The 57,671-nt window shown below is 59.2% G+C and carries 45 protein-coding genes, 2 tRNA genes, 1 other RNA gene and 1 pseudogene; 31 read left to right on the top strand and 18 right to left on the bottom strand.

What is annotated here, in order from left to right; translation table 11 throughout:
- Positions 1-114 precede the first annotated feature (114 nt).
- Positions 115-552 carry a hypothetical protein gene (locus CRD18_RS06125; protein ID WP_049192879.1) on the top strand — a complete coding sequence of 146 codons (438 nt, stop codon included), beginning with the start codon at positions 115-117 and terminating at the stop codon, positions 550-552.
- A gap of 181 nt (positions 553-733) precedes the next feature.
- On the opposite strand, the gene CRD18_RS06120 is transcribed toward CRD18_RS06125, so the two are convergent.
- From CRD18_RS06120 to CRD18_RS06110, 3 genes are all read right to left on the bottom strand, one after another.
- Positions 734-2,254 (bottom strand): aldehyde dehydrogenase family protein, encoded by a 1,521-nt coding sequence (locus CRD18_RS06120; protein WP_070827287.1) that lies wholly within the window; start codon positions 2,252-2,254, stop codon positions 734-736.
- Between the two features lie 121 nt (positions 2,255-2,375).
- The gene (locus CRD18_RS06115; RefSeq protein ID WP_070438677.1) at positions 2,376-3,089 is read right to left on the bottom strand and encodes a response regulator transcription factor; all 714 of its coding nucleotides are present in this window, start codon (positions 3,087-3,089) and stop codon (positions 2,376-2,378) included.
- Positions 3,089-3,880 (bottom strand): sensor histidine kinase, encoded by a 792-nt coding sequence (locus tag CRD18_RS06110; RefSeq protein ID WP_083301589.1) that lies wholly within the window; start codon positions 3,878-3,880, stop codon positions 3,089-3,091. Before CRD18_RS06110 ends, CRD18_RS06115 begins: the two co-directional genes overlap by 1 nt.
- Before the next feature lie 117 nt (positions 3,881-3,997).
- Here CRD18_RS06110 and CRD18_RS06105 point away from each other — a divergent pair, with 117 nt between their 5' ends.
- The 9 genes from CRD18_RS06105 to CRD18_RS06065 all read left to right on the top strand — a co-directional run bounded on the left by CRD18_RS06105 (position 3,998) and on the right by CRD18_RS06065 (position 14,613).
- The gene (locus CRD18_RS06105; protein ID WP_070546206.1) at positions 3,998-4,723 is read left to right on the top strand and encodes an ABC transporter ATP-binding protein; all 726 of its coding nucleotides are present in this window, start codon (positions 3,998-4,000) and stop codon (positions 4,721-4,723) included.
- On the top strand, positions 4,720-6,156 hold the full coding sequence (locus tag CRD18_RS06100; RefSeq protein WP_070546208.1) for an FtsX-like permease family protein: 1,437 nt from the start codon (positions 4,720-4,722) through the stop codon (positions 6,154-6,156). The genes CRD18_RS06105 and CRD18_RS06100 overlap by 4 nt, the downstream gene beginning before the upstream one ends.
- Before the next feature lie 169 nt (positions 6,157-6,325).
- Positions 6,326-7,600, top strand: a complete 1,275-nt coding sequence (locus CRD18_RS06095) for a PhoH family protein (protein WP_070827285.1) — start codon at positions 6,326-6,328, stop codon at positions 7,598-7,600.
- A 97-nt stretch (positions 7,601-7,697) separates the two neighbouring features.
- Positions 7,698-8,834, top strand: coding sequence for an ABC transporter ATP-binding protein (locus tag CRD18_RS06090; protein ID WP_069359226.1), 1,137 nt, complete (start codon positions 7,698-7,700; stop codon positions 8,832-8,834).
- Positions 8,835-8,915: 81 nt separating this feature from the next.
- Positions 8,916-10,127 (top strand): DUF4032 domain-containing protein, encoded by a 1,212-nt coding sequence (locus CRD18_RS06085; protein WP_172620277.1) that lies wholly within the window; start codon positions 8,916-8,918, stop codon positions 10,125-10,127.
- A 514-nt stretch (positions 10,128-10,641) separates the two neighbouring features.
- Positions 10,642-11,925: an ABC transporter substrate-binding protein gene (locus CRD18_RS06080; RefSeq protein WP_088611979.1), complete on the top strand. Its 1,284-nt coding sequence runs from the start codon at positions 10,642-10,644 to the stop codon at positions 11,923-11,925.
- 179 nt (positions 11,926-12,104) lie between these two features.
- Positions 12,105-12,950, top strand: a complete 846-nt coding sequence (locus CRD18_RS06075) for a carbohydrate ABC transporter permease (RefSeq protein WP_016423090.1) — start codon at positions 12,105-12,107, stop codon at positions 12,948-12,950.
- Between the two features lie 18 nt (positions 12,951-12,968).
- Complete coding sequence (locus tag CRD18_RS06070; protein WP_042389412.1) at positions 12,969-13,865, top strand: carbohydrate ABC transporter permease; 897 nt, start codon at positions 12,969-12,971, stop codon at positions 13,863-13,865.
- 115 nt (positions 13,866-13,980) lie between these two features.
- Positions 13,981-14,613, top strand: a complete 633-nt coding sequence (locus tag CRD18_RS06065; RefSeq protein WP_069359225.1) for a DUF624 domain-containing protein — start codon at positions 13,981-13,983, stop codon at positions 14,611-14,613.
- A gap of 78 nt (positions 14,614-14,691) precedes the next feature.
- On the opposite strand, the gene CRD18_RS06060 is transcribed toward CRD18_RS06065, so the two are convergent.
- On the bottom strand, positions 14,692-15,696 hold the full coding sequence (locus CRD18_RS06060) for a PfkB family carbohydrate kinase (RefSeq protein WP_070827481.1): 1,005 nt from the start codon (positions 15,694-15,696) through the stop codon (positions 14,692-14,694).
- Between the two features lie 94 nt (positions 15,697-15,790).
- Here CRD18_RS06060 and CRD18_RS06055 point away from each other — a divergent pair, with 94 nt between their 5' ends.
- The 3 genes from CRD18_RS06055 to CRD18_RS06045 all read left to right on the top strand — a co-directional run bounded on the left by CRD18_RS06055 (position 15,791) and on the right by CRD18_RS06045 (position 20,234).
- The gene (locus CRD18_RS06055; RefSeq protein WP_048732776.1) at positions 15,791-16,357 is read left to right on the top strand and encodes a thymidine kinase; all 567 of its coding nucleotides are present in this window, start codon (positions 15,791-15,793) and stop codon (positions 16,355-16,357) included.
- A 389-nt stretch (positions 16,358-16,746) separates the two neighbouring features.
- Entirely contained in the window at positions 16,747-18,543 is a 1,797-nt protein-coding gene (locus tag CRD18_RS06050; protein WP_070827479.1) for an ABC transporter ATP-binding protein, read from the top strand.
- Entirely contained in the window at positions 18,540-20,234 is a 1,695-nt protein-coding gene (locus CRD18_RS06045) for an ABC transporter ATP-binding protein (RefSeq protein WP_049189604.1), read from the top strand. Before CRD18_RS06050 ends, CRD18_RS06045 begins: the two co-directional genes overlap by 4 nt.
- A 304-nt stretch (positions 20,235-20,538) precedes the next feature.
- Here the strand turns inward: CRD18_RS06045 and CRD18_RS06040 are convergent.
- A tRNA-Ile gene (locus tag CRD18_RS06040) sits at positions 20,539-20,612 on the bottom strand.
- 281 nt (positions 20,613-20,893) lie between these two features.
- Between CRD18_RS06040 and CRD18_RS06035 the strand changes: the two genes are divergently transcribed.
- From CRD18_RS06035 to CRD18_RS06020, 4 genes are all read left to right on the top strand, one after another.
- Positions 20,894-22,537: a DHA2 family efflux MFS transporter permease subunit gene (locus CRD18_RS06035; protein ID WP_083324593.1), complete on the top strand. Its 1,644-nt coding sequence runs from the start codon at positions 20,894-20,896 to the stop codon at positions 22,535-22,537.
- A 317-nt stretch (positions 22,538-22,854) separates the two neighbouring features.
- The gene (locus CRD18_RS06030; protein ID WP_070827476.1) at positions 22,855-24,225 is read left to right on the top strand and encodes a dicarboxylate/amino acid:cation symporter; all 1,371 of its coding nucleotides are present in this window, start codon (positions 22,855-22,857) and stop codon (positions 24,223-24,225) included.
- Between the two features lie 10 nt (positions 24,226-24,235).
- On the top strand, positions 24,236-25,090 hold the full coding sequence (locus CRD18_RS06025) for a serine hydrolase (protein ID WP_049189602.1): 855 nt from the start codon (positions 24,236-24,238) through the stop codon (positions 25,088-25,090).
- A gap of 268 nt (positions 25,091-25,358) precedes the next feature.
- Positions 25,359-25,982, top strand: coding sequence for a DUF3145 family protein (locus CRD18_RS06020; protein WP_070603002.1), 624 nt, complete (start codon positions 25,359-25,361; stop codon positions 25,980-25,982).
- Here CRD18_RS06020 and CRD18_RS06015 read toward each other — a convergent pair.
- Together CRD18_RS06015 and aceE are read right to left on the bottom strand one after the other, a co-directional pair.
- Complete coding sequence (locus tag CRD18_RS06015) at positions 25,958-26,323, bottom strand: acyl carrier protein (protein WP_083308422.1); 366 nt, start codon at positions 26,321-26,323, stop codon at positions 25,958-25,960. The two genes, CRD18_RS06020 and CRD18_RS06015, sit on opposite strands and share 25 nt — an antisense overlap.
- Entirely contained in the window at positions 26,323-29,079 is a 2,757-nt protein-coding gene (gene aceE / locus CRD18_RS06010; RefSeq protein ID WP_016423080.1) for a pyruvate dehydrogenase (acetyl-transferring), homodimeric type, read from the bottom strand. Before aceE ends, CRD18_RS06015 begins: the two co-directional genes overlap by 1 nt.
- A gap of 264 nt (positions 29,080-29,343) precedes the next feature.
- Here aceE and CRD18_RS06005 point away from each other — a divergent pair, with 264 nt between their 5' ends.
- The 4 genes from CRD18_RS06005 (at position 29,344) to CRD18_RS05990 (ending at position 31,171) form a co-directional block, all read left to right on the top strand.
- Positions 29,344-29,754, top strand: a complete 411-nt coding sequence (locus CRD18_RS06005) for a DUF3052 domain-containing protein (RefSeq protein ID WP_005511050.1) — start codon at positions 29,344-29,346, stop codon at positions 29,752-29,754.
- A gap of 123 nt (positions 29,755-29,877) precedes the next feature.
- Positions 29,878-29,949: transfer RNA gene (locus tag CRD18_RS06000), tRNA-Val, on the top strand.
- A gap of 72 nt (positions 29,950-30,021) precedes the next feature.
- The gene (locus CRD18_RS05995; RefSeq protein WP_150961035.1) at positions 30,022-30,210 is read left to right on the top strand and encodes a hypothetical protein; all 189 of its coding nucleotides are present in this window, start codon (positions 30,022-30,024) and stop codon (positions 30,208-30,210) included.
- A 1-nt stretch (position 30,211) separates the two neighbouring features.
- Complete coding sequence (locus CRD18_RS05990) at positions 30,212-31,171, top strand: cobalamin biosynthesis protein (protein WP_255498627.1); 960 nt, start codon at positions 30,212-30,214, stop codon at positions 31,169-31,171.
- On the opposite strand, the gene CRD18_RS05985 is transcribed toward CRD18_RS05990, so the two are convergent.
- Positions 31,168-32,154 (bottom strand): SURF1 family protein, encoded by a 987-nt coding sequence (locus CRD18_RS05985; protein ID WP_187406593.1) that lies wholly within the window; start codon positions 32,152-32,154, stop codon positions 31,168-31,170. The two genes, CRD18_RS05990 and CRD18_RS05985, sit on opposite strands and share 4 nt — an antisense overlap.
- Before the next feature lie 135 nt (positions 32,155-32,289).
- Between CRD18_RS05985 and CRD18_RS05980 the strand changes: the two genes are divergently transcribed.
- Positions 32,290-32,871 carry a GtrA family protein gene (locus tag CRD18_RS05980; protein WP_042388795.1) on the top strand — a complete coding sequence of 194 codons (582 nt, stop codon included), beginning with the start codon at positions 32,290-32,292 and terminating at the stop codon, positions 32,869-32,871.
- Here CRD18_RS05980 and CRD18_RS05975 read toward each other — a convergent pair.
- Together CRD18_RS05975 and CRD18_RS05970 are read right to left on the bottom strand one after the other, a co-directional pair.
- Positions 32,868-33,371, bottom strand: a complete 504-nt coding sequence (locus tag CRD18_RS05975) for a low molecular weight protein-tyrosine-phosphatase (RefSeq protein WP_369707166.1) — start codon at positions 33,369-33,371, stop codon at positions 32,868-32,870. The genes CRD18_RS05980 and CRD18_RS05975 overlap by 4 nt on opposite strands.
- 68 nt (positions 33,372-33,439) lie before the next feature.
- Complete coding sequence (locus CRD18_RS05970) at positions 33,440-34,120, bottom strand: HAD hydrolase-like protein (RefSeq protein ID WP_049170165.1); 681 nt, start codon at positions 34,118-34,120, stop codon at positions 33,440-33,442.
- 35 nt (positions 34,121-34,155) lie between these two features.
- On the opposite strand from CRD18_RS05970, the gene cobC reads away from it, so the two are divergent.
- The 5 genes and pseudogenes from cobC to rnpB all read left to right on the top strand — a co-directional run bounded on the left by cobC (position 34,156) and on the right by rnpB (position 38,509).
- Positions 34,156-35,289, top strand: coding sequence for an Rv2231c family pyridoxal phosphate-dependent protein CobC (cobC, locus tag CRD18_RS05965; protein ID WP_049170167.1), 1,134 nt, complete (start codon positions 34,156-34,158; stop codon positions 35,287-35,289).
- Between the two features lie 69 nt (positions 35,290-35,358).
- The gene (locus CRD18_RS05960; RefSeq protein WP_187406592.1) at positions 35,359-36,546 is read left to right on the top strand and encodes a Nif3-like dinuclear metal center hexameric protein; all 1,188 of its coding nucleotides are present in this window, start codon (positions 35,359-35,361) and stop codon (positions 36,544-36,546) included.
- 5 nt (positions 36,547-36,551) lie between these two features.
- On the top strand, positions 36,552-37,295 hold the full coding sequence (locus CRD18_RS05955; RefSeq protein WP_049189597.1) for a zinc ribbon domain-containing protein: 744 nt from the start codon (positions 36,552-36,554) through the stop codon (positions 37,293-37,295).
- A 24-nt stretch (positions 37,296-37,319) separates the two neighbouring features.
- Positions 37,320-37,985: pseudogene (locus CRD18_RS05950) on the top strand (histidine phosphatase family protein); the annotation flags it as partial.
- Positions 37,986-38,044: 59 nt separating this feature from the next.
- An RNA gene (rnpB, locus tag CRD18_RS05945) (RNase P RNA component class A) lies at positions 38,045-38,509 on the top strand.
- 11 nt (positions 38,510-38,520) lie between these two features.
- Here rnpB and CRD18_RS05940 read toward each other — a convergent pair.
- The gene (locus CRD18_RS05940) at positions 38,521-39,684 is read right to left on the bottom strand and encodes a galactokinase family protein (protein WP_049170173.1); all 1,164 of its coding nucleotides are present in this window, start codon (positions 39,682-39,684) and stop codon (positions 38,521-38,523) included.
- 263 nt (positions 39,685-39,947) lie between these two features.
- On the opposite strand from CRD18_RS05940, the gene CRD18_RS05935 reads away from it, so the two are divergent.
- Positions 39,948-40,151, top strand: coding sequence for an SPOR domain-containing protein (locus CRD18_RS05935; RefSeq protein ID WP_016423068.1), 204 nt, complete (start codon positions 39,948-39,950; stop codon positions 40,149-40,151).
- Positions 40,152-40,163: 12 nt separating this feature from the next.
- On the opposite strand, the gene CRD18_RS05930 is transcribed toward CRD18_RS05935, so the two are convergent.
- Positions 40,164-41,984 carry a CYTH and CHAD domain-containing protein gene (locus CRD18_RS05930; protein ID WP_049189595.1) on the bottom strand — a complete coding sequence of 607 codons (1,821 nt, stop codon included), beginning with the start codon at positions 41,982-41,984 and terminating at the stop codon, positions 40,164-40,166.
- A 30-nt stretch (positions 41,985-42,014) separates the two neighbouring features.
- Positions 42,015-42,824, bottom strand: a complete 810-nt coding sequence (gene panB, locus CRD18_RS05925) for a 3-methyl-2-oxobutanoate hydroxymethyltransferase (protein ID WP_224783789.1) — start codon at positions 42,822-42,824, stop codon at positions 42,015-42,017.
- A gap of 140 nt (positions 42,825-42,964) precedes the next feature.
- On the opposite strand from panB, the gene CRD18_RS05920 reads away from it, so the two are divergent.
- The 3 genes from CRD18_RS05920 (at position 42,965) to CRD18_RS05910 (ending at position 49,860) form a co-directional block, all read left to right on the top strand.
- Positions 42,965-44,305: a glutamine synthetase family protein gene (locus CRD18_RS05920; RefSeq protein ID WP_005511085.1), complete on the top strand. Its 1,341-nt coding sequence runs from the start codon at positions 42,965-42,967 to the stop codon at positions 44,303-44,305.
- 60 nt (positions 44,306-44,365) lie between these two features.
- Entirely contained in the window at positions 44,366-47,548 is a 3,183-nt protein-coding gene (locus CRD18_RS05915; RefSeq protein ID WP_049189593.1) for a bifunctional [glutamine synthetase] adenylyltransferase/[glutamine synthetase]-adenylyl-L-tyrosine phosphorylase, read from the top strand.
- Between the two features lie 98 nt (positions 47,549-47,646).
- Positions 47,647-49,860, top strand: a complete 2,214-nt coding sequence (locus CRD18_RS05910) for a hypothetical protein (protein WP_049189592.1) — start codon at positions 47,647-47,649, stop codon at positions 49,858-49,860.
- 29 nt (positions 49,861-49,889) lie between these two features.
- Here the strand turns inward: CRD18_RS05910 and CRD18_RS05905 are convergent, their stop codons facing one another.
- The 5 genes from CRD18_RS05905 to brnQ form a co-directional block, all read right to left on the bottom strand.
- Complete coding sequence (locus CRD18_RS05905) at positions 49,890-51,317, bottom strand: nitrate/nitrite transporter (protein ID WP_049189591.1); 1,428 nt, start codon at positions 51,315-51,317, stop codon at positions 49,890-49,892.
- 77 nt (positions 51,318-51,394) lie between these two features.
- Positions 51,395-53,131 carry a thiamine pyrophosphate-binding protein gene (locus CRD18_RS05900; RefSeq protein WP_224784053.1) on the bottom strand — a complete coding sequence of 579 codons (1,737 nt, stop codon included), beginning with the start codon at positions 53,129-53,131 and terminating at the stop codon, positions 51,395-51,397.
- A gap of 136 nt (positions 53,132-53,267) precedes the next feature.
- Positions 53,268-54,716 (bottom strand): threonine synthase, encoded by a 1,449-nt coding sequence (gene thrC / locus CRD18_RS05895; protein ID WP_049189589.1) that lies wholly within the window; start codon positions 54,714-54,716, stop codon positions 53,268-53,270.
- Positions 54,717-54,839: 123 nt separating this feature from the next.
- Positions 54,840-56,084, bottom strand: coding sequence for a dicarboxylate/amino acid:cation symporter (locus CRD18_RS05890; protein ID WP_187269940.1), 1,245 nt, complete (start codon positions 56,082-56,084; stop codon positions 54,840-54,842).
- Between the two features lie 80 nt (positions 56,085-56,164).
- A complete protein-coding gene (gene brnQ / locus CRD18_RS05885; RefSeq protein ID WP_187406591.1) occupies positions 56,165-57,568 on the bottom strand; it encodes a branched-chain amino acid transport system II carrier protein in 1,404 nt (467 codons plus the stop codon).
- Between the last annotated feature and the right edge of the window lie 103 nt (positions 57,569-57,671).

Raw genomic sequence — 57,671 nt, 5'->3', positions numbered from 1 at the left:
CTACTTAACCCACTCTATGGTCGGGGGATTTTTGCTCTTGCGGGCGTGACTCGATTCTCCACTGGGGAGGGGGATTTGGTCTTTCTGGAGGTCATCTCACGTAACCTGGGACGCATGAGGCTCGACAATATAACCTGCCCCTTGCTGGCGTCCTTTTTCGCCGCGGTCGCGTGGAGCGTTTTAGGTGGGCTCATCTTGCCGGAGCCCAACCTCGCCTACGACGAAGGAATTGCGTCGTGGATTGTGTCCATGCTGGTCTCAGTAATGCTGGTCGGAGCAATAGCCGTTTTCGCCGGTGATGGGTCGTTGGCTCGGGGGATGGCCAGCGCGCGGAGCATTGTCGCAGCAGCTACCGGCGCAGGAATTGCCGCGCTTGGCGATCTGGCATTCCTATTTCTCACCACGCCGCCCGATGGCCAGGACGGCCTAGCCGTCGCCTATGTCGTGTTCTTCTACATCCCGCTACTATTTCTTGGCGGATGGGCCGCCAGTGCCGCGATTAATCGGATGCGTAGGTGGCGCCGGAAAGCGAAGAAAGAAAGAGAGACCTAGCTGGCGGCCGTGAGTTAGGCCTCTAACTTTGGAGCCGCCAGCGCCTGGTGCGTCAGGTTAAGGCCGACCATCGTAATCTGCCAGGCGCGGAGGGCGTTTTTTGGGGCAGAGGCGATTGTCGACACCTTCATCGGACGTGAATCGGAATCGACAAATCGCCTAGCCCCAAGGGGTCGGATTCTTAGAACAGGCCAGTCGGGTTCTCGTCGTAAGAGACGAGCATGCACTTGGTCTCCTGGTAGTGCTCGAGCATCATCAAGTGATTCTCGCGGCCGATACCGGACTGCTTGTAACCGCCGAAGGCTGCGTGAGCAGGGTAGCTGTGGTAGTTATTCACCCACACGCGGCCGGCCTGGATACCGCGGGCAGCGCGGTAGGCGTTGTTCTGGTTGCGGCTCCACACGCCGGCGCCAAGACCGTAGATAGTGTCGTTGGCAATCTCGAGAGCCTCGTCCAGGGTCTTGAAGGTTGTCACGGCCAGGACCGGGCCGAAGATTTCCTCGCGGAAGAAACGCATCGAGTTGTTGCCCTTAAAGATTGTCGGCTCGACGTAGTAGCCTCCCTCCAGCCCTTCGAGCTTGGCGACGTTGCCACCGGTGAGAACCTGTGCGCCCTCCTTCGGTCCGGACTCCAAGTAGCCGGAGATCTTGTCCAGCTGCTCCTGGGATGCCTGGGCACCCATCTGTACCGACGTATCCAGCGGGTTGCCGGTCTTGATTTGCTTAACGCGCTCGACCGCGAGCTTCAGGAACTCATCAGCGATGTCCTCGTGGACTAGAGCTCGCGACGGGCAGGTGCAGACCTCGCCCTGGTTCAGCGCGAACATGGCCAGGCCCTCGATGCACTTCTCGCGGAACGCGTCGTCGGCGTCCATGATGTCGGGGAAGAAGATGGATGGGGACTTGCCGCCGAGCTCCAGCGTGATCGGAATAATCTTGTCGGACACTGCCTTGTTGATTAGCTGGCCCACGGCAGTCGATCCGGTGAACGCAATTTTGGAGATCCGGTCGCTTGCGGTCAGCGCAGCACCGGCCTCGGTGCCGAGGCCATTGACGATGTTGAGAACGCCGTCCGGAAGCAAATCGGCGATAATCTCGGTGAGCATGAGAATCGACGCGGGGGTCTGCTCTGCTGGCTTGAGCACGATGCAGTTGCCGGCGGCGAGGGCCGGGGCGATCTTCCATGCGGCCATCAGGAGGGGGAAGTTCCACGGGATAATCTGGCCGACGACGCCGAGTGGCTCGTGGAAGTGGTAGGCGACCGTGTTGTCGTCAATCTGCGAGATGCGCCCCTCCTGCGTGCGGGTGGCCCCGGCGAAGTAGCGGAAGTGGTCGATTGCGAGCGGGATGTCAGCGGCGAGGGTCTCGCGAATGGCCTTGCCGTTCTCCCAGGTCTCGGCGACGGCAATCTTCTCAAGGTTTTCCTCCAGACGGTCCGCGATGCGGTGGAGGATCAGCGCCCGCTCGGCCGCAGGAACCGAGGCCCAGGAGTCCTTCGCCTTGTGCGCGGCGTCGAGAGCGAGCTCAATGTCTTTCTCGTTAGACCGCGGAACCCGGCAGAAAACCTCGCCCGTAACCGGGGTGGAGTTGTCCATGTATTGCCCGTTTACTGGAGGTGTCCACTTACCATCGATGAAATTTTCGTACTGCTCCTTGTACGTGAAGATTGCATCGGGGGTGCCGGGGTTGGCGTAAACAGTCATGTAGACACGTCCTTTCTATAGGGAAACAACAAACGTATGAGCCAACTTTAAATTGTGACTCGTGTCATAATCAACACTTATTTTTTCATCGCTTTTGCGAGAGATGCGATTGCTGCCGACCCTAAATCTGCCCCGACGTCGCCGTGAGAAATTCCAAAATTGCCCGCACACGGCGGTTTTCCTCGCCGGGCTCCAGATGCAGCTTCATAAAGATGTTGGACACGTGTTTCGCCACCGCCGCCCCGGAAAGCACGAGGTCATCGGCAATCTGCTTATTGGACTTGCCGCGTGCCATCAGCTCGAGCACTTCGCGTTCGCGCGCCGTTAAACTGGCTAGCCCCGATTTGCCGGACTGCATCAATGCCGTCGCCACATCAGGGTCAATCACCACGCCACCACCTGCGACGACCTCGAGCAAACCCAAGAAGTCCAGCACCTGGCCAACGCGGTCTTTGAGCAGATACCCGGTCCCGCCACTCGAGCTGCTGCCACTTGAGCCGGCCCCAGTACCAACCCCAGCACCTCCCGGCGAGAACAACTCACGCGCATACGCCGGCGCCACATACTGCGACAGCACCATGACATTCAGCTGCGGATAACGCTCGCGCAGTTCCACTGCGGCCCGCAGGCCGTCGTCACTCATCTTCGGAGGCATGCGCACATCGGTAATCACCAGGTCTGGCAGCTCGCCCGAGTCGTCAAACCGGTCATCGATGTCCGCCACCAGACCGTGCGCAGTGTCGACCATCGCAATCACTTCATGTCCGCGCTTTTCGACGAGCCCCGCGACTCCTTCCCGCAGGAGTGCCGAGTCATCCGCAATGACAATTTTCATTATTTCGCCGCACCTTTCTTCTCCACGCTTTCCATATCCATGCCTTCTATTTCTCCAATGCCCGATTCCCAGCGATTTAGCATCAAGGGAATTCTGGCTATTACCTGCGTTGGCCCGCCTTCGGGAGAGTGCATGGTCATCGCACCGTCAAAAGTGGCCAGGCGCTCTTTCATGCCCCGCAATCCGCGCCCCAATTTTGCCCCACCTGGGCCTTGGTCCGTAATTGAAATATTCAGTGTTTGATCTGAGGTGAGCAGCACAGAAACAGGAGCATTCGGCGCATATTTTGCTGCATTTGTCAGCACTTCTGCACAGAAAAAATATGCCGCGGCGAGCACGCTTTCCTCCAATTCCGGCAGCGGATAGGGAGTGTGTACAACAACGTGAGGGCCATATCCTTCAGCAATTTCCTCAACAGCCGCTTGCAGTCCGCGATCGCGCAACACCTGCGGATGGATGCCATGGACTGTTCGCCGCAAGGCCCGCAGGCCATCCTCCAAATGGCCGCGCGTTTCCGACAGGAGCTGCATTAGTTCCTCATTGCCAGTATTGGAGGCCTCTAATTCCGCAAGTCCTAATTTCATTGAAGCCGCAACAATGTATTGCTGAGCTCCGTCGTGGAGGTCATTTTCAATGCGGCGACGTTCAATCTCAAAGGCTTCGGCAATTGTTCGTCGTGAAGCGGTAAGTTCGGCGATGCGGGCGGCGGCGGATTCCTCGTAGCTGCGTTTATGCGCTTTTTCGCGACGGTTCGCGCCGATATATTTGCGGAAATAATCCTTCAGCTCCATAGTTTCCCATGGTACGAAAGCTCTGTGTGCGGAGGAATTAATTTCCGGCATGGTAGACCTAGCACTACCGCAAAAGGAAAGTGGGCACGGTGTTGAAATCGCCTCCGTGCGAGTGAAATGAGTGCCATGACAGAGAACAACAGCCCCAGAAACGCACGACTTTGTATCCGCGACATCACCAAGTCCTACAATTCCGCTCCCGTTCTCACCGGCATTTCGCTGACCATTGAGCCCGGCGAAACGGTTGCAGTCATGGGACCGTCAGGTTCTGGTAAGTCCACGCTGCTGCACTGCATGTCCGGCGTTTTGCTACCGGACGACGGCGACGTCATCTTCGGTGACACAAAGATCAGTTCGCTTTCCGACGCCGACCGCTCCGCCCTCCGCCTGCACGACTTCGGCTTCGTTTTCCAAGATGGCCAGCTCCTTCCCGAGCTGACTGCCAGGGAAAACGTTGCTCTGCCAATGATTCTGCAGGGCAAGAAGCGCTCGAAGTCACTCGCGCTTGCCGACGATGTCCTCAACCGCCTGGGGCTCAAGGACCTCACGCGCCGTCGCCCAGGACAGATGTCCGGCGGTCAAGCACAACGTGTGGCAATTGCCCGCGCGATGGCCGGCGAGCCAGGTGTCATCTTCGCCGATGAGCCGACTGGCGCGCTGGACCAGTCCACAGGCCATGAGGTCATGCAGCAGCTCACCGCGTTGGTGGAGCAGACTGGCACGACATTGGTGATGGTCACGCACGATGTGAAGGTGGCCGACTGGTGTCGTCGACGTGTGGAGATCCGCGATGGCCTGATTCACGACGACCGCATGCTGGCAGGAGCGGAGGTTACAAAGTGAGCACCGTAACTGAAGCAACAAAACCCCAGAGAATTCCTACCGGCGCACTAGCGGACTTGAGCACGCGGCTGCAGCGCGCCGGGCGTGAATCCCATTCGGGAAACGGCTGGCTGTCCGCATTGTCCGTGGTGGCCATGACCGTGAGTACCTGGTTGGCGTTGGTCGTCGTCGGTGGCACGGCGATGTTTTACCGCCGTTGGCAGGCTGAGCCAAAGCTGCCGCCGAACCCAACACCCGAGGATTACATGAATCAAGGTCAGGGCGAGATGTACCTGCAGCTGGCACTCGTGGCCTGTGTTTTTGTGATTCCGGCAATGGTTTCGCTCGTGGCACAGTCGGCGGTGCTTGGCGCTGCAGGACGTGAGCAGCGATTGGCAACTCTGCGCTTGATTGGTCTGTCTAACGGGGCAGTTACGCGCATGGTGATTATCGAAACCCTCGTATTGGCAGCTGTAGGGCTTGTCGTGGGCACGTTGTTGTCGGTGGCCACTGCGCCATTCTGGGCGATAATCAAGTTCGACAATGACTACCTGGATACCTGGGACATGTTGCTGCCCTGGTGGGGCTACCCGCTGGTCTGGGTTGCCGTGGTGCTCCTCGCGCTCTATGCGGCTGTGGTTGGTTTGCGAAGGGTGATGATTTCACCACTCGGCGTTAGCCGCAAGGAAGTGCCCAAGTCGATGAAGGCTTGGCGCATGATTGTGGCCGTTGTTATCGGTGCGATCGTCCTATACGTGATTGCCAACTCCAATATCGCGGGTGGAACCGTCACTGCCACGCTTGGTGTCGCAGCGATGATGTACCTGATGGTCTGGGCAATTGGCCTGGTGGCGCCTTTCTTTATCCAGCTTGTTGCCCGCATCTCCAGCTTCTTCGGTACTTCAAGTGATTTTGTGGCGACGCGACGAGTCGCGACTAACGCTAAGGAATCGTGGCGTCGAGTAAGTTCCATGGCCTTCCTGTCTCTGCTGCTTGGCTACACAATGATGGTGCCTGGCGAAGACAAGATTGAAGAGGTTGCAGATGTCACATTCGCGCACGATATTGCAACCGGTGTGACTATCACTTTCGTAATCGGTTTCATTCTGTTGCTGGTGTCAACGCTTTTGACTCAGGCCTCAGCCGTCTATGAAGAGGCATCGCTGACAAAGGCGCTGGACTTCATCGGGACGCCAATCAGCTTCCACCGCACGGTCACTTTCAAGCAGACATTCTTTCCCATGCTTGCGACCAGCATCTTCGGCTTTGTTATGGGTGCGCTGTTGGGAGCCACCATGTTCGGCCCGATTGCGAACGAAATCACGTTTGGTCAACGCTCACTTGTTGTTGCGCTGGCGTACCTCGTGGGAGTTGTATCAGTTGGCGCTGTGACCTTGGCGGTTGATCCGCTTCGCCACAAGTTGCTGGGTCGACAGATTCGCCATAACGACTAGTCGCCATTAAAAGGGCAGTGGAGTGGCCGGGCAGTGGTGCTCGGTGCTCGGCCAGTTCCTTAGGGTTCAACTTGAGGATTAGAGCCTGTAACCAACTGTGGTTCATCTGATAACCAAGCATTCATCTCACAACCACGTAATTTCTACCTCTGACTTTTAGCCTGAGGGCATGCGTACCTACGTGCTTGATACCTCGGTCCTGCTGTCCGATCCCCACGCCACCAAGAAGTTCGATGAGCACCAAGTTGTGCTTCCGCTGGTCGTGGTGAGTGAGTTGGAGGCCAAGCGCCACCACCCAGAGCTGGGGTGGTTCGCCCGAGAAGCGCTCCGTTTCCTCGAAGAGCTGCGTTACCGCTACGGCCACCTGGACCGGCCTGTGCCCGCCAATGATCTTGGCGGGTTTATGCATATTGAGCTCAACCACTCCGATCCCTCCATCCTTCCCGCAGGCTTCCGCACCGCCGAAAACGATCACCGCATTCTCGCTTGCGCCCTTAATCTTCAGCACGATGGACATGATGTCGTGCTGGTCACCAAGGACATTCCGCTTCGCGTCAAGGCTGGTGCGGTCGGCTTGCCTGCCGACGATTACCGCGCCCAGGACGTCGTTCTGACTGGGTACTCGGGAATGGTGGAAGTAGACGTCGACCCGGAGGAAATTGATCGTCTCTTCGCCAATGGGTTCCTTGAGCTCGAGCAGATCCAGGATCAGCCGCTGCACTGCGGCGTGCAGCTCAGCGCTGGTAGCCAGTCTGCGCTGGCACGGGTGAGCGCCCCGGGCGTCGTCAAGCTTGTGCGGGGCGATACGGAGGCGTTTGGCCTGAAGGGGCGGTCGGCGGAGCAGCGTGTGGCGCTTGACCTGCTGTTGGATGACTCGGTGGGGATTGTGTCCCTCGGCGGCCGAGCCGGTACGGGTAAGTCGGCGCTTGCGCTGTGCGCGGGACTGGAGTCGGTGCTGGAGCGCGGACTGCATCGCCGGATTGTGGTGTTCCGTCCGCTCTACGCGGTAGGTGGTCAGAACCTTGGCTACCTGCCAGGTAGTGAGGACGAAAAGATGAACCCGTGGGCGCAGGCTGTCTACGACACGCTGGAGGGGCTGGTCTCGGAGAACGTCATGGATGAGATTGCCTCGCGCGACATGCTAGAGGTACTGCCGTTGACTCACATTCGCGGTCGTAGCCTGCATGACAGCTTCGTGATTGTCGATGAGGCACAGTCGCTGGAGCGCAACGTACTGCTGACGGTGCTGTCGCGTCTTGGTAGCAATTCCCGAGTCATCCTTACGCACGATGTGGCGCAGCGTGACAACCTGCGCGTCGGCCGCCATGACGGCGTGCAGGCGGTGATTGAAAAACTCAAGGGCAACGAGCTTTTTGCACACATCACGCTGAAGCGCTCGGAGCGCTCGAAGATTGCGGAGCTCGTTACGGGACTACTCGATTAAGAGTAAGCTTGTGAGGCAGATACGTAGGAGCTGTTCCTGCGGTTACTTTCACTCGGATCGTTCGGCACGTACCTGCCGATGAAAGGTTTGTATTCACATGGCTACTGTGACTTTTGCTGATGCCACTCGCATTTACCCTGGTGCGACGAAGCCTTCTGTGGACAAGTTCAACTTGGAAATTGCCGATGGCGAGTTCCTGGTTCTGGTGGGCCCCTCCGGTTGTGGTAAGTCCACAACACTGCGCATGCTTGCCGGTCTGGAAGAGGTCAATGAGGGCAAGATTTTCATTGGAGATCGTGATGTGACCAATGTCTCGCCCAAGGATCGCGATATTGCGATGGTCTTCCAGAACTACGCCCTGTACCCGCATATGACGGTGCGCGAGAACATGGGCTTCGCGCTCAAGATTGCTGGTGTGGACAAGGACGAGATTGACCGTCGTGTCGAAGAAGCTGCGAAGACCCTGGATCTAACTCAGTTCCTGGATCGTAAGCCTAAGGCTCTATCCGGTGGTCAGCGTCAGCGTGTGGCAATGGGGCGTGCGATTGTGCGCAAGCCGCAGGTGTTCCTGATGGACGAGCCGTTGTCGAACCTGGACGCGAAGCTGCGTGTTCAAACCCGTACTCAGATTGCGGCCATGCAGCGTCGGATGGGTGTGACCACCATGTATGTCACCCACGACCAGACTGAGGCGCTGACCATGGGCGACCGCATCGCGGTCATTAACTTCGGTGTTCTGCAGCAGGTCGGTACCCCGCGGGAACTCTACGAAACCCCGGCAAACGAATTCGTCGCGGGCTTCATTGGCTCGCCTGCGATGAACCTGGGCACGTTCAACGTCTCTAATGGTTACGCCACGTTGGGTGAGGCCAAGATTAAGCTGCCGGAAGCCACACTTGCTGCAATCGTGCCGGAGGATCAGAACCAGATTATCGTGGGCTTCCGTCCGGAGGCATTCGACCTGGTCGAGGGACCGGGCGATGACGTCATTCCGGTGCAGGTTAACTTGGTCGAGGAATTGGGCTCCGATGCATTCATGTATGGCGATCTCGTCGGTGGCGGAGCATTGAGCTCCGGATCTTCCTCTAACCCGGACGAAGAGGAACACGGTCAGGTGGTTATTCGTACCGCCCCGCGCACCGCGCCGCAGTTGGGCTCGGTAGTTTACGGCAAGATTCGTCCGGGCATGCTGCACCTGTTCTCGAAGTCGACTGGTATGCGCCTTCCGGCCTAAACTCTTTCGTTTAGATGAAATGAGTAGCTGGTAGGGCAGTGGGACAGTAAGACAGTTTTAGGAGCCACCGTGTCGGAAACTATGAAAATAGCCGCGACAACGGTGGCTTCAAAGCTTTTGCGCCTTCCTTGGCATATACCTCTGGAACAGTGGCCAGACGATTTGTTGGCCGCCCTACCTCAGGGAATTTCGCGGCACATTGTTCGATTCGTCAACTTGGATGACCGCGTCATTGCAGTGAAAGAAATTGGTGAGTTCACTGCTCATCATGAGTATCGAATGCTGCGTGACCTGGTCAGGCTCGGTGCTCCATCGGTTCGCCCGCTCGCGGTCATTACTGGCCGCAAGGATCCAGATGGCGAACCGTTAACTGCGGCACTCGTCACAGAACATCTCGAGTATTCGCTGCCGTATCGTGCAGTTTTTTCTCAACAGGTCACCCGCGAAACTGTGGTCCGCCTGATTGACTCGCTGGTAGTCCTGCTAGTTCGGTTACATCTCCTTGGTTTTTACTGGGGCGACGTGTCGCTGTCGAACACGTTGTTTCGTCGTGACGCAGACGCTTTCTCCGCCTACCTTGTCGACGCGGAAACGGGAGATTTGCAAGGCACACTCTCAGATTCCCGCAGGCTTTACGACGTTGACGTTGCCCATACCAACATCATCGGAGAGCTCATGGATCTGCAGGCCGGCGGATTCCTCGATCCTGAGTTGGACGTAATTGCGGTGGGTAGGCGCATTATTGAGCGTTATGAGGACCTGTGGCAAGAGCTGACGGGGGAAGAATCTATTGGTGTTGAGGAGCCTTGGCTTGTCGATGAGCGGATTCGCAGGCTCAACGACCTCGGTTTCGATGTTGGCGAGCTGAAAGTCACCAGTGATGGTGGCCGCGTTGTGTTCCGACCACGAGTGGTTGACGCAGGGCATCACCATAGGCAGTTAATGCGACTGACGGGGTTGGATGTTCAAGAACGGCAAGCGAGGCGGATGCTCAATAGTATGCAGACCTTTCGGTTGGCGGAAGGTCTTGAAGGGGTTCCGCTAGAGCAGGTTGCGCACCGATGGCTGCGTGAAGTTTTCGAGGCCACAATCCTGGCTGTGCCCGAGGGGCTGCGTGGAAGGCTGCAGGATGCGCAGGTTTTCCACGAGGTCTTGGAGCATCGCTGGTACATGGCAGAAAAACGCCGTGCGGATGTGCCGCTTCAAGAAGCGGTGCAGAGCTACGTAGACCGAGTGTTGCCCGGGCATCGCGACGAGTCCGTATATCTTCCGGCGAGCGATGAGGTCGAGTAGCTCTCTAGAAGCAGACTGTCGAGCGTACGATTATTTCAAAAGTGACAAGTAAACGACTCGCCAGGATATTATAAAAATATACATTCACGCCAAACAGGGGTGCTTTTGGTGGTCGGGTGGTTGTCGGGTCTGCGTGTGATTGTCGCGGCCAGGTGCTTACTTTGGTGCCGGTAGGCGGCTCTGTTCAGCGAAAACAGCTCGAATTCTAGGTGTGCTTTCGAGAGCTTTTGCTATTTTTCTCCTTTGCATTTGTTCACAGCTGGCTGAAGGTCAACCTAAATTGGTTTTGGTCAAGTAAGATTTTGGTGAGACCGAATACCCGCGTGGGTGGCGTCGAAGTTCGCATGAAAGGCTACTTCTAGCCGCAGGGCGGGATAATCCAATTAGGCCACGGCTGCTGGCAAATATTCGTCCGAATTTCTCGGAGGATGCCATTGAAGTGGCCTTTCTTCTCAAGGGAGAAAATATAGTGAAGAACTTCAAGCGCCTTTCAGCTCTGTGTGCAGCAGGCCTGATGGCAACCGCTGGTTTGGTTGCGTGCTCGAGTGATGATGCGGTTGCAGATGGTGGTGTCTACTTCCTTAACTTCAAGCCGGAGCAGGATGCCGCATATCAGAAGATTGCGAAGGCATACACTGACAAGACTGGTGTCCAGGTCAAGGTCGTTACCGCTGCTTCGAATTCCTATGAGCAAACTCTGAAGGCCGAGATTGGTAAAAAGGACGCGCCAACACTGTTCCAGGTCAATGGTCCGGCGGGCCTGCGTACTTGGCAGGAATACATGGCTGACATGTCTGACACTGAGATCGCACAAAACCTCAACGAGGGCATCGAGCCGCTGAAGGGCGAGGACGGCAAGGTATACGGCGTCCCGTTTGCAGTCGAGGGGTTTGGCTTGATCTATAACGAAGAGATCATGGACAAGTACTTCGCGCTGCCCGATGCCAAGGCCAAGAGCATCGACGAGATTAAGGCCTTCGGAAAGCTGAAGGAAGTCGCTGAGGACATGCAGGCCAAGAAGGACAAGCTGGGGATTTCCGGCACCTTCGCTTCCACCTCGCTCGCATCCGGTGAGGATTGGCGCTGGCAGACACACTTGGCCAACGGACCGGTTCATTATGAATTCGAGGACCTCGGCACCAAGGAAACCGCTGATGTGAAGTTCAAGTACAACAAGGAGTTCAAGAACCTCTTTGATCTGTACCTGAATAACTCCACTGTCGAAAAGACTCTGGCCCCGTCGAAGGCTGTGTCCGACTCGATGGCTGAATTCGCTCAGGGCAAGGCCGCTATGGTTCAGAATGGCAACTGGGCATGGTCCCAGATCAACGATGTCTCCGGCAACGTGGTCAAGCAGGACAAGATTAAGTTCATGCCTATGTACATGGGCCTGAAGGACGAGGATAAGACCGGCATCTCGGTTGGTACTGAGAACTACCTGACGGTCAACTCTAAGGCTTCGGAGGCTTCCCAAAAGGCAACGAAGGACTTCGTCAATTGGCTGTTCAACACCGATGAGGGCAAGAAGTACGTCGTCGAGGATCTTGGATTCATCGCTCCGTTCCAGAACTTCACTGAAGCCGACACTCCGAATGACCCGCTGGCCAAGGAAGTGGCCGCAGCAATTGAGAACGAGGACCTGACCACCATCCCGTGGGACTTCCAGTACTTCCCGTCTCAGCAGTTCAAGGATGATTTTGGCGCAGCGCTGGCGCAGTACGCTTCCGGAAAGATGCCGTGGGACAAGGTTGTCGAGACTTTCGCCGACAGCTGGAATGCGGAATCTCCGAACAATTAAATACCAGCAAATCAATGGTGATCCATTCCATCGGTGAGTGTGAAGCGAAAGCTTCTCGCGCATGAACAACCGACGGAATGAGTTCATCCAATGGCAAGGCGGAGCTCGGGGCTCGGTGACCTGTTAAACCGGTCTCGAGGCACCGGGCTCCGCCTTTAGCTTTAGGAGCGGTGTTGTAGATGCAAGCAACATTGAAAAAGTATTTCCCAATTTTCGTGCTACCCACGCTGATTGCCTTCGCAATCGCGTTCCTGGTGCCGTTCGTTATCGGTTTCTTCCTATCATTTACTGACTTCACAACCATCACTAATGCGCAGTGGGTTGGTATCGAGAACTACCAGAAGGCATTTAGTGAGCGCGAGGGCTTCGTCGCTTCCTTCGGATTCACTCTCATGGTGGTTGTTGTTTCCATCATTACTGTGAACTTGTTCGCGTTCTGGATCGCATGGATTCTGACGCGCAAGCTGAAGGGCACGAACTTCTTCCGCACAGTCTTCTTCATGCCGAACCTTATCGGTGGCATCGTGCTCGGTTACACCTGGCAGTCGATGATTAACGCCGTGCTGGCATCGTACGGTACGACGATTGTGTCCGACTGGAAGTTCGGTTACGCCGGTCTGATCATCCTCATCAACTGGCAGCTGGTCGGTTACATGATGATTATCTATATTGCCGGTCTGCAGAATGTCCCACCGGAGCTCATCGAAGCTGCGGAGATTGATGGCGCCGGACGCTGGGAGATTCTGCGGCACGTTACTATCCCGATGGTCATGCCATCGATTACCATTTGCCTCTTCTTGACCCTGTCGAACACTTTCAAACTCTTCGACCAAAACTTGGCCCTGACCAATGGTGCGCCGGGTTCAGAGACAGAAATGGTTGCTCTGAACATCGTCAACACCATGTTCAACCGAATTGGTGTGGAGGGCGTTGGTCAAGCCAAGGCAGTAATTTTCGTCGTCGTGGTCGTAGCGATCGCGATGCTGCAGCTGCGTGCTACTCGCAGCAAGGAAGTGGAGGCATAAATGTCTGTCGACGCTGCAATGACCACTGAAACGGCCACCAAGCTCCCCAAGGCCAAGCCCGCTAAGCAGGACGAGGCCAAGGTGGGAGGCGTATCTAAGGTCATCATCTACGCGATTCTGGTGTTTTTGACCGTCGTGTTCTTGGGGCCAATCGCGTTCATTATCTTCAACTCGTTCAAGTCCAAGTTCGCAATTTCAGATAATCCCTTCCAGCTGCCACTAGGTGACATGTGGGTCGGGTTCGAAAACTACGCCGTCGGCCTGATGAAGGAGGGCTTCGGCTGGGCGATCGTGTGGTCCTTTGTCATCACGATCCTCTCGGTTATTGCGATTGTGTTCTTCTCTGCGATGACGGCTTACTACATCACGCGAGTGAAGACGTGGTGGACCTCGCTGCTGTATTACCTGTTTGTGTTCTCGATGGTCATCCCGTTCCAGATGGTGATGTTCCCGACCGTCAAGATCGCCGACATGCTGCATTTGAACAACCCAATCGGCATTGTGGTTCTCTACTTGGGCTTTGGCTCCGGCCTGTCGGTATTCATGTTTGCCGGCTTCATCAAGTCCATCCCGATTGACATCGAGGAAGCCGCGATGATTGATGGCGCATCTCCGATGCAGAACTACTTCCGCATCGTTTTGCCCATGCTCAAGCCGACTGCAGTGACAGTCGCCATTCTGAACGCAATGTGGGTTTGGAACGACTACCTGCTGCCGTACCTGGTCATCGGCCTGTCCACTAAGTACAAGACCATCCCGGTTGTCGTGCAGAGCTTCGTTGGCTCCAACGGTAACCGTGACCTTGGCGCGATGATGGCAATGCTGGTGCTCGCAATCATTCCGATTGTGATCTTCTACGTCGCCACCCAGAAGCACATTATCGAGGGTGTTGCTGCGGGTGCCGTTAAGGGATAGTCGCCTAAGCGTTAGCGCATAGGGCACCAAGCACCGTGTTTTACGAAAGCGAAAGCCTCAACCGCGTAGGTTGAGGCTTTCGTCTGTTAATCAGCCTTTATTAGGATATGAACCCGTGGATAGATTTTTCAGCACCGATACAAAGTTCTACGCAGCCTGGTCGCTGTTAGCAGACCTTGTAATCATCAACCTGCTGATGATCGTCGCATCCATCCCGATAGTCACTGCAGGCGCCGCAACTCGCGCTGGAGTAGTAGTCGCTCGCGATATGGTCCGGGACGAAGGCTCGAGGCCCGTCCGGCGCTTCTTGCGCGCACTGTTGGACAATTGGCGCACACCAACCGTGTGGTGGCTATTCACCGTGGTTCTCGCCGGTGCCATTGGCTATGAGTTTTACGTTATTTCCCGCGCGGACCTCGGCACTGTCGGCCTAGTCTTCGCCGCAGGAGTTACCTCCGGGGCGCTAATACTGCTGGGAATTACCGCGTGGGTCTACTCGCTGTGCTCGCTTTCCGACGGTCACTCGTCGCTCCGCCGAACCCTGGCAACGGCCACCAGCATGACCGTCAAAAACCTGCCGCGGACTGCGCTCGCAGTTTTGGCGCTTCTCATCGTGCCCGCGGCCATATTCTTTTTCCCGGCGAAGATCTACGCGATTGCTACCTATGTCTTCCTTATCGGGTACGCGTTGAGTTGGTACTTGGTGATGCTGGCGCTTGAGCCCGTTCTGCCAGACAATGCTGGGTAGGTTCTCCCACTGGCCCCACTGGCTGCACTGGCACTGACTTAATCGGCGCCAGCTCGAACACCAGGCTGTTGACAATTCTTAGCCCGCGTACTCTTTCACAGGGGGAAAATCCTCCGCCTCGACCATCTCCAGCAGTTTTTCGCGACGGACAAAAGCGGAGCATGCGCCGACCGCCTGTACAGCTGCTGCGCCTGCTGCGGTGGCCAGGGGGACGGCGTCGTAAAGCGAGGTGCCCTTAGCCAGTTCCGCGGTGAGCGTGCCGACGAACGCATCACCGGAGCCAGTGCCGTCGACAATCTTCTCCTCTGGCAGCTTGAGCGCGGGGTGCTCGTAGATTGTCGGCTCGTCATCGAGACCGTCGGAGTGCTGTGCGAAGAGACAGCCGTGGTCGCCGCGGAGCATGACGACGCTGGGGCAGTACTGCAGAAGCGCCTCGAGCTGTGCGCGGTAGTCGGTAGCGCGGATGCCCTCGGCGATGTCCAGGCGACGGATTGTTTCCCAGGCGCCCTTCATGTTGACGATCAGCGGATCTGCATGGTCAATCAGGGCAGGTGTAACGGTTACGACCGGATTGAGGTTCAGCACCAGTCGCGCGCTGTACATGGATGCGACGGACGCGATGGCCTCAGTTGCTTCCGGGAGGAGCTCGCCCTGTGCGAGCACGACATCCGCTGATGCGAACTCGTCGACGAAATCGGTGGGGTCGGTTAGCGCATCGGCACCGCGCTGGACAAAAATCACCGGGCGACCCTTGCGGTTCGTTGCGACGAAAGCGCTGCCGGTCGGCAAATCCCAGGAAGTCTGAATGGAGTGGACATCTACGCCGTGTGCGTTGAGTTCCTCGACCACGAAATCCGCGGCACGATCCTCACCAACCGTACCGGCCATAATCGCACGGACACCGTCATAAGCGATAGCAACGGCCTGGTTGGCGCCCTTGCCGCCCAGCATATTCGTGCCGTCATCAACGATGAGCGTGCCACCTTCTGCGGGTACGCTATCGACCTGTACCAGGGTATCTAGGTGGATAGATCCACATACAACAACTGTTGGATTCTCATTCAGGTCAGGAATCGGCTGCATAAAAATATAGGATAGTCGGGAATTCAAATCCGTGTTGGCGGCCCGAGTTTACAGCCGTCAGAGCCCGCGAATCGATGCCCTACAATCGATGGCTATGGCAAAACTGTACTTCCGCTACGGAACCATGAACAGCGGAAAATCCATCGAGGTCCTCCGCGTCGCCCACAACTACCGCGAGCGCGATATGCGACCGTTGATCGCCAAGCCGGCCGTGGATACTTTGGCTGACGGCGACGTGCACTCCCGCATCGGCATCGCGGAACGCGCACACCTCATCCACGATGGCGATGACCTCTCCTCGCTTGCCGACGGCTACGATTGTCTAATCATCGATGAGGCACAGTTTCTTACCCCTGACCAGGTCGATCAGTTGCTGGGAATTACCCTTCGCGGTACTCCGGTGCTCTGCTACGGTCTGCGTACCGACTTTCGCACGCATGCCTTCCCAGGCTCCCAGCGCTTGCTCGAAGTTGCCCACACCATTGAGGAAATTAAGACAATTTGCACCTGTGGGCAGAAGGCCATCTTTACTGCACGGTTGAATCCGGACGGCAGCATTATCCTCGACGGCGAAACCGTGGAAATTGAGGCACTCGAAGCGCCGAAGTACATCTCCCTGTGCGCCAGCTGTTACAACCGGATGTCGGGGAAGTGGGCGTGAGCTGCCTAGGGTAGTCCCGGGAGCTAGGAGTGGGACAAGAAAACGGGCGAAGAGGAAAAGGGACAAAAAGGGAATAGCCCCGGCAGTCGATGAACTAGCCCCCTTGACCTCCAACCCTGCCCAAAGACCGAACGCTTCGGGTGTTACTCGAAACTCACCATGGTGTCGTCAAATACGTGCTCTAAACACAAAGCGCCTACACGGGGCTTGACCTCTACGGACACCTGATCTTCTTCAGTCACACCGCGATGTCCTCGGCGGTACCGGCTGTCCACCGCTCATGGCTGTGGGTGCCTCGGAATCACCGACGTACTTACAGACGCGTTACTAGTTAGGTTAGGATAGCCTTATATAAAACAAGAGTGGTTGTCTACTGAGGAGGTAACGCAGTGTCGGACGCGACTGACGAACCCACCACGGCGCCCAAGGAGCCGACAAGTCAGCCGACGGAGGATAGTGCGAACACGGAGAAACCCGCCTGGCGCATTCTCCGCCCGGTGTCCGCCCCCATCGCCGTCGCCCTTTTGCTGCAGGTGCTCGGGAGCTTGGCCAGTGCCATTCCACTGCTGGCGTTGGTCCGGATCGTCAATGAACTACTCCTGGGCACTGACAAGGTGTGGCCAGCAGTATGGTGGTTCATCGGTGGACTCGGTGGCGCACTCGCCCTGGGGTCGCTGGCGCTGCTCATCACCCATCTGGTCGACCTGCGGCTACAGGCCGAGTTGCGCGTGCAACTGGCCGACAAGCTGAGCCGACTCCCACTGGGATGGTTCGATCAGAGCTCCTCCGGACGCGTCCGCCGCATAATCCAAGACGATGTCGCGAGCCTCCACCACCTTGTCGCCCACGCGCTGGTCGAGATCACCGCGGCGGTTCTGACACCGGTGGTCGGCGTCATCGTCGCACTGACCATCGACTGGCGACTCGGGCTGTGCTGCGTGATCAGTCCGGTGGCCTACATGGTCCTGTTCTCCGTGCTCGCGCCCGGAGACATGCGCTCTGTCATGGCCCGGATTGCCGAGTCGCTCTCCGAGGTCTCCGCCGCGGTAATCGAGTTCGTCGATGGGATCGCAGTGCTGCGCGTGTTCGGGGCTGAGGAGACTGGCTCGGCGCGCTTCACCAGGGCGTCAGACGACTTCACCTCGGAGTTCCGCACGCTTGTCACACCCCAGATGCGTGCCCACGCCATCGCTCTCACGGCCCTGGGGTTGCCGGTCGTCGCGCTGACTGTCGTCGTTCCCGGTGCTGCCATGGTCGCCGCCGGGTGGAGCGATGTCGCCGACGTCGTCGTGGTCACCATGATCGCTCTGTCGCTGCCCGCCACGCTGCTCACGGTCGGGGCCGGGCAACAACACATCAACGACGGGCTAGAAGCCGCCGGACGACTCATCACCCTTCTCGACGAGCCCGAACTCCTCGTGGCTGAACATCCCCTCGAGCCCGCCGGGACCGATGTCTCGATCGAGAACGTGACCTTCGGGTACGCGCCAGATGAGCCGGTGCTGCATGGGGTGTCGCTCACCGCACGAGAAGGATCGGTCACCGCGTTGGTCGGGGCCTCTGGCTCGGGCAAATCGACCCTCGCATCTCTCATCGCCCGCTTCCGTGACGTTGACGCCGGTGCGATCCGGATCGGCAACGTCGACGTGCGCGACATCGACCCGCACGTGCTCCATCAACACGTCGGCATCCTGCTGCAAAGCCCGAGCCTGCCTTCCATGAGCATCCGCGACAACATCGCGCTCGGGCGTCCGGGCGCGACCGACGAGGACATCCAGCACGCCGCCTCCCTAGCGGCGATCGACGCGCGGATCCGCGAACTACCCCGCGGATACGGCAGCGTTGTCGGAGAAGACGCTCGGCTCTCCGGCGGTGAGACCCAGCGCGTGGCCATCGCGCGGGCCATCCTCGCCGACCCTCACGTGCTCATACTCGACGAGGCCACCTCCGCGATCGACCCCGAGAATGAGGCCGCGATCGGGCAGGCCCTCGCCGAACTGACCCGGGGACGCACGGTCATCATGATCGCCCACCGCCTTGGCACGATCACCCACGCAGACCAGATCGTCGTCCTCGACCAAGGGCGAATCGTCGAACAAGGCGAACACGAATCCCTGCTCGCCGCCGATGGGCAGTACGCCGCGCTATGGCGCAACCAGGCCGCCGTCACGGGAGGTGCTCGATGATCACGCAGATTGAACGGATCGCTGGACAAGAAGGACGCTCAACACTCCAGCGATTCACAGCAGTGGCTGTGGCGGCCGGAGTCGCACAGGGACTGTCACTGGCATGTCTGGTCCCAGTACTGGCCCACCTGGCCCAGGAGACTTTCAGCTCGACGCTCTGGTGGTTGATCGCAATGGTGGTTTGCGCCGGCGTCCATGCCCTACTCACGGTGTGGGTCACGCGCGGGAGCGTCGATTTGACCATGTCTCTGATGTCGTCGATGCATCGCCAACTGGCGCGGCAGCTCATGCGTCTGCCGATGGGGTGGTTCGATGGCGGGTCCGCAGCCAACGCCTCACGGCTCTCGGTCCGCGGCACAATGTTCGTCGCCACCGCGATCGGCGACGTGCTTGCTCCGCTCATCGGTTACGTGGCGACTCCGTTGACTCTAGTGCTCGTGACCTTCTTCCTTGACTGGCGGCTGGGACTCTCGCTCGCCGTCGGGGTCCCGCTCGTGTACGCCTCGACTGTGCTGGCTCGCTCCTGGAGTGCCCGGGCCGACGCCCGACTCACCACCGCGGAACACCGCACGGATGCCGCGCTGCTCGACCTGGCCAAGCACCAGACGGCGCTGCGCGGGGCGCGAGTGGCAGGTTCTGGCTATGCACCCCTGGCATCTTCACTTGACCGACAACGTCGCCTCGGTATGTCGGCCCAGCTGGCCTCCGCCGCATCGATGATTGTCCAGAGTGTCGTGGTACAGACGGTCTTTGGCGCTGTGGTCACCGTGGCCGTATGGCGCAGTCTCGGCGGTGTGGACCCGCTCGTGATGATCGGTCTTATCCTGATCGTCACCCAGGTAATGGGCCCCCTCCGCACACTTTCTGAACTCGGCACGGCGCTGCGCCGCATGGATCGTGAACTCGACCAGGTGGTCAATTTGCTAGACGAGCCGGGGCTACCGGAACCCGAGCAGCCAGTCCCAGCGCCGACGCATCCGCCGGAGATTGCGATTGACGCAGTGCGCTTCGGCTACGGAGACGCGATGGTGTTTGATGATCTCAATCTGACTGTTGCGCCGGGATCAGTTACTGCCATCGTCGGGCCATCCGGGTCGGGCAAGACCACGCTCACTCGCTTGATCGCCCGCTTCCATGACGTGGACGCAGGGGCCGTGCGGCTCGACGGCGTGGATGTTCGCGACATGGCCAGTGCCGATGTCCTCGGGGCAACGTCGTTGGTGTTCCAGGACGTCTATCTCCTTGACGACACCCTGCGCGCGAACGTGTTGCTCGGTCGTCCAGAAGCCACGGACGCCGAGGTGAACGCCGCCGCGAAAATAGCTCGGGTCGACGAGATCGTCGATCGCTTGCCACAAGGGTGGGCGACCCGCGTCGGTGAAGGTGGCAGACTGCTCTCGGGCGGCGAGCGGCAGCGTGTGTCAGTGGCCCGCGCTGTGTTGAAGCGAGCGCCTGTGTTACTGCTGGATGAGGCGACCTCATCGCTCGACGCGTCCGCCGCCGTGGCTGTGCAGGAGGCACTGCGCGAACTCAGCGGATTGGCGACAGTGCTAGTAATCGCGCATCAGGAGCACACGTTGGCGGCTGCCGATCAGGTCGTTATGTTGGACGGCGGGCGCGTGGCCGCAGCGGGGACGCATGAGGATTTGCTAGATTCGTCGCCGGCCTATGCCCGGCTGTGGGCTCGATAGTGATAGCTAACTCGGTAACCCAAGTCAGGCGTGCCGAACGCCCGCAATGGGGGACCGAGCGGTCTTCCAGGGCTCGACACATCATCGACCCAACGGCCAACTACCAAAAGAAAACCAACATAGAGGACTTCGCCCCACGCCGCTCACCACCCACCTGCCGGAGTAACCCCACCGCCTAAAAGTGTCAACAATGTCATGAGACACCTTGGCAAGCAGGTTGCGAGACAGCAGCCCCCAAAATCGGCGCTGGGAAGCGGAAACGTCCCACAGCACACTGTCAAGAATGCTGCGAGACTTCACATCGTGCCCCCAGCAGGGCTCGAACCTGCGACAAAAGGATTATGAGTCCTCTGCTCTAACCGACTGAGCTATAGGGGCAAGGATTGGGCACTATGAAGTGACAATTAAGCACTATGAACCAATGCCCAAAACCTCATAGCATCATAGCAATCTGCCACCGTGCGGTGATAAAAGCCCTATAGCCAGCGACTCTGGGAGCAGTTACACAGGCCCAATGAATCTGTCCCTCGTTCTCAATGACCTCCTCTCCCGGGCGGGATGAAGCAAGCTGCCTCCCCATCCTCAACGAACCAAAGCCCCCGCAAAGTTACGACTTTCGGTTGATGAATCAGTGCTTGGACACTTCTAGCATTAATCCTATGAGTACAAAACCTCCCTTGAGCAGCGCCGACGTCTCAGCCGACGCACAAGCCGGTGCCACAGCGAAAGCGAAGGGCACCCCCGTCATGGCAATCGCCAACGAGGATCAGATCGCTGAGTTCGCGGCCTCACCACAGCGATGGTGGGGGTTGCTCGTGCTCGCGGTTGGCCTCGGCATGATCGTCCTGGACGGCACCATCGTCGGTGTTTCATTGCCGACCATCATTTCGGAGCTGAGTCTCGACATCGTGGGCGCGCAGTGGATCACCACAATCTACTCCGTCGTTTTCGCCGCACTACTCCTGACCTCTGGCCGCGCTGGCGACCGCTTCGGCCGTCGAACGCTTTTTCTCGTCGGTCTGGTCATCTTCACGGTCGGCTCCGTCGTGGCCGCACTTTCCACAGCCTTGGCGCCACTGGTCATTGCCCGCGTCATCCAAGGCATTGGCGGCGCGTGCATTCTGCCATCAACACTGTCCAGCGTGAACGCACTATTCCGTGATAAAGATCGTGCCACCGCATTCGGCATCTGGGGTGCGGTCATGTCTGGTGCTGCAGCAGTCGGCCCACTCCTGGGTGGCGTGCTTACGCAGTTTGCTGGTTGGGAAGCTATCTTCTGGGTCAACGTGCCTATCGCCGTCGTGCTTTTTGTCCTTGCGCTGCGCTGGGTGCCGAACACCGCAGGCGATACCAATGGCGCGGGTCGCTTCGATGTTCTTGGCCTGGTGTTGTCTGGAATTGGCTTTGGTGCCGTGGTCTTCGGCATCATTCAAGGCGCCAAGATAGGGTTTGCTTTTCCCTCCGCACCCGTCGTCACGCTCTTGGTTGGTGCGGTGGTGCTTGTCGCTTTCGTGCTGTGGGAAAACCGTCGTCGGAAGAACGCGGATTCTGCGCTGTTGGACGTGTCGATGTTCTCCTACGCCACGTTTAGCTGGGGGAATACCACGGCGATGCTCGTCGCGGTGGGTGAGTTCGCGCTGGTCTTCGTGCTGCCGCTCTACTTGGTGTCGGCGATTGGCTTATCGACGATCGCAACCGGCCTGGTCCTGGCAGCAATGGCTCTCGGTGCGTTCTTCGCAGGTGCCATGGCGCGTCATCTGGCAGCTCGGATTACCCCGGCCGGTGTGGTGATTGTGGGCCTTGGTCTCGAGGTCTTTGGTTCGCTGCAGTTGGCGGCCGAAGAGCGCGTTGACCTGCCGCTGTGGCTGGTTGTGTTTGCATTGATTGTCTACGGTCTGGGTCTTGGTCTGGCATCGGCGCAGCTGACCTCGTTGGTGCTTGGTGATATTCCGGTGCGGCTGTCGGGGCAGGCATCGGCAACGCAGTCGACGATTCGGCAGATTGGTTCGGCGCTCGGTGCTGCGCTCGGTGGTATGGCGCTGACGATTGGGCTGGATCGTGAGATCGCGAAGCTGTCGCCGGGCCTGGAGCAGATGGGGCAGGGGCTGAAGGATTCCGCTGGCTCGATGCTGATTGGTCTGCGTGCGCAGGGTGCTCCCGACGGTGTGTTGGTGCCGCTGACAAATGCGTTTGCACATGCCACGCAGTTTGCGCTGTATTCCGCTGTCGGCGCGTTGACTATTGGCTTCCTCTGCTCGCTGAAGGTACTGCAGTTGCGCAGGCAGGCTGAGAAGTCGAATTAGCGATGTGGAATATTCGGGTGAGGGGCCGTGTTGGAAATTGGTGTCACAACATCAATCGTGGCAGTCTTATCGTTTGTCTCTTAACCGGACTTGCTAGATAGAAATGACCAACATGAAAATGCTCACAAAGCGGCGTTGGCTCGATTACGGCCGAATCTCCACTTCCTCCTGTCGCTAAACACTTCGGGGCTTCCGCCTCGCTGCGCCTGTCTCTTCGAGGCTGAGCTCAGCGGCCTCGGATCCCGTCGCGCGCATTTGTCAGACGGCATAAGGCGCGGCACAAGTGTTTTCAGAGAAATAAAACTCCAGGAGGAAAAGTGAATAAATTTAAATGGGCGACCGGCTTCGGTGCCCAAGTTGTCTATGGCCTGATTATTGGTCTCATTTTGGGCTTCATGGCCCGCAGTACTGGCGATGACTCCTCGCTGCGCACAGCGCTGGACGAGGTCGGCAGTACCTACGTCACGCTGTTGAAGCTGCTCATTCCGCCGCTGGTGGTCACCGCAGTCGTGGTGTCGATTGCCAACCTGCGCCAGGTCGCAGGCGCAGCCAAGCTGGCTGTTTCGACGCTTATTTGGTTCGCCATAACATCCTTTGTATCGGTGGTTATTGCCATTGGCCTGGGCTTGCTTATCAAGCCGGGCGTTAACTCCGGCGTCGATGCCTCGGCTGCACAGGAACCGGATTCTGTGGGGTCGTGGTGGGGATTCCTGCAGAGCATTGTCCCGCAGAACTTCCTCGGCCTTGGTGTGAAGATCAGCGAATCTGACGGTGCTGTATCCGGCTCGCTGAACTTCAACGTCCTGCAGCTGCTGGTCATCGCGATTGTCTTCGGTATTGCCGCAGTAAAGGTCGGCCCGAAGGCTGAACCGTTCATCGAGTTCTCCGGCTCTCTTTTGACCATCGTGCAGAAGGTGCTGTGGTGGGTTATCCGTCTGGCACCAATCGGTACTGCGGCTCTGATCGGTCATGCTGTCGCTGAGTACGGTTGGGAAGCACTTGGCAGCCTGGGCAAGTTCGCCATTGCCATCTACATTGGCCTGTTCCTGGTTATCGCAGTTGTGTACCCAGTTGTGCTGAAGATTCATGGCATTAGCCCAATCGACTTCCTCCGTCGCGTCTGGCCAGTGACCTCGCTCGGCTTCTTTACTCGTTCGTCGATGGGCGTCATGCCGGTCACTGAGCGCGTTGTCTCGCGTCGTCTGGCAGTGCCGGATGAGTACGCCTCTTTCGCAGTGCCGCTGGGTGCTACCACGAAGATGGATGGTTGCGCTGCCATTTACCCGGCTATCGCAGCTATCTTCGTGTCGCAGTTCTACGGGGTACCGCTGGACTTCACGGACTACCTGCTCATCATCTTCGTCTCCGTTATCGGTTCGGCTGCAACTGCTGGCACCACCGGCGCTACCGTCATGCTGACCCTGACTCTGTCGACTCTCGGCTTGCCACTTGCCGGCGTCGGCCTCCTGCTGGCTGTTGAGCCGATTGTGGATATGGGACGCACCGCGGTGAACGTCACTGGCCAGGCCGTGGTCCCATTGGTCGTCGCAAAGCGTGCGGGAATCTGGGACAAGGACGAGTGGGACGCCAGCGCCAACGCCGACCTGTCGCCAGCCGACGAGTCTGCAGACGCGCCTGCTGAGAAGTCCGAGTCCGCCGAAAAATCCGAGTCCGCCACGCTTGCGTAGTCTTGAGGACATGACTTCTTGGAAGCCCTCTGTTCTTGCGCAAGTTGATCAGTGGCCAGTTGACACGGTCGCGGCTGCCGTGCGTGCCGACGATGGCAGTTGGCATACCCACGGTGATAGCGGTCGCGTTTTTGAGCTCGCTAGCGTGACCAAGTTACTGGCCGCTGTGGGCATGCTTGTGGCCGTCGAGGAGGGCGCGGTGGAGCTCGACCAAGAGCTCACGCCACCCGGTCACGGCGCGACTGTGCGTCACCTTCTGGCGCACGCCGGCGGGGTGAGGTTTGCCAGCCGTGAGCTGGAAAAAGAACCAGGGGAGCGGCGCATTTACTCCTCCGCGGGCTTTGAAATCATCGCCGATGCCATCGCTGCGGAGGCAGACATGCCGTTTAGTGAATACCTGCGCCAGGCCGTGTTTGAGCCGCTGGGGATGTCAGATTCCGTGCTGGATGGATCGGCAGGGCATGGCGCGCGTAGCAGCGTCGCTAATCTCATGGCCTTCGTCGATGAGATTCTCGCCCCGACTCTTCTGCATCCCGATACCGTGACTGAGGCGTTGACGGTGCAGTTCCCGGGGCTGAATGGTGTTGTGCCTGGCTATGGTATGCAACGTCCGGCCGATTGGGGCCTGGGCTTTGAAATCTTCGGGCACCCCGATTCCAAGCAGGGGCTGTGGTTTGGTGCCTCGATGCCCAAGGATGTCGCAGGCCATTTTGGGCAAGCGGGCACATTCCTGTGGCTGCATCGTCCAACCGGACGGGCGGCAATCGCGCTGACCGACCGAGATTTCGGCGAGTGGGCAAAGCCTCTATGGGCCGACTTCAACGACGAACTCTGGAGTGAGCTGGAAGAACACGCTGAGGATTAAGGGGATGTGGAGTAAGCCGGCGTCGCTTGCGGCGCCGATTTTTCGTCTCAGCGTTAAATCACATCTGGGGGATTAAGGACAACTTGAGGGTTGCCAGCAGCCGTCTCGGAAATAACAATCATAAACACGTGCAACGCAAACCTCAGAAGTGTTGTTTTACCGCAGTGCTTTTTTCTGCAGTGTGGCAAGTGTCGTTGGATGAGTTCGTAGGGGAAGACGAATCTCGTCTTACACCAATTGACCGCAACTTTTCCGAGGACCTTCGTCTATGCGCACCCAACTTTCAGGCGTTCTGTGGATTCACAGCATGCCAGGGCCGCTGCAACCACACATCACGTGGGCGCTGGCCCGACTCAGCATGCCCGATGGCACGAAGCCACGCCGGGATATTTGGCGTGCGACCGACCAGGATGCCACTTTGTGCGCCGAGGTGCCTTTCACTGCAAGTGCTGACACCATCGCCACACTGGTGGACAACCTGGCTAGGTGGCCCCGCCTCTATTTCGAGCTGGCGCAAGACCCAGCCGTGGATGATGACGGCTCCGCCATCGATGGCATGCGCTACTGTCATACCCCGCAGCTGGGGACTTTCGCCGGACAGACCGATGCCGCCGGAAACATCGTGGTCAACGAGGATGCGCTGCGTTCCATCATGGCACGCGGCGGCGACATCGCAGGCGCCCTCGACGCGGCCATCGGCGGGCCGTGGGATCGCGTGTTAGAGCCGATGCGCATGATGACGGCAGGCTACGCCCCCGAAGAGTGCTTTACGACGTCCACCCCTGCCGGACCCGACAGTGCCAGCGGCAACTCGACCGCTGGCAACGCAGACCTCGGCGGGGTAGAGGCAGCTAACGTGCTGCAGCTCTACCCGCGCCGGGCGGCGATGTAGTCAACTACATCGCCAAGGGTCTTAAACGAGGGAATGTCCTCGTCCTCAATGCGGACTCCCAGCCCTTCCTCACAGCGGACGGCCAACTCTACGACGCTCAAGCGGTCAAAGCCGTAGTCGGTCAGCGGAGTGGGGAGCTCTAGGGACTCCACCTCGTCGTTAGCCATCTTTTTGACGATTGCCGCGACCTCTCCGTGAAGACCTGCGGGCAGGTCAGCGTCGGCGGAACCCTTCTTCGAGCCCGCGTTCGCTGCATTGAGAGAGGCATCGTCAGCGTCACCGGCTCCGGTGACCTGTGTGCCCAATAGGGCGCTGAGCTGATCTCCAAGGCTAGAGGTCATTATTCAGCGTCCTGAGTGGTTGCGGTTGGGTCGGTAATCTGCAGCTCTTCGGCTGCTTCCTGGGCGACACTCTTGTCGAGCTTGCCAGCGCGTGCCAGTGCGGCCAGGGCCGCAACAGCGACTGACTCGCCGTCGGAGTTGAAGTAGCGGCGAGCGGCCGGACGGGTATCCGAGAAGCCGTAGCCATCGGTGCCGAGGACGGTGTAGTCACCTGGAACCCACTTGCGAATCTGCTCCGGGACCGCACGCTGGAAGTCAGTCACTGCGATGAATGGCCCATCGGTGTCGGACAGCTGGCGGGTTACGAAGGCGTCTTCGACCTCTTCAGCCGGGTTGTGCAGACGCTCAGTGTCACGCTCGTGTCCATCGCGAGCCAGCTCATTCCACGAGGTCACCGAGTAAATCGAGGAAGCCACGCCGTAGTCTTCCAGGATGTCTGCGGCACGCAGCGCCTCCTGCATGCCAATGCCGGAAGCCAGCAGGTTGACATGCTTGTCGCCCTCGGCCTTGCGGAAGCGGTAGATACCGCCAAGCAGCCCCTCGACATCGAGATCTTCTGGGACAGCCGGCTGCGAAGTCGGCTCATTGTAGATAGTCAGGTAGTAAATGACATCTTCGCCGCGCTCCGGGCCGTACATGCGGTCAATGCCATCGCAGACGATGTAGGCAATCTCGTAGGCGAATGCCGGGTCGAAGGAGACCACCGACGGGTTCGTAGCCGCCAGCAACTGGGAGTGACCGTCCATGTGCTGCAGGCCTTCACCTGTCAGCGTCGTGCGGCCAGCTGTCGCCCCGAGCAGGAAGCCGCGGGACATTTGGTCACCAGCGGCCCAAATGGAGTCAGCCGTGCGCTGGAAACCGAACATCGAGTAGAAGATGTAGAGCGGAATCATGGCCACGCCATGGGTGGCGTACGCCGAGCCGACAGCGGTAAACGACCCCACAGAGCCCGCCTCGGAAATGCCCTCGTGCAGAATCTGACCGTCCTTCGCTTCCTTGTAGGACAGCATCAGTTCATGGTCGACCGGAGTGTAGTTCTGGCCGTGCGGGTTGTAGATCTTCAGCGTCGGGAACCAGGAGTCCATGCCGAAGGTGCGGGCCTCATCAGGGATGATAGGCACGAAGCGGTCCTTGAGATCCTTATCGCGCATCAGGTCCCTGAAAACACGCACCGTCGCCATAGTGGTGGCAACCTTTTGCTTACCTGATCCCTTGAGGAGGTTTTTCAGGGTTTCCGGCTTTGGCGTTGTCAGTGGTTCGTAGCTAGTGCGACGCTCCGGCACGAAACCGCCGAGTTCCTTGCGGCGCTCCAGCATGTACTGCACTTCCTCGGACTCTGGGCCCGGGTTGTAGTACGGCGGCAGGTAGGGATCCTTCTCCAGCTCCTCGTCGGAGATCGGAATGCGCTGGTTATCGCGGAAAAGCTTCAGATCATCGAGCGTCAGCTTCTTCATCTGGTGGGTCGCGTTGCGGCCCTCGAAGTTATGGCCGAGGCCATAGCCCTTAACCGTGTGCGCCAGAATGACGGTCGGCTGATCCTTGGTCTCCAAGGCTTTCTTGTAGGCAGCGTAAATCTTGCGGTAGTCGTGGCCACCGCGACGGAGGTTCCAAATCTCCTCGTCGGTCATGTCCTCGACCAGCTTGGCAGTGCGCGGGTCACGGCCGAAGAAGTGCTCGCGCACCCAAGCGCCGTTGTTAGCCTTCAGCGTCTGGTAGTCGCCATCGCAGAACTTATTCATCAGGTCGACTAGTGCGCCGTCCTTGTCCTTAGCGAAGAGCTCGTCCCACTCGCGGCCCCAAACGACCTTGATGACATTCCAACCAGCGCCGCGGAAGAACGACTCCAGCTCCTGGATGATGCTGGTGTTGCCGCGCACCGGACCGTCGAGGCGTTGCAGGTTACAGTTAATGACGAATGTCAGGTTATCCAGGTTGTTCAGCGCCGCATGCTGAATGGCGCCACGAGATTCCGGCTCGTCCATTTCGCCGTCACCGAGGAAGGCCCAAACGTGCTGCTGGGAGGTGTCCTTGATGCCGCGGTCATGCAGGTAGCGGTTGAAGCGTGCCTGGTAGATGGCGTTGAGCGGACCAAGGCCCATGGACACCGTCGGGAACTCCCAGAATTCTGGCATGCCATGCGGGTGCGGGTAGGAGGGAAGGCCATTGCCCTCGCCGAGGGAGACTTCCTGACGGAAACCGTCGAGGTCCTCTTCGGTCAGACGCCCCTCTAGGAATGCGCGGGCGTACATACCCGGCGAAGCGTGGCCCTGGAAGAAGACGTGGTCACCGCCGCCTGGGTGGTCTTTGCCGCGGAAGAAGTGGTTAAAGCCGACCTCGTAAAGCGGTGCGGCGCCCGCATAGGTAGAGATATGTCCGCCCACGCCGATACCCGGACGCTGTGCGCGATGGACCATAATTGCCGCATTCCAGCGAATCCACTTGCGGTAGCGGCGCTCAATGTCCTCATCGCCTGGGAATTCTGGCTCCATCTCAGTTGGGATGGTGTTGACGAGGTCTGTCGAGGTCAGCGGCGGTAGAGCCACGCGCTTTGCCGTGGCACGTTCCAGCAGGCGCAGCATGAGGAAACGTGCGCGCTCCGGACCTGCCTCTTCTAACAGGCCGTCGAGAGACTCAAGCCACTCCTTGGTCTCTTCAGGATCTGCATCCGTGAGATAGGAGGCGACCCCATCACGGATAAGGGCAAAGTTTGACTCATCAGAGTGGGCTTGTGGCGTGCCTGACGATGTATCGGACATTGTGAGCTCCTTTCAGTCCCTGAAGGAAAGGCAAAGGTTATTTTTCTCCACTCTACGTCTGAATCGTTTGTTGTGCCCCTAGCCGTTTCTTGCACACGCTTTCACCGAACAATCCGCTCCGCTTTACGACGAGCATTGCGAAAACTGCACCTTTTTGGGGAAATTCTTATTTTGCAGCTGTGAAAAATGTATTTGAGCGGTAAAATTTCCCCACATAGCTCGAAAAATCGAGCTGGATATTTTTTCTAGAGGAGGAAAAGGGAAGTGGTCAACGCCACAGGCGCTGCTCATGAATATGCGAGCAGGCTCGGCATCAAGGAAGGTCAGCTAGTCCAGGAGGTTGGCTGGGATACGGACTGTGACTCAGCAATCAGTGAGTCGGTCGAGAATTTCCTGGATGCAGACCTGCTCGACGAAGACACGGATGAGGTTGTCGACGTCGTATTGCTGTGGTGGCGTGAAGAAGACGGCGACTTGGTCGATGGTCTTGTGGATGCTTCCCGCCCTTTGGAGGATGAAGGCCGCGTTTGGTTGCTCACGCCGGGTGCTGGTCAGCCGGGTGCCATTGATCCTGGCGTGATTGATGAGTCCGCACAGCTGGCAGGTTTCTCCAACACCTCGGCGCTTCGTCTGGGGGATTGGCAGGGCAATTGCCTGGTGCAGCGCTCTAGCTAGCCGGCTTTCGCTGTCCCGTTTGAATCGGCTACTAGCCGAGCTATTGAAATAATCTGCATAAACGCTGTGTGTAGTGCGCAATTGGCAATCTATGTTTGCCGTGTGTTAAAGTTTCGCAGCAGCGCGGCGATAGCTCAGCGGTAGAGCTCTGGTTTTACACACCAGCGGTCGGGGGTTCGAAACCCTCTCGCCGCACAGACATAATCCGCCCGGATTCTTGTAATGGAGAATCCGGGCGGATTTTTGTTTGTGCTAAACTCCCGGTCTGTGCGTTTTACAAAATCGCTTGCCACCATTGTTTTTGTCGGATCTCTGCTCGCGGGCGTTCCTGTCTACGCAATCGGCGGAGATGGTAAACCGATGATCGACGCGGCCACCGGTAAAGCAATGGTCAAGGCTGCAAATGCGGGCGAGCCGCTCGATGTCGTAGCCGTTCTACAGGGACAGTTTGATTAGATTGCGTACACATGCCAGGAGCCGACAACTCTGGCGGCGCGGTGCAGCTATCGCTGTGGGGTATGCACTTGACCGCATTTTCGCAGATCCCACCAATCACCATCCGGTGGCCCTCTACGGGCAGGCTGTCAGCAAGCTTGAGCGCCGAATCTACGCCGACTCCAAAGGGTGCGGTGTAGCTTTCACCACCATCGCAGTGGCCACACCGGTAGCGCTAACCGCTGCGGCCAGCACAGTCGCTCCGAGCCTCACGCTGGCTGCTGTCACGTGGGTGTCGCTTGGCGGCACCACTCTTCGCCGCACTGGTGAACGCATGGCCGACCGACTCACCTCCGGTGACATCGATGCCGCTCGTGCGCTAGTGCCGTGGCTGTGCTCGCGTGATCCGAAAGCTCTCGACGCTGATGGCATCGCCCGAGCCACCGTCGAATCGCTCGCCGAGAATACCTCCGACGCCGTCACCGGCACTCTCATGTGGGGTGCCATTGCAGGAGCTCCTGGTGTGGTCGCTCATCGAGCGGCCAATACCCTCGACGCGATGGTGGGGTACCGCAACGCTCGCTATCGCCAGTTCGGGTGGGCCAGTGCACGGCTTGACGACGTCGCCGGGTTCTTCCCCGCGAGACTTACAGCTGTCGCAACTGTGGTTGCAGGTCCGGACCGTCGTCAAGCATTGGTAGCGTGGCGACGAGACGCCGGCAACCACCCAAGTCCAAACGCGGGCGTCGTGGAGGCAAGCGCTGCAGGCGCGCTGGGGCTGCAGCTGGGCGGCGCGACGGTGTATCCCAGCGGAGTGGAGATGCGCCCGGTGCTTGGCAGTGGTCGGAGGCCTGCGGTGGCCGATGTGCGGCGTGCCGCAGGGCTGAGCAAGCGAGTGCAAAACATTGTTGCGCTCAGCTGCGCCGGAGCAGCAGTAATTGCCGGATGTATCCGACGCGTGAAAGCGCGAGCTGAGAGTTAGAAACGCTCGTCGTATCGGTTATCGCGATAACCTGCGGCGCGGTGGCCAGTGTTGCCGTAGCGTTGCGCCATGCGCTGACGGTGCAGCTCGGCGGCGCGATCCTCGTCGGACTTAGCCGGCGGAGGCGTCGGAGTGGCGTCGTCGTCCGATTCGGGTGTTGCGGCCTCGGTGGCATCAGCGTCATCTACTGGTTCCGCGGCTTCGGCGTCGCGGAGGTTCTTGGCCATCTCCTCCTGCTCCGCGCGGTCTCGTCTGCGCTCGACGATTTCAGCGCGAATGAACCAGACGACGGCAAGCGGCACGAGAGCGCCGAAGAAAATCCATTGAATGCCGTAGGAGAGGTAGGGGCCGGACTCCAGAGTGGGCAGCGGAATGGCCTCGATGACGGCATCGGATTTGTCCGAGAGCTGAAGCCAATCGGGGTTGAGTTCGGTGTCGACTAGCTCGGACACTTCCTTGGTATTGATTCCGTAGACCTGCGGCGGGGTGCCGGCGATTGGAGCGGTCTCGGCGGGAATCTCGTTTCGGCGGGTAAAGGCCGAGATAGTCAAGGTGCCCTTCGGGGCTGGCTCAACATTGGGGGTGCTGGAGTCTGTAGGGCGTACAAAGCCACGGTTGACCAGGTAGTTTTCGCCATTGTCAGCGACGAAGACATCGAGTACCTGGACAGCGGGTGCGCCATTTACTGGGCGGTTACGCAATAGTACGCGGGTATCCGGCAGGAAGGACCCGGTGGCGGTAACGCGACGCCATTCGTTGCCCTCGACGAAGCCTTTGCCCTTGGGCATTAGCTCATTGACATCTACGGGGTCGAGCTCGAATGAGTGCTCAAGCTGCTGATTGCGATGCTGCGTCGCGGTGTTCTTACCCAACTGCCACGGAGCCAGAACAGTAAATGCGAGATAGGAAAACGCAATGGCGACAATCGCAGTGAGAACCCATCCAGGGGTCAGAAACTGGCGCACATTCTTAAACACATTCATTGAGCTTACCCGGTGCTGTGGCTGGCACTAGAGCGGCTGGTGGTTGGCGGTGCGGAGATTGAGTGAACTTCGGGTAAAGTTGTTTGAGCGTATTTGACGGGGAATCTACCCGGGATAGATGGAAAGAGAGGTGTCGTGGTGGGCACGCAAACAGCGAAATCTTCGCCTTCACGCCGCTTCAGCACAGTCTCGCGCCAGTTCATCAAGTTCGGTCTGGTCGGCGGCACAGGTGTGGTTGTCAACCTGATTGTCGTGATTATTGCCCGCAAGTTGGGTCTCAGTCTGGGCACCAATGAGCACGACGTGTTTATGAACTTGTTCGGAACGCGGTGGAATATCCGTTACTCCCACGTCTATGCAACTCTGGCGTTTGTCGTGGCTAACATCTGGAACTTCCAGCTCAACCGGTCCTGGACTTTCCGAACTGACAATCGCCCGAACTGGTTTAGGCAGTTCTTCCCATTTTTATTTGCAGGTATCTCAGCGCTGATTGTGAACCTGGTAGTCATCACGCTGCTGACTAACCCCACCTCGCCGCTGGCACTGCCGGTGGATATTTTCGACGACTCCACCGGCTTTAGAAACCGCCTCTACTGGGCAAACCTTATCGGCGTTATTTTGGGCACGCCCGCTAACTTCATCTTGAATAAGATTTGGGCGTTTCGAAACCGGGGCAATGCCAGCAAAACAAAAGAAAAGGTTGTTTTGAAACCTTAGCGCTCAGAGGCCAGCGCCAGAGTCTCACGCAACCATGCGATGATTCCCGGCGTCGCGGCCTCAATTTCGTTTCGAGTGCGGACGAATCCCTCCGGACCTCCGTAGTAAGGATCGGCCACGACGGCCCCCTTCGGGGATGCCGGGTCGAAGGAGCGCATCAGGCGAATCTTCTCTTTTGGCACGCCAGCGTGGAGTAGACCATTGATGTGCGATTCATCCATGGCGATGAAAAGCGTTGCATCCATGTGCTCATCGCCCAGCTGTGCCGCGGTGTGGTTCGGATCGTAGCCAGCATTTTCCAGCTCGGCTTGTGCTCGCTCGTCGGCGGGTTCGCCGACATGCCAGCCGCCGATTCCGCAGGAGGCGAGCAGGACATCGTCGGCAAGCGCATTGGCTTCAACCGCGTCACGGACGATGATTTCAGCCATGGGGGAGCGGCAGATATTTCCGGAGCAGACAAACACGACGTACACGGACTCAGTACGATGCGACGAGTTCATAAGCATAATAGGCAAAACCAAACTTCTCGGAAAATAAAAATAGGATTGTCACTAATCGTTGACGAGTCTTAAAGATACAACATTTCCCGCACAACACGATTCAGGTCCTCAGGCGAGGACGCCACCGCCGCTGCCGATGCCCACTCAGATTCCGAGCCGTAGCCCCATTTAACAGCGATGGCGGGGATGCCGAACTGTGCGGCGCCCTCAAAATCATGGATGCGATCGCCAACCATTACGACCGAACCGTGCGGACGCACTGCTTCATCGGTTTCAATGCCCAACTCCTTGAGCGTGTACTCAATGACCTCAGTCTTAGTCTGTCGTGAGCCGTCGTCGCTGGCGGCGCCGATGAAGTCAAAGGCGTCGAGAAGCCCGAAATTGTCCAGGGTCTTGCGGGCGAAGTAGTCGCCCTTGGACGTCGCAGTGGCTAGTTGGACACCAGCTGCCCGCCAATCGCGCAGGAGCTCCGGCCAGCCGGGGAACATCTCGGCACGCTGCCAAGCACCGGCGTGTTGATGCTCCATGTACACAGCGAAGGCTCGGTCGACTTGTTCGTCGGAAAGTCCGAGGGATGCGAGTGTCTCCACCATTGGCGGGCCGGGGATCGTGTTGATAAAGCTCTCGGGCGGAAGTGGGTGGTCAATTGCCTTCAATGCAAGGCGGAACCCATGTGCGATTGCGGGGAGAGAATCGGCGATGGTGCCGTCGACATCAATAAGGACAGTGGGGCGATGGCCAGTGGACATATTGTTCATCCTAAAAGGTCATTAGGCTGGATGGCATGTTAGACGACCCGCTGCGCTATCACGGCGATCAGGCCGCCCATGGCGCTGACCTGGACTTTGCCGTCAATGTTCACGGCACCACACCGCAGTGGCTGCAGGACTCGCTGGCCACGTCCCTCGGAGAACTTGCCGCGTATCCGTCTGCGCAGCTCGATGCCGACGTCCGCGCTGCCATTGCCACCAACCACAATCGCAGCGCCGACGAGGTACTGCTTCTCCACGGCGTCGCCGAGGGCTTTTCGCTCTTGCCGCACCTGGGCTTGCCCGCCACCATCGTCCAGCCGCAGTTCACCGAACCTGAAGCCGCGTTCCGCGCCGCGGGAGTCGGGGTGGATTCGCTGGTACTACCGTCGCCGTACACGCTCACGCCTACGCTTGCCGACGTCCACGAGAACGCCTCCTCCCCGCATTCCCAGCAGCTTGACGGTCGGATGGTCATCATCGGCAATCCGACTAACCCCACCGGTGTTGCTCATTCAGCGGATGACCTGCGGGGGCTCGCCAGCCGTTGTGGGATCTTGGTCGTGGATGAGGCATTTATGGACGTCGCCGATGGTGAGATTATTCGGCGGTGCTCACTAGCTGATTGCAGGCCGGGGGAAGCGAACAGTATCCCCGATAATGTCATCGTTTTCCGCAGCATGACTAAGACCTGGGCAATCGCAGGCCTGCGCTGTGGTTACGCACTGGGAACCCCTGAGCTCCTGGCGAAGTTGGGGCGACTGCGTCCGCACTGGCCACTGGGCACGCTGCAACTTACCGCTATGGCGGCAATCGCGTGTCGCGAGGCAGAGCTGTTGCCACAAATCCGCGCTGAGATTGGTCAGCAGCGCGAGGCTATGACACAGCTGTTAGTAGCCGCCGGCTGGCAGGTGTTGGATTCCAAGGCTCCCTTTGTGCTGGCGCGCCCGGGGGTTGCCCTGAGCACGCATGATGGTCCGGACGCTGCGGAGGTTGACGTCGTCAAGCACGAGCGCCTGAGACAGCGGCTCGCTGCGCGCGGAGTAGCCGTGCGGCGTTGCGACACCTTCGCCGGTTTGGACGGTTCGTGGTGGCGGCTGGCTGTGCGAGACGAGACCAGTGTGCGGCGGCTCATTGCGGAAGTAGCGGATTTGCTGTCGCAGAACTGATGGGTCGGGGCAGAGTTCACTACGCTGGAAGAGAAGCTGGAGAGAAATGCATGTTGAAGGGATGGATGTATGACGGACTCTGCGCAGACCCGTGCCGAGGGCAATAACGCAGTGGTGACCGTTGCCGACGTGCGTGCGGCGATGGACGCGGCCTACCCGCCGGCACTGGCGGAGAGCTGGGATAAAGTTGGCCTGATCTGCGGTGACCCGCAGGATGAGGTGCGTCGCATCGCGTTGGCGCTGGACTGCACTGACGAGGTTGCAGATCGCGCGATGGCCTCCGGTGCTCAGATGCTCGTTGTGCACCATCCGCTGCTTCTGCGTGGTGTGAATTCCGTGGCGGCGGATACACCGAAGGGTCGGATTATTCATAAGCTGATTCGGGCAGGTGTAGCTCTTTTTGCAGCGCACACCAACGCTGACAGCGCCCGACCGGGTGTCAACGACCAGTTGGCCACGGTGCTCGGAGTTGAACCGGGTGCGCCGCTAGCTCCGCAGCCGGCTCCCGGCTTGGATACCTGGACAGTGAAGGTTCCGGCAGATCACGTCGATAAGGTCGCGCAAGCCATGTTTGAGGCGGGCGCGGGCACTATCGGCGACTACGACAGCTGTGCGTTTCGCATTAACGGCCGCGGCCAGTTCCGCCCGCTGAGCGGGGCGAATCCCTTCATCGGTGCCGAGGGGCAGATTGAGTATGTCGAGGAAGTACGCCTGGAGATGGTCGCGCCACGGTCCGTGCGCGCGGCGATTGTCAAGGCTCTCGTTGCGGCGCATCCGTATGAGGAGCCTGCCTTCGACATCGTGGACAATCAGGCTACCGGCTTGGATCCGCAGCAGGCTGTGGGCATTGGACGAGTGGGCACGCTGGATACGCCGATGCCATTTAAGGACTTCGTCGCCCGTGTGGCTGAGCGCCTGCCCGCAACGGCATGGGGCGTGCGTGGCGCAGGCGATCCGGAGCGGATGATTCGCACGGTTGCCGTCGCATCTGGTTCAGGTGACTCTTTCCTGGACACTGTGGCAAAGATGGGCGTCGATGCGTTCGTTACCTCTGACCTGCGGCATCATCCTGTCGATGAGACACTGCGGACCGCGGACTTCTGCGTGGTGGACACGGCTCACTGGGCCAGCGAGTTCCCCTGGTGCTACCAGGCCGCAGACATGCTGGCCGAGAGGCTCGGGGTCGCGACCGAGGTCCTTGAGGTGCGCACCGATCCCTGGACAGTGGCAGAATCGTCGACACAGGCAAGGAAGTGAAGACCATGAGGCTTAGTCCACAAATCCAAGTGGCGATGTTGGAAAAGGCGGAAAACCAAACTCTGTTGGATGGGCTCACCGCCCGCCAGAACGTTCTGCCCGAGCGTGCCGAGTTGCAGGAGCTGCGCAAAAAGCACAGCCGTCAGGCCAGTGAGGCAGCGCGCTCCAAGCTCAGCGCCTCCGATATCGGCCGCGATATTGCCAAGCTGGAATCGGACATCAACAAGCTGAAGGCCCGCGAAAAGGCAGACCGTCTGTCGCTCGGTGCCGCAGAAGACGCATCCACGCGCCGTGACCTCGAACACGACCTGCGCTCCACCAAGCGGCGCCGCGAACGCGCTGAACAGGAACTCCAGCAGTATGAGCGCATGCAGGAGGCCTATCAGGTCGACGCTGAGCACGAATACGACGCCGATGAGGCGCACGATGACATCGTCGCTGCCAAGCAAAGGCTTAACGACGCCGAGGTTGACCTCATTGCGCGCATTTCCATCGCTGAGACCCGAATCGAGGAGGCTGACAAGCTTATTGATGGTTCGGCAGCCAAGCTTTACCGTCGTCTAGCGCTTGCTAATGGAATCCCCGTTGCACGCCTGAACGGACGCACCTGCGGTTCCTGCTTCATGGAGCTCGATGTCGGAACCGTGCATGAATTCACCACGCTCGCGCCGGAAGAAGTGACGTTCTGTCCTGAATGCGGCGCGATGATTGTGCGTGCGGAAACGCTGGGAGCGGTGAAAGGCAAGTAGATGAGCCAGGCTGCAGACAAGCGCGATAGCGCGCCGGGCTGGACGGGGGCGACTACGGATCCCACGCGGTTGGTGCTGCTGCGCCATGGGCAGTCGCCAATGTCGATTCGCCGGGAGTACTCGGGAAGCCGTTCGAACCCCGACCTGACAGAGGTGGGCAGACAGCAAGCGAAAGCGGCAGCACGTCACCTGGCGGCGCTGGTCGATAGCGGCAACATGAGTTTCTCGGCGATTGTGGCCTCTCCACAGCGTCGTGCACAGCAGACAGCAGAGGCGGCAGCCAAAGCGCTCGGGCTGGACATCCACGTTGAAGAGGATCTGCGCGAGACCGACTTTGGGCAGTGGGAGGGCATGACTTTCTCCGAGGCTCACAACGCCACCCCTGAGCTGCACAGTTCCTGGCTTGCGGATCCGGCCGTGGCGCCACCGGAGGGGGAGGATTTCCCTACCGTCGATAGCCGAGTGAGCGCCGCGCGTGAGCGCATCGCTCAACAATTCGGTGCCTCGGATGTGCTGGTAGTCAGCCATGTCACGCCAATCAAGTCGCTGCTGCGCCAGGGGCTCGGCTGCGGCTTTGAAATCTTCACTCGCCTGCACTTGGACCTGGCCAGCCTCTCCATCGCGGAGTTTTACGCAGATGGGCCGACATCGGTGCGGCTGATTAACGACACCAGCTACCTGCGTGGTTAGCAGCCGAGCACGGCGGGTTATTTGAATTGCGGTTGTGGCGGGTACACTAACCATTCGAGCGAGCCGGCCGGGTGATCGCGGCAGTTAACGGAACCGGACGCCTCTTTTACAGAGTGTGTCCAGGCCGCTGTCGAGGAAAGTCCGGACTCCACTGGGCATGGTGGTTGCTAACAGCAACCCAGGGTGACCTGCGGGAATAGTGCCACAGAAAATAGACCGCCGGGCGCACAGCCGATGTCTTTGACGTAAAGCTGTGGAGATCCGGTGAGGGTGAAAAGGTGCGGTAAGAGCGCACCAGCGGGGCAAGTGATTGCACCGGCTAGGTAAACCCCACCAGGAGCAAGGCAAAATCGCGCATGCTTCGTCGTGCGCGTGCGCGAGTGTTTGAGGGCTGCCCGTCCGATACTCGCGGGTGTGCTGCTTCAGGCTGTCAGCAATGGCAGACCGAGATGGATGATCGCCACCCGGCGCTTTCCGAAAGGAGCGCCGAGGGACAGAATCCGGCTCATAGGCCGACTCGTTCACACAAGCTCTATTACTCGACCACCGCGCCGGCTGCAGTGTTCTCCACACGGATGGTCTCGGAACCGCCGTCGTTAAGCGCGGAGGCAATCCGATCGGCGTCGTCGACGTGGGACCACATCACCAGCGACGCACCCGGGCATGGCGCACAACGGGCAATCTTCTCGCAGTCAATGGTGTCGGTCAGCTCGGCAATCTGCCCCAGCACAGAGCTTGCCGACGGCGCGGAGCCACGCTCACTGACATCGCGCGAAACCCCTGCGATGGCTGCTTGAATATCGCTGTGACGGATGTGGCCGATGACTGCGCGGGCACGGTCGGAGGATGCGTCGGCTTCGTCAAGCCACTGAATGGCACGGCCGATGGTCGGGATGTCTTCGTCGTCCGGGTGCACCTCGTGACGAGCACGCACCCAGTCCGCGACCCGCTCCTGTGAGTCGGGGAGGCTAGCGAGAGTCGGCACGCCAAAAGCGGCGCAGGCTTGCTGGAAGAACTCGTAGCGCTCCTCGTCGGGCGAACCGCCGGTGACATCGGGGGAGTAAGCGACAGTCAGCGCCAACGACTGCGGGAACGCCGTCTGCGTGACTGCCTCATCGGAGTGGTTGATGCACAGTAGGCTGTCCGGGCGGCTGCGCAGCGCCGTGGTGTAGGGGTACAGCGGCCACGACTGTCCCTTAATCTGCACCATGGTCTCGTGGATAGCGGTGGCAATACGCGTGCGGGTGGGCACATCATCGCGGTCGCCAAAACGCGCATTGAGAGCCAGCGCGAGAGCACACTGAATTGCCGGAATCTCTCCAAAACCGCGACCTGGCGCGATGGTGGAGGCAATGGTGACCTTCAGGCCGTTGCTGTTGCGCGGAACGAGATGCAGCGAGTGTTGCAATGCGACAATGGCAGCCGCGACAGCGGTCGGCACCTGAGAAAAAGCGGCGGGGACGCTATCCGGGAAATCCATCTTGGTAGTTTCGCGCTTGTACACGACAACGAGCTGCTGCTCGTCAATTTCCTCGATGCCGACCGCAGCATAGGCCGGAATGGCGGTGGCTAGGAGCATGCCGCCGGAGGACGCGCAGTCCTCACCCAACAGGTTGATGGAACCCGGGGCGTATGCAACTGAAGCATTAGAACCGACGGCATCGAAGACGTCGTTTACGACAGCGGGTGCGGCGGGCATGGGTGAAACCTCTCCAGAGATCGGACTCATAGTGCTGGTGTGCAGTGTTCGCGTTCAACGCTTGTGTTCTAAGGTGAACAATTCCGTCGATAATACCCGGGTCGGGGGACAGTGACAAACCTATATACTGGGATTTTATGTCGCCGCAGCGCACATGGCAGGCAAATGGTTGCCTCTCTGCAAGTTTGCTTATGTGTGGAGTTGGCGGTGACAGAACCGCTTGATAACTCGACAAGTTCTCGATGTGGAAGAGGAGAAAAATCGTGAGCGACAACAGCAGTAAGTGGTACTACCAGCCGTCGACGGGCACGGTGTTTCAGGGAAAGAAAACCGGTTGGGACGACCGAATGGGCCCCTACGATTCCGAAGAGGAAGCCCGCGCTGCCATGGAAAAAGTCGCCGAGCGCAACAAGGCGGCCGACGACTGGGATGAAGAAGATGACGACTGGGGAGTAGCTGAAAAATAAGGCTCTACGCCTTTAGGCCTTCTTGCCCTTCTTAATCTTCTTCTCCATCTTGCGGAAGGCCTTGAAAACCTTTGCCACGGCATCGTCGTACTCAGCCAGGGCCTTCAGGCCGTCGTAGTACTCCATCTGGTAAAGCACGCCGTAGCCGAAGGTGTCCCTGCCCGCACGGGAGGCACGCTTAGCGCGAGCCAGCACGAAGTCGCGCGCAGTACAGGTGTCCTGGAAGTCACCGAGAACCGACTGCAGGTTCTTGCAAGCAGCGTAGAGCTTCTCGGTCGGCAGGTCCGCGTTCTGAGCAGCTTCCGCGCTGTAGCGGAGCTTCTTCGCAGCCTTGCGGACATCGTGGTAACGCTCGTCCAAATCTGCCTCTGGCAGGTCAGCATCCTCGCGGCCATCGAGTACCAGGTTGTGGCGACGACGGAACTTCGAAAACGCGCTGCGCAGGTGATCAAGCAGCACCGCAGTGGTGTCGAGTTCCTTCGGTGCCGCTACCTTCTCCGGCTCGGCCTTGTCTGAGGTCGTGGAAGCTGCTGCATCGGCGGCAGTATCAGCCTCAGCCGCGACCTCGGAACCAGCTGCCGACGTATCCTCGGAGTCTGCGTTCTCCGCGCCGTCGACAAGCGATTCGTCCTTCTTCTTAGACTTCTTTTCCCCAGCCTCGGCCTCGTCCGCATTTGCGGCAATTGGCGGATTGGCGAGGAACTCATCGAGATCGTCGAGAAGTTGCAGGTACTCGCTTGAATTGAGTGCGAAAATGACGCGCTGATGAGCGCGGTCGTAGTCCTTCTGGACATCCTCGACGAGATTCGCACGCAGCTCCTCGCCCAAAGCGGCGCTTTCGCGATTGGCCAGCAGCTCCTCCCAGCGCATAGCGACGACCTCAGCGTCACGAGCCACGCCGAGAACACCCGCCAGCTGCTTGAGGTTGCCCTCCAGTTCAGCGACCTTATCGCCCACAACAATGCCGTGGAAGGTCTGCATATGACTGCGCAGCTCACGAGTGGCGACGCGCATCTGATGCACCGAGTCAAACTCATCGCGGCGTACCTTCGGGTCGTACTCGACCATCTTGGCCACGTTAGCGGCCAGCGCATCGACCACAGTGCGCCCCGGAGTACCCTTCGGCAGCTTCGCTGGAACCGGCGGCAGGGGAGCGGAGTCGATGGAGTCACCCAACGCCGTCGCCAACTTCGAAGGGCTTTCCGACGGCACGGCGCCAGCCACCTCAGCGACCTTGGACATCGCTGCCATTACGGCCTTACCGTCCGGGTGATTTGCCCAATCCCCGAGCAGCTCAATCTCCCACTCACGCCAAGTAGTGGTTTCGCCGCCATCGAGGAAGGAAGTCGCCGTGACGTGATCATCCGCAAACTCCGCCATGGGCGTGCCATCGAGGGCAAACACCGTGGTGACGTGGCGCTCATTGTCTACCTGCGCGATTGGTTGCAGCGGGTGATTGCGCACAATTGCGCGCACGGGGGCAAGCAACTCGGTAGGCACGATGTAGTCAGCATCGCGGCCTTCACCGTTAACAGAGCCCTCTTCCAGGCCAACGCCATATTCGAGGCGACCGCCGGTACCCGGCGCCTTCAGATGCCACCCCTCATCGGGGCCGCCCGTGCGGCGACGCAGAGTGTGCTTGGACCGGGTCAGACGCAGGTCCGCCGTGTCCAGGTAAATCGCGGAGAGATTTCGCACCTCAGTGGTGGTGGAGCCAACCTGTGGAACGAAATCGAACGATGGGGCTACCACTTCTGGGGTAGCTGAGAACTTAGATTCCACCTCCAACGCCGCAGTTGGAGTTTTGGACTTAGAACCAGACTTAGATGCCATAACCACTAATCCTACCCCCGAATCGAAGAGCTAACCCGAGAAGTTCTGCGCCTCAGTAGGGAACTCGCGGGAGTGCACCTGGTCGACATACTGCTTCGCTCCCTTGGTCAGCATCTCGCCGACCTCTTCGAACACCGAACTAAACGACGGCCTGCGGCCATCGGCCGGAACTGCAAAGGCATCCTGCCAGACGAGAACCTGGCCATCGCACTGGTTACCAGCGCCAATGCCACAGGTTGGGATGGATAGCTCGCGGGTAATCTCGGTGGCCAGATCCGCAGGCACCATCTCAAGGACCACGGCCGCGGCACCAGCATCGGCTACCGCATGGGCGTCGGCACGCAGCTGGTCCGCCCCCGCACCGCGCCCCTGGACCTTGAAACCGGACAGCGCGTTGACGGACTGCGGGGTGAAACCGATGTGCGCCATGACCGGAATGCCGGCGTTGACCAGCGCACGGATGCGCGGGGCGATACGCACGCCACCTTCGATCTTGATCATGTGTGCGCCGGTTTCGCGCATCATCTTCGCGGCGGACAGCACGGCCTGCTCATCGGAGGCCTCGTAAGTGCCGAAGGGTAAATCGGCAACCACAAGTGCGTTGCCAGCGCCCCGGACGACACCGCGAGCAAGCGGGATCATTTCTTCCAGCGAGATCTCGGTGGTGGTGTCGTAGCCGTAGACAACGTTTGCTGCAGAGTCGCCGACCAACAGCAGCTCGACACCGGCGGCGGAAAAAGCGCGCGCGGTGGAGTAGTCGTAGCAAGTCAGCATTGCCCAGGGGCGAGACTCAGCCTTCCATTCGGCCAGATTATTCAGACGAATCTTTTTTCCGCTCATGTCAATAGAGCATGCCATAGTCACCCGCAATTCGAGGCCACGAGGGCAGCGGTTATGACACGGGCGCGGCAGTTGGCTAGCCACGCCGGATGGTCAAAATGTGTACCGCGAATCCGGGCACCTGGGTAACGTTGGAAAGTATGAACAGTCAGCAGGAATTCGTCCTCCGCGCAATCGAAGAGCAAGATATCCGTTATATCCGCCTCTGGTTTACCGATATTTTGGGGTATCTGAAGTCCGTTGCCGTCGCACCGGCTGAGCTCGAGGGCTCCTTTGAAGAGGGCATTGGTTTCGATGGCTCCGCGGTGGAGGGCTTTTCCCGCGTTTCCGAGGCTGACACTATCGCGCAACCGGATCCTTCGACGTTCCAGGTCATGCCGCGTCTGCATAAAGAAGACACAATCACGTCCGCGCGCATGTTCTGCGACATCGTCATGCCCGATGGTCAGCCGTCGTGGGCAGATCCACGCCAGGTGCTGCGCCGCCAAATTAAGGCGCTTGCCGACGAGGGCTTCCACGCGTTCATCCACCCGGAGATTGAGTTTTTCCTAGTAGAGAGCCTGGCTACTGATGGAAAGCCGCCGGTGCCAACGGACAATGGCGGTTACTTTGACCAGGCGGTCTACGACCGCGCACCCCGCTTTCGCCAAGAAGCGATCACGGTGTTGGAAGACATGGGAATCCCTGTGGAGTTCTCCCATCACGAAAATGCGCCGGGTCAGCAGGAAATCGATCTGCGCTACGCCGATCCGCTGACTATGGCGGATAACGTGATGTCTTTCCGCTACATCATTAAGCAGATCGCAATGAAAAACGGTGTGCAGGCGACATTCATGCCGAAACCTTTCCAGGATTTGCCGGGCAATGGCATGCACACTCATATTTCCCTCTTTGAAGGGGACACTAATGCATTCCACGACCCGGATGATGAAAACCAGCTCTCCGACACCGCAAAGGGTTTCATTGCCGGCATTCTGACTCACGCCAGCGAAATTTCCGCTGTGACCAATCAGTGGGTCAACTCCTACAAGCGCACGGCATTTGGCGATGAGGCTCCGACGTCCGCGACATGGGGCATGGCCAACCGCTCGGCTCTCGTGCGTGTGCCCATGTACTCACCGGGTAAGGCACATTCGCGCCGGGTGGAAATTCGTTCCTTGGACTCGGCCTGTAACCCGTATCTTGCTTACTCGGTGATTTTGGCCGCCGGTTTGAAGGGAATTAAGGAGGGCTACCAGCTTCCGGAGCAGGCAGAGGACAACATCTCCGAGTTGACCAAGCGGGAACGACGTGCGATGGGCTACCGCGATTTGCCGACATCCCTGGAGGTGGCGCTGCAGGAGATGGAACGCTCCGATCTGGTGGCCGATGCTCTCGGTGACCATGTCTACGAGTTCTTCCTGCTCAATAAGTGGCGCGAGTGGCGCGAGTTCCAGCGTCAGGTGACGCAGTGGGAGCTGCGCACAACTCTGGATTACTAGTTTCCCCGTACCGCCCCCTTCCTTTTTCGTCTTTAATTTGTTTTTGGGTGACCAGTTTCAATGGTGATGAATCGACCTCGCACATCTCGCCAATCAGTGCCGCGGCCCGCAGCGCTGGGCTTGCGTAATGACGATCGGACGCGGGCTGACCTGGAAGATTTGGGGTGGTACAACGAGGAGTCCCTACATCTGTTGTGGGGTCTTGCCGGAGCCAGCGACCCCAAGCTGGCGCTTATGGCGCTAGTGCGGCTGAAAGGCGCTCTCGACGAGCTGGAGCAGCAGGGAAAGCTGGAGAACTGGGCCACCTGGTCCGGTCTCGATGAAGCCATGCGCGAGCAGGTGCCGCTACGTACGCGTATGTTTGCGCTGCTCGGCGGCTCGAGTGCACTGGGCGATCACCTGGTTGCACACCCAGAAAAGTGGGTTCTGCTCCAAGCTGAGTTTCCAACTGAGGCAGACATGTTCCGCGAGATGCTCTCCAGCGTCGGGGCTGTGCCCGAGGTCATCGAACTCACTGATGAGGCCAGTCTGGAAAAGCAGGAGGATCCCGAGTATCGCAACCCCGTCGTTGCGCCCGCCACGCTTGAAGGCCCCGGTTTGTACCGTGCGAAGCTAACCGGCCGTGAGGCCGAAGTTGCGATGCAGTGCGCCTACCGCGACTTGATTATGCGTATTGCGTGCTACGACTTGGCTGGCACGTACCCACGGGGCCCTCGCCGTCCGGGACAGCCACAAGTCCCATTCCGTCAGGTCTCGGAGGCACTCAGTGATCTGGCTGATGCGGCGTTGACGGCTGCACTCTCTGTCGCGGTGCAACAGGTCTTTCCTTCGTCGCCGGTCTCAACACGCCTGGCCGTAATCGCCATGGGCAAGTGCGGTGCGGAAGAGCTGAACTACATCTCCGATGTGGATGTCATTTTCGTCGCAGAGCCGGCGGATGCCCGAGCCACCCGTTTGGCCAGCGAATTTATCCGGATTTCTTGCCACTGCTTCTTTGAGGTCGACGCGAATCTCCGACCGGAGGGTAAGTCGGGTGCACTCGTACGCACCGTGGATTCCCACGTCGCCTACTACAAGCGGTGGGCTGAAACCTGGGAGTTCCAGGCGTTACTGAAGGCGCGGCCGATGACAGGCGATATCGAGCTGGGCCGCGAATACATCGATGCTCTAGCTCCGATGGTGTGGACCGCCTCTCAGCGGGAATCCTTCGTCGATGATGTTCAACGCATGCGCGCCCGTGTGGTCCAAAACGTCCCCGAAGAGCTTCGCTACCGAGAGCTCAAGCTCGGTCGCGGTGGTCTGCGTGATGTCGAGTTCGCGGTGCAGCTGCTGCAGCTGGTCCATGGTCGCTATGACGATAGCCTCCGCGTGCTGCCAACTGTGATGGCACTCGACGCACTTGTCGAGGCTGGCTATATCGGTCGCGAAGACGGTGCCGCGCTGATTAACGCCTACGAGTTCGTCCGTCTGCTGGAGCACCGCCTGCAGCTGCAAAAGATGCGGCGGACGCATTTGTTGCCTGCCGACGACGACACCGAAGCTCTTCAGTGGCTCGGTCGCGCCTCTGGCATCGTCGGTGAGGGCGGCACCGATGCCAGCAAACCGCTGGCCAAGCAGGTTCGACTGGCCAGCTCACAGATCCGCTCCCTGCACAACAAGCTTTTCTACCGTCCACTGCTGAACTCCGTGGTGGAGCAGGACATTGGAACCCTGCAGCTATCGGCCGATGCGGCAAAGCGCCAGCTGGCCGCGCTGGGCTATCAGTACCCGGATCGCGCCTACGAGCATCTTTCTGCGCTGGCGGCGGGCACCTCGCGCAAGTCGCGTATTCAGGCGATGCTGCTACCGACGCTGATGGAGTGGCTATCGTCGACGCCAGACCCCGACGCGGGTCTGCTCAATTATCGCAAGCTCTCTGAGAAGCTCCACGACGAAACGTGGTTCCTGCGTACGCTGCGCGATGAGGGCGTCGTCGGCCAGCGGTTGATGCGGGTGCTCGGTTCTTCGCCGTACGCGTCTGATCTGATTATGAGTGCGCCGGACGTAATTAAACGGTTCGGCGACGGCGCGTCCGGGCCGAAGCTACTGAATACCGACTCCGATGCAGTCGGGCGTGCGCTGGTCGCAGCGGCTGCTCGTCACAACAGTCCAGCTAAGGCCATTGGTGTGGCACGTGCGTTGCGCCGTGCAGAGCTCGCGCGCATTGCCTCCGCAGATCTCTTCGGACTGATGGATGTGCAAGAGGTCTGTCATTCTCTGTCGATGGTGTGGGACAACGTACTCGAAGCTGCCCTCGCCGCCGAAATCCGTGCGTGGTCGCTGGAGCATCCTGACTCGGAGGTCCCGGGCATTATCTCCGTAATCGGTATGGGGCGACTCGGCGGTGCTGAACTGGGCTACGGCTCCGATGCCGACGTGATGTTCATCTGTGAACCCCGCAAGGACGCCGATGGAGCGCCGCTTGTCGACGATTCCGAGGCGGTCAAGTGGGCAACCAGGATTTGTGACTCGTTGCGTCGTCGGCTGGCAAAGCCAAGCCAGGACCCGCCATTGGAGGTCGACGTGGACCTGCGCCCAGAAGGACGCTCGGGCCCGATTGTCAGGACCCTGGATTCCTATGTGACCTACTACGAGCGCTGGGGTGAAACCTGGGAGATTCAGGCACTGCTACGGGCTACCTGGATTGCCGGCGACAAAGACCTGGGCACCCGCTTCCTTAAGGCCATCGATCCGCTGAGGTACCCACAGGGCGGAGCTGATGCCAAGATGGTCCGCGATGTCCGTCGTATGAAAGCGCGTGTTGATTCCGAGCGACTGCCTCGCGGAGCCGATCGCCGTACCCACACCAAACTCGGTTCCGGTGCACTGACCGATATCGAATGGACTGTGCAGCTGCTAATCATGCTGCATGCCCACGAGGTGCCGGAGTTGCACAACACGTCGACGCTGGAGTGTCTGGAAGTGCTGAAAGACCGCGGAATTCTAGATGCGGAGGATACCGACGCACTTCGGGATGCCTGGCTGATGGCGACGAATGCTCGCAATGCGCTGGTGCTCACCCGTGGTAAGCGCACGGATCAGCTGCCCCAGCCGGGGCGTCAGCTGACTCAGGTCGCCGGTGCGGCGGGGTGGGAGGCATCGGATTCCAACGGTTTTATTGAGCACTATTTGCGTCTGACTCGTCACTCCAGCCGTGTCGTCAATCGTGTGTTTTGGGGTGAGGAGAACCCCGACCACGAGTAGGCCGGGCAGAGGTCTGCCGCACCTCGCTGCGAGGCTCAATATGTGGCAGCGGGGTGCAGCCTTTGTCTTAGCACGGCGACCGGGCATAATGGTGGGCTATGGAACGCAACGTCGATTACTCGGTACGCCCTAGGTATGAGGATTTCATTCTCAACCTCGATGGCACTGACCTGCGTTTTTTATTGAGCCGCACGTGCCCAGCCGCTGATACCTCAGCTGCTGGGCAAGAGGCGGTGGAATTGCTGATGTCACAGGATTCAGCGCATACGGCGCTGTCTTTTTGTGATCCCGATGTTCTCGATGTGGCCCACTTGGTTCATATTCTGGAGGATTCCGCATCGCTGGATACCCTCACAGAAGTGGCCTATTGGGCATCGGATGCGGACGTGATGGCGCACGATACGCCGAAGGGCGTTGACCGCAAGCGTCGTCGCGTCGGCAAGCAGCAGCTTGAGCATGTGCTACGCCGTGGCCAGCGCCAGGGGCTCGTGTGGGAGGAACCGGCGGGCGTGTGGCATGTGCCGCCACATATTTCGGAGGTGTTCCCGGCGGAACCGAGCCTTAGCTTCCGCGTCGCCGACTTAGTGGCGAATATGCCAGCGGATGTGCTGAGTCGCCGTATGGAGCGCATGGGGCTGGAGCCGGATAACGCGCCGGGAGAGGGCACACCGCGAGCCCTGAACGCCAGCGATTTAACGGTGCGGAATGTGCAGGCTCGCCAGGTGGAGCTCATTGCAGGCTTCCTCTGCGATCCGGTGAAGGTGCGGGCTCTGGTGATGACAGCTCCGGTGGATATTCGCAATGAGCTGCGCTGGATGGCAACCGACGAGAAGTACTTGCCCTCCTATATGTGGTCTGAACTACGTGCCGACGCGGTGCGCTGGGCCGAAGAGCGTCTGCTGCTGACTGTGCTAGAAGAACCGGCGATGCCGACATTTGAGCAAGAATCGGAAGCACGCAACGAATCGACAGTGGTTGCCCGCCTGGTGGGCGCAGTCGCGTTGGCGCTCAAGGGCGACATGTGGTCGATTCGTAAGCCGCATCCGACGGAGTCTTTCCCGGCAACGCTGGAGTCAAAGGAATTGACCGAAGCTTCGGTGGCTGCGGTGGCGTTTGCTTCGGCGTTTATGGATGCTGCGGGCAGCGGCGACGGACGTCTGAAGGACCCGTTGCACATGTATGAGGAATCGAGCCTGCTGTGGATTCAGGACTTCGCAGCGTCAATAGGGGCGAGTGCTTTCGCGGCGCCCTGGATTGTGGAGATGCTGGTCAACGCGGGATTGATTCACGCTGACAGCGGGCATCCGACGCCGCGCGCACTGCAGTACTGGTACAACGCTGATGCCTCGACCCGATGGGCGTATCTCGCGGCGGGCTTCCTCGTTGGTCGCGGTCCGTGGCACGGCGAGTTTCCGTGGGTGACCATGGGCGTCGATGATCTGTCGCATGCCACCCTTGCCTACGGCTACCCGTATGCCGCGCGTGAAGTAGTGTCACTGGCCGCGCAGCTGGAGGAAGATCAGAAGTTCTATGGCTGCTGCGTCGAAGGGCATATGGCTTGGAATGTCGACAACCTCTGCGCTCGCAATGGCGCCGATGGGGAAGCGATGGTCGGTTGGCTGCTGGAGCAGGCCGGCATCTTGGGTATTCTCTATCATGGGCACGCCTCCTGGCAAGCCATGGCCATCATGTATGCCTTGCACGACATCTGGCTGACTGATCAGCACGTCGGTGCTCAGCGCATGGCCGAACTCATCGCTGAGTATGCCGCTGGCCAGGTGCCGACGGCGGAGGCAGTCCAGATTGCCCGCCTGTTCAAGGATGCCGCACCTAACGAGCGCCTGGCTGCCACATTGGATGGCGTCGCCAGCAACCAGGTTGCCCTCGCGTTGGACTTCATCGGCGACCGCGAAACCTGCGCGGAAACTTCTCGCTGGATTATTTCCGAGGAGAGCCTGCGTCGCGCTTGCCTCGCGGTTGACGGCGACGTCGATGTCCTGTTTTCCCAGCTGGGGCCACTGGTCAATAGTTCTATGAAGCTGGTCATCTACGCCGAGCTAGTCCGCATTACCAAGACCGAGAAGCTGCAGGAAATGTATGAGCGTGAGGCCGTAGCATCAACGCCTTCGCTTGACGACGTCCCGGAGAACGCAGCCTCCGAAACTGACACCGGTGAGCGCGCTTCCCATGGTGCTCAGACCGATGGCAGCGAACGCACGGCGGATAGCGGCCGCGCAGACTCCTCTGGGCGATCGGAGGACTCGGATGACTCGGAGGGACTGGAAGGACCAGAGCAGCTTTCGCTGTTCTAGCCGCTCCGTCTCTCGACTTCCTGTAGTTCCTACTCCGTAGGTTCCAGCTCAAAACGGCTCTGCTGGGCGACAAAGCGTGCCGCCGCACGCTTTGCAACCAGCAGGCCAACGAAACCAATCACCCACACACCGACGACAGCCAACCAGCCAATGCGGAAGGTCTCCCAGGTGTAATTTCCATCGGGAGCTGCAATATCCAGCAGGAAGCCGACACCTTGTGCAGCGAGCATGGTGGCCACAAAACCGCCCATATTCGCCAACCCAGTGCCGGTGGCGAGTACCTTGCGATCGACCTCTTCGCGCACTGAGTCAAAGCCGAAGTTGGACATTGCACCAAGACCGGCCATTAGGATGTTGACTACGATAATTGCCCAGTACGCTGGTGGGTTGCTCGGTGCCAGGAACACAAGCCAGACGGCCATGTTGATAAACGCGATTGCGACAACAACCTTGATACGGTCGCGGCCGGTGCGTGCCGAGACCATGCCCATCAACGGCCCGGCGATAATTACTGACAGCGTGTTAACGACCAGCACCACACTGGCCTCGGAGGGCTTAAGACCCATACCTAGCATCATCAGAGGCATGCCCCACAGCAATGTGAAGATGCACTGATGCATCAAACCAGTCCAGTGAGTGAAGAAACCCTGCCAGCACACCGGGTGAGTGGTCACAATCTTCAGAGTCTGGCCGATAGTTAGTTTCTCATCGGCTGCGGCAGAGGCTCCGCCATCGGCAGCCGTTTTCGCGGCCTTCTCGGCGGCGCGGCGTTTACGAAGTGACATCTTGGCTGTGGAGGAGTTCTCCGGGACGTCGGCAAGCGCGATCATGCCTACGATAGCGATGAGAAGACCCGCGGTGCTCAGCGACAAGAACGCGGGCACCCACCCCGCGGCGTGCAGAATCGCGAGGAACGGGACCGCAGAGATGAACTGGCCGAGCTGGCCAAGACCAGCCGTGAGCTGCGTGAACAGCGGAGTGACGCGCAGTGGGAACCACGCGGGAAGCAGCCGCATAGCACCGAGGAATGCGGTGGCATCGCCGGCGCCGATGAACACACGAGCAATGACAGCCAGCGGATACGATGTCGTGAACGCAATGATGACCTGGCCCAGTGCCATGATCAGTGCGCCCACGACCATCGTTTTCTTGGCGCCGACGCGGTCAATGATGATGCCCGTCGGAATCTGCGCCAGGGCGTAGACGCCAACCTGCACGGCGGTGAACAGCGCGAGTTGGGAGGCGTTGATATGGAAGCGATCGAGCGCCTCGACGCCAGCGACACCCATGGAGGTGCGGCCGACGATGGCAACGATGTAGGTAATCAGCGCCGCCAGCCAGACGGCAATCGCGCGGCCAGTGACATGCTCGCGCGGGTCCTTTGCCACCGCGGTGGCGGGCTGATCTGTTGATGAAATCTGATCTTTACCGTTACGCTGCTTTACCACTCGCCACATTGTAGACCCCATCAACCAACCGGCCTGAAGAGGGGTCGCACCGGGGTCTAGATGGCCCCGATCATGCCTGCGGCAAACTACCTTTGTGCCTTAGCCAGAACTTCCTTCACGAAGTCCGCGACCACCAGCCGTGAGACCTTGAAATCAATTACGGCAACGGAAGCCTCATCGGAGTTGGAAACGTCATGGAAGTAGGCGTCGAGTTGGGCAAAGTCCTCAGGTTCGCCGACACTGAAACCGTGAGCGCCATAGGCACGTCCGACTGCGGCGAAGTCGTAGTCGGCAATCTCCATGGACGAGGTGTCCAACCCGACATCGCCAAACTGGTGCAGCTCCGCGCCATAGGCAGCATCGTTAATGAACACCACGCAACCGCCACGACCACGCCGCAGCTGCTCAATCGCCGCAGGTAAATCCGCAATACCCATCGTGCCGCCACCGTCACCGGCGACTAGCACGCAATAGTCCTTGGGGCGTGCCGCCGCGAGGCCGACAAGTGACCCCATGCCCAAACCAATTGACTGAATCGCCGTGCCCACAATCACTTGCTGCTGCGGACCAGGCACATCAAGATATTTCGGAACCCACCCCAGGAAATGGCCACCGTCAGTACACACAGCGCGCTGATTGGGCAGGATACGATTCAGATACTGCAGGCACGCCCGCGGATCCAACCGGCCATCCGCGCACGTCAGCGACTCGACCTCCGCTGTCGTCGGCAGTGTCTTCAACTCCGCACGCCATGTGCTTGACGACGCCCCCCGGGACTTCTCCAGCTGCTCTGCCAGTACGGGCAGAAGTTCCTCCAACTTAGCCAATAGCGGTGTCACCGACGGCTGAGCAGCGGGATGGGGCTCGTCGACAACCTGGATAATCTTCGCGTCCGGTGCAAACATGTTGCCGCCACGGTTTTGGAAAGCGTTGAAGCTTGCTCCCAGGAACAGCACCACATCGGCCTGTCGAGCTAGTTCCACCTGCCACGCATGCGCAAAACCGCCCACGGTGCCAATCTGCCACGGACTGGAAAGCACATGACGAGCCATCGCTGAGTGCATAAACAGTGCCCCCGCACCGTCCCCGATGCGGCGGACTAGATCTGCGGTACCAGAGAGCAACACACCTCTACCAGCAATAATGAGTGGGCGACGGGCAGTTTGCAGTTCCTCGGCCAGCGACGCGACAGTTGACTCCAACCATTCTGGTCGGCCGGTGTGCAGATGCTCCTGATTAGTCGACTGTGTTTCAGACGCAGATGCCGTAATCGGTGCTTCTTGGATGTCATAGGGGAGCAGCAGCACGACAGGCTGCCGAGAACTCAGTGCGTGCTGGACCGCAAAGTTTGCGTCGTCAAGCGCGGACTCGGGAGTAACGGTGCGATGACAGACGTCGAGGGCGTCGAGGAGCGCCGCCTGATTAAGGTCAAAGGGACGTGGGCGTTCCGGGTGCGTGCCGACGACAAAAATTAGCGGAATACGGGCTACTCGAGCCTCGGCCAGAGTGGTTAGCGCATTGGTAAATCCTGCGCCGCAAGTGGCGGTCGCGATGGCAAGCCCTCCACCTGCACGGTGGAATGCATCGGCGGCCCCGACAGCAGCCGATTCGTGTCGGACGGAGGAGTAGCCGAATCCCGATTCAGTAAGGGCTGACGTGAAGTGGGAGTTCGCGTTGCCGATGAGACCGAAGCAGTGGTCGCAGTGCTGGGCCAGTGTGTCGGCCAGCGCCCGCGAGACCGTGGTTGTCTTTTGGGAACCTTCCTGCGGGGAAGATGCGGGCGCGTGGGGCATAGGACGGCTATTAACTCGAGTGAAACTCATGTGAACAATTGTGAGGTAATCACGGGGGTAATAACAGCCCTATAGCCCAAGATAATGCCGTTTGCCCTTAAAAAAGAGGGCACTATTCCACATCGCTGCTGCGCGGATGGGGGGGGAGGTTGGGCTATGCCCGGTTTTAAGCCACGTTGTCGTCGATGAACTTCTTCACCACATCGACATCATTCGGCAGCTCAGTAACGCGGCGCGGGGCATTCATGATGTCCGCGAAACGCTCCGGGCAGTCCGGCTCGCGTCCGGTGGCCTCCAGGATGGTCTCGGAGAACTTTACCGGCAGAGCGGTCTCCAGGCAGACAATTGGGGTGGATACCTGGTCTACCAGGCCGCGGGCGACGTGGATGCCGTCAGCGGTGTGCGGATCGACCATGACCTCTAGGCGCTCCCAGCAGTCCTTGATGGTCTCGACGCGGTCAGCGTGAGTCGAGCGACCGGAGAGGAAACCGTACTGGGCAGAAGCCTCCGGGAAGATCGGATCAGCAGTAAGAGAGAAGCCGCCCTCCTTGACCTTGACACCAAAGAGGTCTGCAGTGCGCTCAGCATCGCGCCCCAGCAGATCGAAGATGAAACGCTCGAAGTTAGACGCGCGGGAGATATCCATCGATGGGGAAGAGGTAGCCTGAGTCTCCGCAGCGCTGCGCACGCGGTAGGCACCCGTGCGGAAGAACTCATCCAAGACATCGTTTTCATTGGTAGCCACAATCAGGCGGTCAATTGGCACACCCATCTGGCGCGCAATATGGCCGGCGCAAATATCACCGAAGTTGCCGGTCGGCACACTGAAGCTGACCTTCTGCGCGTTGTTCGCCTCAGCACCGTTGCCGCCAGTGACACGAATCCACGAGGAGACGTAGTACACGATCTGAGCCATCAGGCGAGCCCAGTTGATGGAGTTGACTGCGCCAATGTGGCGGCTGGCCTTGTACTCCAAGTCACCGGAGACCGCCTTAACGATGTCCTGGCAATCGTCGAAGACACCGTCGAGGGCGACGTTGTGAATGTTGGCATCCTGCAGACCAAACATCTGAGCCTGCTGGAACGCGGTCATTCGACCAGCCGGAGTTAGCATGAACACGCTGATTCCCTCACGGCCGCGCATTGCATACTCGGCCGAGGAACCCGTGTCACCAGAGGTGGCGCCGAGGATGTTCAGGGTCTCGCCACGACGAGCCAGTTCATACTCGAAGAACTCACCGAGCAGCTGCATCGCCATATCCTTGAATGCCGCTGTGGGGCCCATGGACAAGTGACCGATGTAGAGCTGATCTTCCAGCTTCGTCACCGGCACAATATCCGGATCGGAGAACTTCGGGTAGGTGTACGCCCGTGCACAGATACCGCGCAAATCCTCCAGTGGAATGTCGTCCACAAAAAGGCTGACGACCTCTGCAGCCAAGGCTGCGTAACCGTCGTCGACAAGCACGGAGCGCCAACGCGTCAAAGTGGCATCGTCAACCTGTGGGTACTCGACCGGCAGGTAGAGGCCACCGTCGTTAGCGAGACCTCCCAGGAGAATGTCTGAGAACTTGTGCGGCGTGCGCTCTGGGTCGCGAGTCGAAATGAAGTCCAAGGCGGGCCCCTTACATGTATGCCAACACCCGCCGCATCGGCCCATAAGAAGGCCTTTTGAAAGATTGCGACGGGGTTGACCGGTGGATGTTTTCTTTAATTTTTACATATGCACCGAAGCCAGTTAGGCCTCGGTTGTGGAAGATGCGGAATTGGCCTCTTCAGCGTCGAAGCTGAGCTCTTCGGAACGGTCGATGACATCATCCTTGGCAAAGCGGTTAACAATCATGGCAATTGCACCGTCTCCAGTGACATTACATGCGGTACCGAAGGAGTCGATGGCGATGTAGGCGGCAATCATCAAAGCGACCTGCTCCTGATCGAAGCCCAGCATGGACTGCAGCACACCGACCGCGGCCATAATTGCGCCACCTGGAACGCCCGGAGCCGCGATCATGGTGATACCCAAAGTGAGAATGAAGCCGATGGCCATGCCCGGCGAAAGCGGCTTGTCCGCCATGAACATCACGGCAAATGCGAACAGCGTGATTTTCATCATCGAACCGGCCAGGTGGATGGTTGCGCACAGTGGCACGGTAAAGCCAGCGACCTTCTCCGAGACACCATTCTTCAGCGCGGCCTTGTACGTCACCGGAATGGTAGCGGCCGAGGAGGAGGTGCCGAGTGCGGTGACGTAAGCCGGCAGCATGTTCTTCAGGGACGTCCACGGGCTACGGCCAGCGATGGCGCCAGCGATGGAGAACTGGATTGCCAACAGGAGCACGGTGCCGATGACTGCCAGAAGCAGCACCTTGAAGAACATCGACAGCGTCGTGGTCAGGTTGCCGTTCATGCCCATAGACAGGAACATGCCGAAGATGTAAATCGGCAGCAGCGGGATGATAAACGCCGAGATGATCTTCATAATCACGTCGCGCAGCTGCGTCGCACCGCGGTAGAGCGAGTCCGACTTCACGGTGGTCATCGCCACACCGACCGTGAAAGCCAGCAACAGGGCGGTCATGACGTCAAACGGCGGTGGCATCTCCACATTGAAGAAGCTCTCCAGCGCGCCCTCATCAATATCCACCGATGCGCCGGCTTGGTCAGCGCCGAGCAGCCAAGGGTAGAGCCCCTGGGTGGCGGCGTAGGCCAATAGACCCGAGAACACCGTCGAGCCGTAGGCGATAGCAGTGGTAATACCCAGCCACTTTCCGGCGCCGCGGCCCAGGCTGGCAATCGCCGGCGTGATGAGGGCAAAAATCAGCACCGGGATAAAGAAGCCCAGGAAGTTACCAAAGAGGCCATTGAAAGTGACAAAAATTCGAGCCAGCCAGTCCGGGAAGAAAAAGCTGCAGACAATGCCCAGAATAATCGCGACAATAACGCGGAAAAGGAGCGTTTGCGTAAAACGCATTCGGGTACTCATAGTCAATCCTTGTTCGGATGGAATTTACTTCTCTAGCGTGCGGTATTTACGTTATGCAACGCAAATAACCGGGTGTGGTTTTACGCCTTTTCGGCTACCTCTTCTGCAACGGTCTCGTCGGCAAGCACACTCGCCGGGCGATTTGCGCGCTGCTTTCGCGTGACGACGTCAATTGCGTATCCGATCACCGTCGCTGCCAGAGTCGGCAGGAACCATCCGAACTCGATGCTCTGACCAGGTACGAGACTGAGGAAGTCCGCCAAAGCAGAACCACCGACACCCAAACCGGAGAGTACTGAGATACCCGACCAGATGGTGGCAACCCAGACGCCCAGGCGGTAGGTGTAATGCAGCTTGAAGGAGTAGGAAATGACCGGGTCGAGAAGAGTCAGTGCAATCAGAGTGATAGCCGGCGGGTAAATAAAGGTGATGATCGGCGCGGCAATCGCCAGTACCTGAGACAGCCCCTGTGTTGCCATTACGAAGGACATGACCGTGAAGATAATCGCCCAGGCCTTGTAACTGATGCCCGGAAGTAGCAGGTTGAAGAACTCGCTGGTGGCGGCAATCAGGCCGACAGCGGTGGTCATACATGCGAGCAGAACGATGAGGCCGAAGACAATCTGTCCGACCTGGCCCATGGCCAGCTTGGAAGCCTCTGCAAGAATGCCCGAGCCGTTATCGAAGGAGGCGGCATTCGGCAGCACCTGGCCGACATAGCCCAGACCCAAGTAGATGATGGCCAGCAAAATGCCGGCGAACAGGCCTGAGATCATTGTGCCGCGAACCATACGCTTGCCCTCTGGGACACCGCTGACGCGGAGGGCAGAAATGACAATAATGCCGAATGCCAGGCCGGCGATGGAGTCCATGGTGAGGTAGCCCTCGACTAGGCCGGAGGCAAATGGGGTAGAGGAGTACTTCTCAATTGGCGCAGCTGGAGCGGCATCGAATTTGAATGCCGACATTCCAACCAATACAACCAAGAGAATCAGCAGAGCCGGAGTGAGAATCTTGCCCAGTTTGGACACAATCTCATTTGGATTCCACGCCAATGCTAAGGCGATACCGAAGAAAACAAAGTAGAAGGCCGCAGCGACGGCCAGTGAATCACTGCCGAAAATCGGCTGGACACCGGTTTCGTACGACACGGCACCGGTACGCGGCAGAGCGTAGAAAGCACCGATGGAAAGGTATGCGATTACCGGGAAGCCCAAGGAAAAGATGCGGCCTGCGCGAAACGCTAGGTCACGCAGGTTGTTGCCTGAAATGGCGATGGCGATGATGGCCAGAACTGGCAACGCCACACCGGTGAGCAGGAAGCCGGTGATTGAGGGGCCAAAATTGGTACCGGAATCCACTCCGAGCTTCGGCGGGAAGATGAGGTTGCCCGCGCCGAAGAACATCGAAAACAGCATGAGAGCTGTAACAACGATAATGGAAGCGAAAGACTTCGGGGACTCCACTCCGCTCGACTTGGTCATGAGAATTGTGTTCTTTCTAAATTAGTGTCGCCCGTAAGGTCAAGGGCGATGCTGCAAGCTGCTGTGGCGACGCCGTTGTTGCCTGTGCTGCGGTGGCGCAAAC

The sequence above is a fragment of the Corynebacterium sp. LK31 genome (assembly GCF_014335015.1).
GTDB classification, from domain to species: domain Bacteria; phylum Actinomycetota; class Actinomycetes; order Mycobacteriales; family Mycobacteriaceae; genus Corynebacterium; species Corynebacterium jeikeium_D.
This window is presented reverse-complemented; position numbering and strand designations above follow the sequence as displayed.

What these genes read in the sequence shown, in the direction of transcription:
- CRD18_RS06125 (WP_049192879.1), top strand. Translation starts at nt 115, where the DNA reads ATGAGGCTCGACAATATAACCTGCCCCTTGCTGGCGTCCTTTTTCGCC.
- CRD18_RS05930 (WP_049189595.1), bottom strand. Translation starts at nt 41,984, where the DNA reads ATGGCATCTAAGTCTGGTTCTAAGTCCAAAACTCCAACTGCGGCGTTG.
- CRD18_RS06035 (WP_083324593.1), top strand. Translation starts at nt 20,894, where the DNA reads ATGAGTACAAAACCTCCCTTGAGCAGCGCCGACGTCTCAGCCGACGCA.
- CRD18_RS06095 (WP_070827285.1), top strand. Translation starts at nt 6,326, where the DNA reads ATGCGTACCTACGTGCTTGATACCTCGGTCCTGCTGTCCGATCCCCAC.
- aceE (WP_016423080.1), bottom strand. Translation starts at nt 29,079, where the DNA reads ATGTCCGATACATCGTCAGGCACGCCACAAGCCCACTCTGATGAGTCA.
- CRD18_RS05910 (WP_049189592.1), top strand. Translation starts at nt 47,647, where the DNA reads ATGGAACGCAACGTCGATTACTCGGTACGCCCTAGGTATGAGGATTTC.
- CRD18_RS06025 (WP_049189602.1), top strand. Translation starts at nt 24,236, where the DNA reads ATGACTTCTTGGAAGCCCTCTGTTCTTGCGCAAGTTGATCAGTGGCCA.
- CRD18_RS06090 (WP_069359226.1), top strand. Translation starts at nt 7,698, where the DNA reads ATGGCTACTGTGACTTTTGCTGATGCCACTCGCATTTACCCTGGTGCG.
- CRD18_RS06020 (WP_070603002.1), top strand. Translation starts at nt 25,359, where the DNA reads ATGCGCACCCAACTTTCAGGCGTTCTGTGGATTCACAGCATGCCAGGG.
- CRD18_RS06075 (WP_016423090.1), top strand. Translation starts at nt 12,105, where the DNA reads ATGCAAGCAACATTGAAAAAGTATTTCCCAATTTTCGTGCTACCCACG.
- CRD18_RS05940 (WP_049170173.1), bottom strand. Translation starts at nt 39,684, where the DNA reads ATGCCCGCCGCACCCGCTGTCGTAAACGACGTCTTCGATGCCGTCGGT.
- CRD18_RS05905 (WP_049189591.1), bottom strand. Translation starts at nt 51,317, where the DNA reads ATGTGGCGAGTGGTAAAGCAGCGTAACGGTAAAGATCAGATTTCATCA.
- CRD18_RS06080 (WP_088611979.1), top strand. Translation starts at nt 10,642, where the DNA reads ATGGCAACCGCTGGTTTGGTTGCGTGCTCGAGTGATGATGCGGTTGCA.
- CRD18_RS06045 (WP_049189604.1), top strand. Translation starts at nt 18,540, where the DNA reads ATGATCACGCAGATTGAACGGATCGCTGGACAAGAAGGACGCTCAACA.
- CRD18_RS05920 (WP_005511085.1), top strand. Translation starts at nt 42,965, where the DNA reads ATGAACAGTCAGCAGGAATTCGTCCTCCGCGCAATCGAAGAGCAAGAT.
- cobC (WP_049170167.1), top strand. Translation starts at nt 34,156, where the DNA reads ATGTTAGACGACCCGCTGCGCTATCACGGCGATCAGGCCGCCCATGGC.
- CRD18_RS05960 (WP_187406592.1), top strand. Translation starts at nt 35,359, where the DNA reads ATGACGGACTCTGCGCAGACCCGTGCCGAGGGCAATAACGCAGTGGTG.
- CRD18_RS06115 (WP_070438677.1), bottom strand. Translation starts at nt 3,089, where the DNA reads ATGAAAATTGTCATTGCGGATGACTCGGCACTCCTGCGGGAAGGAGTC.
- CRD18_RS05985 (WP_187406593.1), bottom strand. Translation starts at nt 32,154, where the DNA reads ATGAATGTGTTTAAGAATGTGCGCCAGTTTCTGACCCCTGGATGGGTT.
- CRD18_RS06055 (WP_048732776.1), top strand. Translation starts at nt 15,791, where the DNA reads ATGGCAAAACTGTACTTCCGCTACGGAACCATGAACAGCGGAAAATCC.
- CRD18_RS05955 (WP_049189597.1), top strand. Translation starts at nt 36,552, where the DNA reads ATGAGGCTTAGTCCACAAATCCAAGTGGCGATGTTGGAAAAGGCGGAA.
- panB (WP_224783789.1), bottom strand. Translation starts at nt 42,824, where the DNA reads ATGAGCGGAAAAAAGATTCGTCTGAATAATCTGGCCGAATGGAAGGCT.
- CRD18_RS06085 (WP_172620277.1), top strand. Translation starts at nt 8,916, where the DNA reads ATGAAAATAGCCGCGACAACGGTGGCTTCAAAGCTTTTGCGCCTTCCT.
- brnQ (WP_187406591.1), bottom strand. Translation starts at nt 57,568, where the DNA reads ATGACCAAGTCGAGCGGAGTGGAGTCCCCGAAGTCTTTCGCTTCCATT.
- CRD18_RS06015 (WP_083308422.1), bottom strand. Translation starts at nt 26,323, where the DNA reads ATGACCTCTAGCCTTGGAGATCAGCTCAGCGCCCTATTGGGCACACAG.
- CRD18_RS06105 (WP_070546206.1), top strand. Translation starts at nt 3,998, where the DNA reads ATGAGTGCCATGACAGAGAACAACAGCCCCAGAAACGCACGACTTTGT.
- CRD18_RS05900 (WP_224784053.1), bottom strand. Translation starts at nt 53,131, where the DNA reads ATGAGTTTCACTCGAGTTAATAGCCGTCCTATGCCCCACGCGCCCGCA.
- CRD18_RS06070 (WP_042389412.1), top strand. Translation starts at nt 12,969, where the DNA reads ATGACCACTGAAACGGCCACCAAGCTCCCCAAGGCCAAGCCCGCTAAG.
- CRD18_RS06110 (WP_083301589.1), bottom strand. Translation starts at nt 3,880, where the DNA reads ATGGAGCTGAAGGATTATTTCCGCAAATATATCGGCGCGAACCGTCGC.
- CRD18_RS05915 (WP_049189593.1), top strand. Translation starts at nt 44,366, where the DNA reads ATGGTGATGAATCGACCTCGCACATCTCGCCAATCAGTGCCGCGGCCC.
- CRD18_RS06120 (WP_070827287.1), bottom strand. Translation starts at nt 2,254, where the DNA reads ATGACTGTTTACGCCAACCCCGGCACCCCCGATGCAATCTTCACGTAC.
- CRD18_RS06060 (WP_070827481.1), bottom strand. Translation starts at nt 15,696, where the DNA reads ATGCAGCCGATTCCTGACCTGAATGAGAATCCAACAGTTGTTGTATGT.
- CRD18_RS05890 (WP_187269940.1), bottom strand. Translation starts at nt 56,084, where the DNA reads ATGAGTACCCGAATGCGTTTTACGCAAACGCTCCTTTTCCGCGTTATT.
- CRD18_RS05970 (WP_049170165.1), bottom strand. Translation starts at nt 34,120, where the DNA reads ATGTCCACTGGCCATCGCCCCACTGTCCTTATTGATGTCGACGGCACC.
- CRD18_RS05975 (WP_369707166.1), bottom strand. Translation starts at nt 33,371, where the DNA reads ATGAACTCGTCGCATCGTACTGAGTCCGTGTACGTCGTGTTTGTCTGC.